52 protein-coding genes and 3 tRNA genes (1 of these 55 cut by a window edge) are annotated in these 55045 nt (G+C 73.8%); 26 read left to right on the top strand and 29 right to left on the bottom strand.

The features are described 5' to 3' along the window. From ACZ462_RS07350 to ACZ462_RS07340, 3 genes are all read right to left on the bottom strand, one after another. Positions 1-390, bottom strand: partial view of an HAD family hydrolase gene (locus ACZ462_RS07350; protein ID WP_467804879.1) — the start only. 441 nt of this gene lie to the left of the window's left edge; the window shows 390 of its 831 coding nt (coding positions 1-390); its start codon is at positions 388-390; its stop codon lies beyond the left edge, outside the window. Continuing rightward, on the bottom strand, positions 387-2969 hold the full coding sequence (locus tag ACZ462_RS07345; protein WP_467804999.1) for a phosphoribosyltransferase: 2583 nt from the start codon (positions 2967-2969) through the stop codon (positions 387-389). Before ACZ462_RS07345 ends, ACZ462_RS07350 begins: the two co-directional genes overlap by 4 nt. A 106-nt stretch (positions 2970-3075) precedes the next feature. Beyond that, entirely contained in the window at positions 3076-4251 is a 1176-nt protein-coding gene (locus ACZ462_RS07340) for an HpcH/HpaI aldolase/citrate lyase family protein (protein WP_467804880.1), read from the bottom strand. Positions 4252-4445: 194 nt separating this feature from the next. Between ACZ462_RS07340 and ACZ462_RS07335 the strand changes: the two genes are divergently transcribed. Next, on the top strand, positions 4446-5240 hold the full coding sequence (locus tag ACZ462_RS07335; protein ID WP_467804882.1) for a TerD family protein: 795 nt from the start codon (positions 4446-4448) through the stop codon (positions 5238-5240). A gap of 74 nt (positions 5241-5314) precedes the next feature. On the opposite strand, the gene ACZ462_RS07330 is transcribed toward ACZ462_RS07335, so the two are convergent. The 6 genes from ACZ462_RS07330 to ACZ462_RS07305 form a co-directional block, all read right to left on the bottom strand. After that, a complete protein-coding gene (locus tag ACZ462_RS07330; RefSeq protein ID WP_467804883.1) occupies positions 5315-6052 on the bottom strand; it encodes a Tellurium resistance in 738 nt (245 codons plus the stop codon). A 165-nt stretch (positions 6053-6217) separates the two neighbouring features. Continuing rightward, positions 6218-7330, bottom strand: a complete 1113-nt coding sequence (locus ACZ462_RS07325; protein WP_467805001.1) for a DUF475 domain-containing protein — start codon at positions 7328-7330, stop codon at positions 6218-6220. Positions 7331-7356: 26 nt separating this feature from the next. Continuing rightward, positions 7357-7932, bottom strand: a complete 576-nt coding sequence (locus tag ACZ462_RS07320) for a TerD family protein (protein ID WP_189810858.1) — start codon at positions 7930-7932, stop codon at positions 7357-7359. A 154-nt stretch (positions 7933-8086) separates the two neighbouring features. Beyond that, entirely contained in the window at positions 8087-8662 is a 576-nt protein-coding gene (locus tag ACZ462_RS07315) for a TerD family protein (RefSeq protein WP_125543789.1), read from the bottom strand. Between the two features lie 169 nt (positions 8663-8831). Continuing rightward, positions 8832-9290, bottom strand: a complete 459-nt coding sequence (locus ACZ462_RS07310) for a peroxiredoxin (RefSeq protein WP_467804884.1) — start codon at positions 9288-9290, stop codon at positions 8832-8834. Positions 9291-9439: 149 nt separating this feature from the next. Beyond that, on the bottom strand, positions 9440-9868 hold the full coding sequence (locus ACZ462_RS07305; RefSeq protein WP_189810860.1) for a DUF3052 domain-containing protein: 429 nt from the start codon (positions 9866-9868) through the stop codon (positions 9440-9442). A gap of 437 nt (positions 9869-10305) precedes the next feature. Here ACZ462_RS07305 and aceE point away from each other — a divergent pair, with 437 nt between their 5' ends. After that, positions 10306-13038 (top strand): pyruvate dehydrogenase (acetyl-transferring), homodimeric type, encoded by a 2733-nt coding sequence (aceE, locus tag ACZ462_RS07300; protein ID WP_467804885.1) that lies wholly within the window; start codon positions 10306-10308, stop codon positions 13036-13038. Positions 13039-13186: 148 nt separating this feature from the next. Continuing rightward, the gene (locus ACZ462_RS07295; RefSeq protein ID WP_467804886.1) at positions 13187-13990 is read left to right on the top strand and encodes a potassium channel family protein; all 804 of its coding nucleotides are present in this window, start codon (positions 13187-13189) and stop codon (positions 13988-13990) included. Here ACZ462_RS07295 and ACZ462_RS07290 read toward each other — a convergent pair. Next, on the bottom strand, positions 13971-14459 hold the full coding sequence (locus ACZ462_RS07290; protein WP_467804887.1) for a peptidase inhibitor family I36 protein: 489 nt from the start codon (positions 14457-14459) through the stop codon (positions 13971-13973). The genes ACZ462_RS07295 and ACZ462_RS07290 overlap by 20 nt on opposite strands. Before the next feature lie 189 nt (positions 14460-14648). Further along, on the bottom strand, positions 14649-16265 hold the full coding sequence (locus ACZ462_RS07285; protein WP_467804888.1) for an MFS transporter: 1617 nt from the start codon (positions 16263-16265) through the stop codon (positions 14649-14651). A 144-nt stretch (positions 16266-16409) separates the two neighbouring features. Between ACZ462_RS07285 and ACZ462_RS07280 the strand changes: the two genes are divergently transcribed. The 3 genes from ACZ462_RS07280 to ACZ462_RS07270 all read left to right on the top strand — a co-directional run bounded on the left by ACZ462_RS07280 (position 16410) and on the right by ACZ462_RS07270 (position 19361). Next, positions 16410-17054 carry a TetR/AcrR family transcriptional regulator gene (locus ACZ462_RS07280; protein WP_467804890.1) on the top strand — a complete coding sequence of 215 codons (645 nt, stop codon included), beginning with the start codon at positions 16410-16412 and terminating at the stop codon, positions 17052-17054. A 132-nt stretch (positions 17055-17186) separates the two neighbouring features. After that, entirely contained in the window at positions 17187-18425 is a 1239-nt protein-coding gene (locus ACZ462_RS07275; protein WP_467804892.1) for an alpha/beta hydrolase, read from the top strand. Between the two features lie 66 nt (positions 18426-18491). Further along, the gene (locus ACZ462_RS07270; RefSeq protein WP_467804893.1) at positions 18492-19361 is read left to right on the top strand and encodes a DUF4429 domain-containing protein; all 870 of its coding nucleotides are present in this window, start codon (positions 18492-18494) and stop codon (positions 19359-19361) included. Positions 19362-19447: 86 nt separating this feature from the next. Here ACZ462_RS07270 and ACZ462_RS07265 read toward each other — a convergent pair whose 3' ends face one another. Together ACZ462_RS07265 and ACZ462_RS07260 are read right to left on the bottom strand one after the other, a co-directional pair. Continuing rightward, a complete protein-coding gene (locus ACZ462_RS07265; protein ID WP_467804895.1) occupies positions 19448-20464 on the bottom strand; it encodes an aldo/keto reductase in 1017 nt (338 codons plus the stop codon). Beyond that, positions 20461-20859 (bottom strand): MerR family transcriptional regulator, encoded by a 399-nt coding sequence (locus tag ACZ462_RS07260; RefSeq protein ID WP_223856043.1) that lies wholly within the window; start codon positions 20857-20859, stop codon positions 20461-20463. The genes ACZ462_RS07265 and ACZ462_RS07260 overlap by 4 nt, the downstream gene beginning before the upstream one ends. Positions 20860-20929: 70 nt before the next feature. On the opposite strand from ACZ462_RS07260, the gene ACZ462_RS07255 reads away from it, so the two are divergent. Beyond that, positions 20930-21757: a serine hydrolase domain-containing protein gene (locus tag ACZ462_RS07255; RefSeq protein WP_467805003.1), complete on the top strand. Its 828-nt coding sequence runs from the start codon at positions 20930-20932 to the stop codon at positions 21755-21757. A gap of 25 nt (positions 21758-21782) precedes the next feature. Here ACZ462_RS07255 and ACZ462_RS07250 read toward each other — a convergent pair whose 3' ends face one another. Further along, positions 21783-22442, bottom strand: coding sequence for a pirin family protein (locus tag ACZ462_RS07250; RefSeq protein WP_467804896.1), 660 nt, complete (start codon positions 22440-22442; stop codon positions 21783-21785). 70 nt (positions 22443-22512) lie between these two features. On the opposite strand from ACZ462_RS07250, the gene ACZ462_RS07245 reads away from it, so the two are divergent. From ACZ462_RS07245 to fabF, 5 genes are all read left to right on the top strand, one after another. After that, positions 22513-23718 carry a PucR family transcriptional regulator gene (locus ACZ462_RS07245; protein ID WP_467804898.1) on the top strand — a complete coding sequence of 402 codons (1206 nt, stop codon included), beginning with the start codon at positions 22513-22515 and terminating at the stop codon, positions 23716-23718. An 89-nt stretch (positions 23719-23807) separates the two neighbouring features. Further along, positions 23808-24725, top strand: a complete 918-nt coding sequence (locus ACZ462_RS07240; RefSeq protein WP_467804900.1) for an ACP S-malonyltransferase — start codon at positions 23808-23810, stop codon at positions 24723-24725. A gap of 19 nt (positions 24726-24744) precedes the next feature. Further along, the gene (locus ACZ462_RS07235; protein WP_467804901.1) at positions 24745-25749 is read left to right on the top strand and encodes a beta-ketoacyl-ACP synthase 3; all 1005 of its coding nucleotides are present in this window, start codon (positions 24745-24747) and stop codon (positions 25747-25749) included. 55 nt (positions 25750-25804) lie between these two features. Continuing rightward, a complete protein-coding gene (locus tag ACZ462_RS07230) occupies positions 25805-26053 on the top strand; it encodes an acyl carrier protein (RefSeq protein WP_114057440.1) in 249 nt (82 codons plus the stop codon). Positions 26054-26132: 79 nt separating this feature from the next. Beyond that, positions 26133-27398 (top strand): beta-ketoacyl-ACP synthase II, encoded by a 1266-nt coding sequence (gene fabF / locus ACZ462_RS07225; RefSeq protein ID WP_467804903.1) that lies wholly within the window; start codon positions 26133-26135, stop codon positions 27396-27398. Between the two features lie 72 nt (positions 27399-27470). Here fabF and ACZ462_RS07220 read toward each other — a convergent pair whose 3' ends face one another. Further along, positions 27471-27965: a DUF3145 domain-containing protein gene (locus tag ACZ462_RS07220; protein WP_467804904.1), complete on the bottom strand. Its 495-nt coding sequence runs from the start codon at positions 27963-27965 to the stop codon at positions 27471-27473. Between the two features lie 250 nt (positions 27966-28215). On the opposite strand from ACZ462_RS07220, the gene ACZ462_RS07215 reads away from it, so the two are divergent. Beyond that, entirely contained in the window at positions 28216-29115 is a 900-nt protein-coding gene (locus tag ACZ462_RS07215; RefSeq protein ID WP_467804905.1) for an SGNH/GDSL hydrolase family protein, read from the top strand. 82 nt (positions 29116-29197) lie between these two features. Here ACZ462_RS07215 and ACZ462_RS07210 read toward each other — a convergent pair whose 3' ends face one another. After that, complete coding sequence (locus ACZ462_RS07210) at positions 29198-29848, bottom strand: hypothetical protein (RefSeq protein ID WP_467804906.1); 651 nt, start codon at positions 29846-29848, stop codon at positions 29198-29200. 138 nt (positions 29849-29986) lie between these two features. Between ACZ462_RS07210 and ACZ462_RS07205 the strand changes: the two genes are divergently transcribed. Beyond that, complete coding sequence (locus tag ACZ462_RS07205) at positions 29987-30700, top strand: carbon-nitrogen hydrolase family protein (protein WP_467804907.1); 714 nt, start codon at positions 29987-29989, stop codon at positions 30698-30700. A 31-nt stretch (positions 30701-30731) separates the two neighbouring features. Here ACZ462_RS07205 and ACZ462_RS07200 read toward each other — a convergent pair whose 3' ends face one another. From ACZ462_RS07200 to ACZ462_RS07190, 3 genes are all read right to left on the bottom strand, one after another. Next, positions 30732-32324 carry a DUF2142 domain-containing protein gene (locus ACZ462_RS07200; protein WP_467804908.1) on the bottom strand — a complete coding sequence of 531 codons (1593 nt, stop codon included), beginning with the start codon at positions 32322-32324 and terminating at the stop codon, positions 30732-30734. Positions 32325-32337: 13 nt separating this feature from the next. Further along, complete coding sequence (locus tag ACZ462_RS07195; protein ID WP_467804909.1) at positions 32338-34029, bottom strand: hypothetical protein; 1692 nt, start codon at positions 34027-34029, stop codon at positions 32338-32340. 258 nt (positions 34030-34287) lie between these two features. After that, positions 34288-34890, bottom strand: coding sequence for a DUF1707 and DUF4190 domain-containing protein (locus ACZ462_RS07190; protein WP_467804910.1), 603 nt, complete (start codon positions 34888-34890; stop codon positions 34288-34290). 131 nt (positions 34891-35021) lie between these two features. On the opposite strand from ACZ462_RS07190, the gene ACZ462_RS07185 reads away from it, so the two are divergent. Continuing rightward, positions 35022-35741: a PaaI family thioesterase gene (locus ACZ462_RS07185; RefSeq protein ID WP_467804911.1), complete on the top strand. Its 720-nt coding sequence runs from the start codon at positions 35022-35024 to the stop codon at positions 35739-35741. Between the two features lie 57 nt (positions 35742-35798). Here ACZ462_RS07185 and ACZ462_RS07180 read toward each other — a convergent pair whose 3' ends face one another. After that, a complete protein-coding gene (locus ACZ462_RS07180) occupies positions 35799-36149 on the bottom strand; it encodes a winged helix-turn-helix transcriptional regulator (protein ID WP_467804912.1) in 351 nt (116 codons plus the stop codon). 97 nt (positions 36150-36246) lie between these two features. On the opposite strand from ACZ462_RS07180, the gene ACZ462_RS07175 reads away from it, so the two are divergent. Beyond that, a complete protein-coding gene (locus ACZ462_RS07175) occupies positions 36247-37131 on the top strand; it encodes an NAD(P)-dependent oxidoreductase (protein WP_467804914.1) in 885 nt (294 codons plus the stop codon). Between the two features lie 4 nt (positions 37132-37135). Here ACZ462_RS07175 and ACZ462_RS07170 read toward each other — a convergent pair whose 3' ends face one another. From ACZ462_RS07170 to ACZ462_RS07160, 3 genes are all read right to left on the bottom strand, one after another. Next, positions 37136-38083: an EI24 domain-containing protein gene (locus ACZ462_RS07170; protein WP_467804915.1), complete on the bottom strand. Its 948-nt coding sequence runs from the start codon at positions 38081-38083 to the stop codon at positions 37136-37138. Between the two features lie 68 nt (positions 38084-38151). After that, complete coding sequence (locus ACZ462_RS07165) at positions 38152-38574, bottom strand: organic hydroperoxide resistance protein (protein ID WP_467804917.1); 423 nt, start codon at positions 38572-38574, stop codon at positions 38152-38154. A gap of 64 nt (positions 38575-38638) precedes the next feature. Further along, on the bottom strand, positions 38639-39658 hold the full coding sequence (locus tag ACZ462_RS07160) for an NADP-dependent oxidoreductase (protein ID WP_467804918.1): 1020 nt from the start codon (positions 39656-39658) through the stop codon (positions 38639-38641). Positions 39659-39752: 94 nt separating this feature from the next. On the opposite strand from ACZ462_RS07160, the gene ACZ462_RS07155 reads away from it, so the two are divergent. Further along, positions 39753-40175 (top strand): MarR family winged helix-turn-helix transcriptional regulator, encoded by a 423-nt coding sequence (locus ACZ462_RS07155; protein ID WP_467804920.1) that lies wholly within the window; start codon positions 39753-39755, stop codon positions 40173-40175. A gap of 35 nt (positions 40176-40210) precedes the next feature. Here ACZ462_RS07155 and ACZ462_RS07150 read toward each other — a convergent pair whose 3' ends face one another. After that, entirely contained in the window at positions 40211-40975 is a 765-nt protein-coding gene (locus tag ACZ462_RS07150; protein ID WP_467804922.1) for an SCO2400 family protein, read from the bottom strand. Between the two features lie 165 nt (positions 40976-41140). Between ACZ462_RS07150 and ACZ462_RS07145 the strand changes: the two genes are divergently transcribed. Next, positions 41141-41662 (top strand): hypothetical protein, encoded by a 522-nt coding sequence (locus tag ACZ462_RS07145; protein WP_467805004.1) that lies wholly within the window; start codon positions 41141-41143, stop codon positions 41660-41662. Positions 41663-41966: 304 nt separating this feature from the next. Further along, entirely contained in the window at positions 41967-43004 is a 1038-nt protein-coding gene (locus ACZ462_RS07140; RefSeq protein ID WP_467804924.1) for a rod shape-determining protein, read from the top strand. Positions 43005-43107: 103 nt separating this feature from the next. Here the strand turns inward: ACZ462_RS07140 and ACZ462_RS07135 are convergent, their stop codons facing one another. After that, the gene (locus ACZ462_RS07135) at positions 43108-43548 is read right to left on the bottom strand and encodes an Lrp/AsnC family transcriptional regulator (RefSeq protein ID WP_467804926.1); all 441 of its coding nucleotides are present in this window, start codon (positions 43546-43548) and stop codon (positions 43108-43110) included. Between the two features lie 70 nt (positions 43549-43618). Here ACZ462_RS07135 and ACZ462_RS07130 point away from each other — a divergent pair, with 70 nt between their 5' ends. Together ACZ462_RS07130 and ACZ462_RS07125 are read left to right on the top strand one after the other, a co-directional pair. Further along, on the top strand, positions 43619-44437 hold the full coding sequence (locus tag ACZ462_RS07130) for a LysE family transporter (RefSeq protein WP_467804928.1): 819 nt from the start codon (positions 43619-43621) through the stop codon (positions 44435-44437). A 182-nt stretch (positions 44438-44619) separates the two neighbouring features. Next, positions 44620-45972, top strand: coding sequence for a carboxyl transferase domain-containing protein (locus ACZ462_RS07125; RefSeq protein ID WP_467804930.1), 1353 nt, complete (start codon positions 44620-44622; stop codon positions 45970-45972). Positions 45973-45996: 24 nt separating this feature from the next. On the opposite strand, the gene ACZ462_RS07120 is transcribed toward ACZ462_RS07125, so the two are convergent. Further along, a complete protein-coding gene (locus ACZ462_RS07120; protein ID WP_467804932.1) occupies positions 45997-47265 on the bottom strand; it encodes an MFS transporter in 1269 nt (422 codons plus the stop codon). A gap of 213 nt (positions 47266-47478) precedes the next feature. Here ACZ462_RS07120 and ACZ462_RS07115 point away from each other — a divergent pair, with 213 nt between their 5' ends. Beyond that, on the top strand, positions 47479-48666 hold the full coding sequence (locus ACZ462_RS07115; RefSeq protein WP_467804934.1) for a carboxylate-amine ligase: 1188 nt from the start codon (positions 47479-47481) through the stop codon (positions 48664-48666). Between the two features lie 95 nt (positions 48667-48761). On the opposite strand, the gene ACZ462_RS07110 is transcribed toward ACZ462_RS07115, so the two are convergent. The 3 genes from ACZ462_RS07110 to ACZ462_RS07100 form a co-directional block, all read right to left on the bottom strand. Further along, positions 48762-48835, bottom strand: a tRNA-Ile gene (locus ACZ462_RS07110). Positions 48836-49020: 185 nt separating this feature from the next. After that, positions 49021-49093, bottom strand: a tRNA-Asn gene (locus tag ACZ462_RS07105). Between the two features lie 5 nt (positions 49094-49098). Further along, a tRNA-Asn gene (locus ACZ462_RS07100) sits at positions 49099-49171 on the bottom strand. A 145-nt stretch (positions 49172-49316) separates the two neighbouring features. Between ACZ462_RS07100 and ACZ462_RS07095 the strand changes: the two genes are divergently transcribed. The 4 genes from ACZ462_RS07095 (at position 49317) to ACZ462_RS07080 (ending at position 54923) form a co-directional block, all read left to right on the top strand. After that, positions 49317-49616 carry a YtxH domain-containing protein gene (locus ACZ462_RS07095; protein WP_467804936.1) on the top strand — a complete coding sequence of 100 codons (300 nt, stop codon included), beginning with the start codon at positions 49317-49319 and terminating at the stop codon, positions 49614-49616. Between the two features lie 76 nt (positions 49617-49692). Then, positions 49693-51147: an FGGY family carbohydrate kinase gene (locus ACZ462_RS07090; protein WP_467804937.1), complete on the top strand. Its 1455-nt coding sequence runs from the start codon at positions 49693-49695 to the stop codon at positions 51145-51147. 123 nt (positions 51148-51270) lie between these two features. Continuing rightward, complete coding sequence (locus ACZ462_RS07085) at positions 51271-53004, top strand: ABC transporter ATP-binding protein (protein WP_467804938.1); 1734 nt, start codon at positions 51271-51273, stop codon at positions 53002-53004. Further along, on the top strand, positions 53001-54923 hold the full coding sequence (locus ACZ462_RS07080) for an ABC transporter ATP-binding protein (RefSeq protein ID WP_467804940.1): 1923 nt from the start codon (positions 53001-53003) through the stop codon (positions 54921-54923). The genes ACZ462_RS07085 and ACZ462_RS07080 overlap by 4 nt, the downstream gene beginning before the upstream one ends. Positions 54924-55045: the final 122 nt, after the last annotated feature.

Below are 55045 nucleotides of genomic sequence, written 5' to 3'. Positions count from 1 at the left end.
CAGCAGGTGCCCGTGCACCTCCTCCAGCGGGGCGCACTCCTCGGCGAGGCGGGCCGCGACCTGCCGCCGCCAGTCGCGGTCCGGTACGCCGTCCACCAGCAGTTGGCCGCCGTTCGCGCAGATCGCGTACCGGGCCGGGCGGCCGGGGAGGCGGATGCGCTGGTACTGCTTGCACGTGCGCGTGGTGGTCGGGACGAACACGACCCCGGGGTCGGCGGTCAGTTCGGCGAGCAGCGCGGCCGCCGCCTCGGTCATGTAGGACAGCGGGCGGCTCTCGTGGACCTCGACGCACAGCAGGCGGGGGGCCGCCGCGTCGGGCATGGTGAGGGCGAGCGCCGCCGTCGAGTAGATGAGGGTGCGGTCGAGGTCGCTGGCTACCAGGACGGTCACTTGGAGGCCACAGCCTTTCCGTCGGCGCCGGTGGCGCCGCGCGTGTATCGGGGGTGGATGAGTCCCACGCACGTGTAGGGCAGCCCGTCGACCTCTTCCACCGGTACGCCGCGCTGCTCGGCGAGCAGCCGTACGTGTGCCAGGTCCGCTCCGGCGCCGCGCCGGGCCAGGATCTTCCAGGGCACGCGCCGCAGCAGCACGCGGGTGGTCTCGCCGACGCCGGGCTTGACCAGGTTCACGTCGTGGATGCCGTACTCCTCGCTGATCCGCTCCACGGCCGCCCAGCCCTCCCAGGTCGGGGCGCGGTCGGCCGCCAGGAGCTCCTTGACGTCGGCGGCGACGGCGTCGGCCACCTCGTCGAAGCGGGCTGCGACGGTGTCGACGAAGTCGGCGGACACGTCGGCCCCGGCGAGCTCGCGGTAGAACTTCGCGCCGTGGAAGTCGCCGGGCCCGACCAGGTCGTCCCGCAGCACGGTACGCGAGACCAGGCCGGAGACGGTGGAGTTGAGGCAGGCGGAGGGGATGAGGAAGTCCTCGCGGGTGCCGTACACGGACACGCACGAGCCGGGGTCGGCGAGGACGACGACGTCCCCGTCGAACGCGCCCGCGCCCGGGCCCTCCTGCTCCCGGTACGCGTGCAGCGCCGCGGCCAGTTCGCGGGTGATGGCGCCCTTGCCGGTCCAGCCGTCGACGAACACCACGTCGGCCGGGTCGTGCCGGGCGGCCAGCCAGCGCAGCGCGTTGGCGTCGATGCCGCGGCCGCGGACGATCGAGACGGCGTAGTGCGGCAGGTCCAGGCCGTGCCGGGCGGCGGCCCAGCGGCGCATCAGCACGCCGACGGGCGTCCCGGCGCGGGCCAGGGACACCAGGACCGGGGAGGGGGAGCGCTCGGCGAGGACGGTCTCGGTGACGGTGCCGACGGCCCGGGCGATGCGGGCGGCGGAGCCGGCGAGCGCGCTGCGGTACAGCTCCTGGTACTGCGGCGACGGCTGGTACTCCACCGGCAGGGACTCCGCGTAGTGCGCGCCGCCCGCCTGGATGGCCTCCTCGCGCTCCTCGGTCGGGGCCTCCAGGGCGACGCCGGAGAGGTCCTGGAGGAGCCAGCCGACGTCCTCGGGGGCGTACGAGGAGAAGGCGGGGCCGCGCAGCGGCTCGGGCATGGTCGGCTCCTGCCGGTCGGCGGCGGTGACGGGTGCGGTGGCGGGTGCGGTGGCGGGTGCGGTGGCGGCCGCGCCGGCGGGGCGGCGGGCCGGGACGACCGCGAGCAGGACGCGGCCGGCGTGCGGGGCGAGGCGGGCGAGGAGCCCGTCGGGGGCGTGCAGGGCGGCGGTGTCGCCGTGGCTGTCGACGACGGCGACGACGGTGTCGAAGCCGGCGCCGGCGACGTTGTAGGCGTAGCGGTCGCCGGGCCCGTCGGCCGGGGTGTCGTGGGCGGGGAAGACGAGCCGGGTCCGGATCGCGTAGCCGGGGTCGTCGACGGCGAGGACGGGCGAGCGGGTCGTCGTGGAGAAGCGGACCTCGCGGGCGGCGCCGGACTCCTCCAGGGCGCGGGCGAGGCGCAGCGGCGCGTACATCAGCTCCTCGCTGCCGAGGACGAGGACGCGGCCGGGCCGGGGGCCGAGGGCGTCGGCGAGCTGCCCGGCGAGCCGCGGCAGGGACGCCTCCAGCAGGGCGCGGTGGGCGGGGGTGAAGCCGTGGCGGCCGCCGTCGGGGAGGGCGGCGGGCCAGTCGAGGCGGACGCGTACGGCGGCCGCGGCGCCCGGGCGGGAGCCGGCGGCGGGCACGGCCGCATCGGCCTCGCCGCCGGCGCCACGGGGCGCGCCGGCGTCCGCCCCCGCTCCCGCGTCCCGCTGCTCGTACTCCGCGACGAGTGCCTGCCCGCGGGCCAGGACCCCCTCGGGCAGGTGCACCGTCCCGGAGGCGAGGGCCAGCAGGTCGACCCGTGCGCCGATCTCGGCGGCGAACGCGGCGAGGCGCTCGCGGTCGGCCGGGGAGCGGACGTCGACGAGGGCGACGACCACGTAGTGGGTGCGCGGGTTGCGGGAGTGCAGGTCCCGGATGGTGTTGAGGACCGTGTTGCCGGTGGAGAACTCGTCGTCGACGAGGACCAGCGGCCCGCTGCCGGTGAGCAGCCGCGGGTCCTCGGGCAGCAGCAGGTGGGAGGTGGCGTGCGAGTGGCTCTCCTCGAACCCGCCGGCCGCGGCCACGCCGGGCACGGGGCGGCGGGTGGAGTGGAGGTAGGGGGCGGCGCCCAGGCCGTCGGCGACGCAGTGGCCGAGTCCGGTGGCGGTTTCGGCGTAGCCGAGGACGACCGCGGCGGCGGGGTCCTCGCCGGAGGCGTCGAGGAGGGCGCGGACGCGCTCGCCGAGGCCGTGCCCGGCGGCGTAGACGGCCTGCGGGGACTGGGGGACGTGCTTGCCGAGGATGTTCGAGACGAGCAGGTGGGCCCGCTTGGGGTTGCGCCGCAGGGCGAGGCCCAGGAGTTCGTCCAGCCGTGGCGCCCCGGGGTCGCCGGAGGCTCCTTCCAGGCGTACGCCCAGCCGGTCCGCCACCCACGTTCCCGACCACACCGCGTCGATCGTCTTGCCTTTCTCCGTGGCCGGCGCCGTCAACGCCGTCCGCCTTGCCGGCCGGTGCGCGCCGGTTGCGCGCCCCGGGTCCGCCCGTCCCTCCGCCACGGCCGGCTCACACCTGGAGCCCGGCCGTGAGCAGGTCGACGAAGCCGACGTTCTCCTTCGCCACCCCGAAGGCCTCGGCGCGCTGGAGGGTGCGCTCGGCCCAGGCCCGGTGGGGTTTCACCTCGTTCATCTTGTTCGTGTACGCGGAGCGCATGACTCCGCCGCCGCCGCGCTCGGGGCGCAGGATGTCCTGGGCATCGCTGAACTCCTCATGGGAGACGACGGACAGGGCGTGCACGGGCGTGACGTGGGCGGGGTGGATGCAGGTCTTGCCGAGGAGGCCGTTGGCGCGGTCGAGTTCGATCTCGCGCAGCAGGCCGTCCAGGTCGTGTTCGATGAGGGCGGTGCGCAGCTCCTCGACGCCTTCCTCCAGGAAGGGGCTGCGGCGCAGCTGCGGTTTGAAGAGGCGCTGCTGGCTGCGGAAGTACTCCCAGACGGGGCCGGTGACGGTGAAGCCGGTGCCGTCGGCGCGGCTGAGGACGTTGACGACGTCGGCGATGACCCCGGCGACGATCCGGATGTCGTACGCGGTCATGTCGGGGGTGCGGCGCAGGCCGTACGCGGAGCAGAAGTCGGTCACGCCGAGGCGCAGGGCGAGGACGCGGTCGCGGTGGCGGCCGATGGTGCGGGAGATCCCGGCGAGGGCTTCGGCGCGGGTTTCGAGGTGGAGGAGGTCGGGGGTCTCCAGGACGGGCATCGCGTACAGCCGGGCCAGGCCGGTCTGCCGCTCGGCTTCGGCGACGGCGTCGAGGAACGCGGTGCCGCGACTCTCCGTGAACTTCGGGAGTACGAATCCGGCCAGCAGGTGCGCGGAGGGGCCGAGGCGGCGGGCGAGGTCGGGGATCTGCTCGGGGGTGCGGACTCGGACGAAGAGCAGCGGGGGCTCGGTGCCGTCGTCGCTGAGGGCGTCGAGTTCGGCGAGCTGCCGGACGAGGTTCTCCTCGGCGTCGGCGACGTCGCTGTCGCTGATGGAGTCCTCCAGGCAGAGGACCATGGAGACGACGCCGCGGCCGGTCTGCTTGCGGATGTCGGCGGCGAGCTTGGGGCGGGTGGCCGGGCTGTACAGGGTGGCGCCGAGGGCGGCCGCGAGCAGGCGGGCGGGGGAGGCGGCGGTGAACTCGGCCGGCTCCTGGTGGAAGAGGTTCTCGCGAACCGCGGGCGATACGTGCCCAAAGTGACGCATGTGCTCTCCCGTACTGGCTCGGCGGCCCAACTGGCGTGGCCGGTAATAGTACGTACGAACGCCAGTCCCGAGTTCCTCGAGCACATGAAGTTCAGGTAACCCTCTTGCACGATGCCCACCCGTTCCGGCGGGGACACGGGCGCTGCGGGGGGCCGCGTTGTTCCGCGCGCCCCCGGGAGGGCAGGATGACGGGCATGACGCACGCGATGCAGAAGGGCTCGAACATCCCGGTGACCTCGGTGGCGGTCCGGGCGGTGCTGCGCTGGACCGGCGGCGCCGACGTCCCGGACGTGGACGCCTCCGCCCTGCTGGTGGGCCCCGACGGCCGGGTGCGGTCGGACGAGGACTTCGTCTTCTACAACCAGCCCCGCCACCCCTCGGGGTCGGTGTGGCGCCTGGGCAAGAAGCAGATCGGTGATGCGGTCACCGACGCCGTGCAGGCGGACCTGCGGGCGGTGCCGTCCGCGGTGGACCGCGTGCTGGTGGTCGCCTCCGCCGAGGACGTGCCCTTCGAGCGGGTCGGCGACCTGCGGATCCTGCTGTACGACGCCACGGCGAGCGGCGGCGGCGAGCCGGTGGCCTACTTCGACGTGCGGCCCGAGACGGGCGCCGAGACCGCCCTGATCTGCGGCGAGCTGTACCGGCGGGGCGAGGCGTGGAAGTTCCGCGCGCTGGGCGAGGGCTACTCGGACGGCCTGGTGGGGCTGGCGACGGACCACGGGATCTCGGTGGACGAGAACGCCTCCGAGGGCCCCGCGGACGCGTCCGCGGCTGCCGCGGCCGGGGCGGCGGGCGCCGCCGATCCCGACCGGACGGCCGCGATGGCGCCGCCGACGCCGCTGCCGCAGCAGCCGGCCCCGCCGACGCAGGCGCCGCCGGCCGTGCCTCCCGCGTACGGGTACCCGCAGCCGGTGTCCCCCGCGCCCGGTCCGGGCGCCGACCCGGCGTTCCGCCTGCCGGTGCAGGGCCCGCAGTTCATGCGCCGCTGACGCCGCCCGCGGGGTGCGGCGCCCGGCCGGTGCCGCACCTCCGGGCCGGCCGGCGCCCCGGCCCCGGCGGCCGGTCAGGCCTTGGTCTTGTAGCCGCGCCCCCACTGCAGGCCCCACCCGTAGAGCCGGTCCAGCTCGGACTGGAAGCCGTACACGAACTTCACCTCGCGGCGGACGATCAGCTCGCCCTTGACGTGCTCGATCGAGACCACCGCGCAGGAGCGGGCCTCCGGGTGCCGCTCCTCCAGCGGGATCTCGATCCGCGGGCCGGTGATCGGGTACAGGGTGACCAGGGCGTGCGTCCGGTCGAAGGCCGGCGTCTGGTCGTAGATGTACACGAAGACGAGCAGCCGTTTGATGTCCTCGGCGTGGTCGAGGTTGACGTAGACGGTCTCCCCTGAGGGCGCCCCGAACCGGTCGTCGCCGCTGAGCTTGACGTACGGCGGGTCGTTGAGGTCGCCGAGCAGGTTCCCGAGGGGCTGGACGACGCCCCGGGTGCCGTCGGCGAGCTCGTACAGGCAGCCGATGTCGAGGTCGACGTTGACCACGCCCTGCGTGTGCGCCTGCACCATGTCCGGCTTGAACAGCTTGAACGGGTGCCTCAGGAGCCCGGCGCCCAGGCCGCCCCGGCCGCCGATGTCGGAGGAGCGCATCCGCCACGAGAGGTTCACCCGCAGGTTGCCGTGGACCGCGCCCTGTTTGGTCAGCGACACCGTCGGGCGCCTGCGGGTCAGCTCGATCGCCGCCGCGGGGCCGCCCGCCGCGTCGAAGTCGAGGGCCCGGCTCCCCCTGATCCCGTCGAAGAGTCCCATCCCCCTGTCCCCCCTTTGTCTCCGGGATCCCCTGATCCCCTCGGTCCCCAGTACGGAGCGTCCGCGCCGCCCGCGCGGGGGCACGGTCACGCGGACGGGGCGGCCTGCCGGGCCGTGGACCCGGCGGGCCGCCCCGCAGTTGAGCGTTCCGCATTACCGCCGCGGTCATGCGTCGACGGTGGCGCCCTCCAGTTGCATCCGCTTGTTGCGGCGGACCGAGGACCAGAAGGAGGCGGCGATCAGGATGACGCCGATGGTGCCGGTGATGAGCTCGCTGATCTCGTGCTCGATGGTGACGAGCAGGATGACGGCGAGGGCGCCGATCGCGTAGTGCGCGCCGTGCTCCAGGTAGACGTAGTCGTCGAGGGTGCCCTGGCGGACCAGGTAGACCGTCAGCGACCGGACGTACATGGCGCCGATACCGAGGCCGAGCGCCATCCAGAAGATGTGGTTGGTGATGGCGAAGGCGCCGATGACGCCGTCGAAGGAGAACGACGCGTCCAGGACCTCCAGGTAGAGGAAGAGGAAGAACGCGGCCTTGCCGGCGAGGCCGACGGCGGAGACCGGCTTGCCCGCGGCCTTGGCCTTCTCCTCCTCCTCGTGCTCGCGCTCCTCTTCCTCCTCCAGCTTGTTCTCGAAGTAGGAGGACAGGCCGCCGACGATGAGGTAAGTGATCAGGCCGGCGACGCCGGCGAGCAGCACGGTGGCGGTCTTGTCCGCGTGGCCGGCGCTGGTGTGGGCGTTCGTGGCGAAGGTCATCGCCGAGAACAGCAGCACGATCAGGGCGACGCACACCGAGAGCATGTCGACCTTGCCGAGCTTGGCCAGCGGCCGCTCCAGCCAGGCCAGCCAGGCGTGCTCGCGCTCCTCGAAGATGAAGTCGAGGAAGATCATCAGCAGGAACATCCCGCCGAACGCGGCGATCGCCGGGTGGGCGTCGGTGACGAGCGCCTCGTACTGCTCGGGATGGTCGAGGGCGAGCTGGACCGCCTCGATCGGGCCGACCTTGGCGCTGATCGCGACGATGGCCACGGGGAAGACCAGCCGCATGCCGAAGACCGCGATCAGGATGCCGATGGTGAGGAAGATCTTCTGCCAGAAGGCGTTCATCTTCTTCAGGATTCCGGCGTTGACGACCGCGTTGTCGAAGGACAGCGAGATCTCGAGGATCGACAGGATCAGTACGACCCCGAACGCCTCCCACCCCCACTGCCAAGCGGCGAAGGCAAGGCCGGCCGCCGTGATGGCGAACGACCAGCCGAAGGTTTTCAGAACCACTGGCACCCCATGATCTTGTACGGCTTTTACGAAACGTTGACCCCGAAGTCTAGGGCGATGCCCCTCAGGCCCGATGCGTACCCCTGCCCCACCGCCCTGAACTTCCACTCGCCTCCGTACCGGTACACCTCGCCGAAGATCATCGCGGTTTCGTTGGAGGCGTCCTCGGTGAGGTCGTAGCGCGCGAGCTCTTGGCCGTCGGAATCGTTCACGACGCGGATGAAGGCGTTGGTGACCTGGCCGAAGGTCTGGCGGCGGGCGTCCGCCTCGTGGATCGACACCGGGAAGACGATCTTGTCGACCTCGGCGGGGACCTTGGTCAGGTCGACGAGGATCGACTCGTCGTCGCCGTCGCCCTCGCCGGTGAGGTTGTCGCCGGTGTGCTCGACGGAGCCCTCGGGGCTCTTGAGGTTGTTGTAGAAGACGAAGTACCGGTCCCCGAGGACCCGGCCGTCGCGGCACAGCAGCGCGCTGGCGTCGAGGTCGAAGTCGGCCCCTGTCGTCGAGCGCGCGTCCCAGCCCAGACCGACCAGGACCCGGGTGAGGTTCGGTGCGGCCTTGGACAGGGAGACGTTGCCCCCCTTGGCGAGTGTGACGCCCATGTTGAAGTCCTCCCCGGACGACGTGGTGGTCGCGGCGCCCCCGGGGTGCTCCGGCGGGCCGGCGGTGGATCGGTGCCAAGCGCGTCCGGCGCCGTACACGCGGTGTGCACGGCGCCGGACGGGCGGGACTGCCGGCGGGCCGGCAGCCCGGGACTCAGACGTTGACGCCGAAGTCCTGCGCGATGCCGCGCAGGCCCGAGGCGTAGCCCTGGCCGATGGCGCGGAACTTCCACTCCGCGCCGTTGCGGTAGAGCTCGCCGAAGACCATGGCCGTCTCGGTCGAGGCGTCCTCCGAGAGGTCGTAGCGGGCGAGCTCGGTGTTGTCGGCCTGGTTCACGACGCGGATGTACGCGTTGCGGACCTGGCCGAAGCTCTGCTGGCGGCTCTCCGCCTCGTAGATCGAGACCGGGAAGACGATCTTGGCGACGTCGGCCGGGACGGCCGCCAGGTTCACCTTGATCGCCTCGTCGTCGCCCTCGCCCTCGCCGGTGAGGTTGTCGCCGGTGTGCTCCACGGAGCCGTCCGGGCTCTTCAGGTTGTTGAAGAACACGAAGTTGGCGTCGCTGGCGACCTTGCCCTGGTCGTTGGTCAGGATCGCGCTGGCGTCGAGGTCGAAGTCGACACCGGTGGTGGTGCGGGCATCCCAGCCCAGACCGACGAGCACGGCCGTCAGGTTCGGTGCGGCCTTGGTCAGCGAGACGTTGCCGCCCTTGCTGAGGCTGACTCCCACGGGTCCTCCAATGGGTTCATGAGTGCGGGGTCGGTGCCCCTGTCGTGCGATGGGACCCTTCCGGCGCCGGCCGGCAGGGCTACCCGATCAACGTGTCGATCCTAGTGACCGGTTCCCACCCGGACGAGGTTTCACGCGGAACCCGGCCGGGCGGGAGCCCCGGGGCGGCTCAGAGGCTGTCGAGGGCCTTGATGTACTCGTTCAGGTCACGCGCGTCGGGCAGCCCGTTGACGACCGTCCAGCGCACGATGCCGTCCTTGTCGATGATGAACGTGCCGCGCAGGGCGCAGCCCTTGTCCTCGTCGAAGACGCCGTAGGCGCGGGAGGTCTCGCCGTGCGGCCAGAAGTCGGAGAGCAGCGGGTAGTCGAGGCCCTCCTGCTCGGCGAAGACGCGCAGGGTCGGGACGGAGTCGTTGGAGACGGCCAGGAGCTGGACGTCGTCGTTCTGGAAGCGGGGCAGCTGGTCGCGCAGCTCGCACAGCTCGCCGGTGCAGACGCCCGTGAAGGCGAACGGGTAGAAGAGCAGCACGACGGCCTTCTCCCCGCGGAAGTCGGAGAGCCGCACCGTGGCGCCGTGGTTGTCCCTGAGTTCGAAGTCCGGAGCCTTGTTGCCGACCTCGATGGCCATCTGTCGCATCCCTTCGTTCCCGCATCCCTGCTCTGGGCTGTTCGGGTGGCTCAAGCCTAGTGCGGTCGGCAAAGGGGGCCGGGACCGGAACGCACACACCCCGCCGACGGGGTCGGCGGGGTGTGTCTCCGCTGGCTGCGGCGCGTGGCTCAGCGCTTGGACTTGGCGGCCTTCGGGGTCACCAGCTTGCTGGCGGCCCACTCCTTGCCGACGCTGACGGGCCGCGTCTGCGACAGGCCGGCCGTCTCGGCGGCCTCGCTGATGTCGCTGGCCTCGACGTAGCCGGGGCGGCCCGTCTTCGGGGTCAGCAGCAGGATCAGCGCGGCGTCCTCGACCAGCTCGGTGGCGTCGACGAGGGCGTCGGTCAGGTCGCCGTCCTCGTCGCGGAACCACAGCAGCACCGCATCGGCCACGTCGTCGTAGTCCTCGTCGACGAGGTCGTTGCCGATCAGTTCCTCGATCTCCTCGCGGAACTCCTGATCGACGTCGTCGTCGTAGCCGATCTCCTGGACCACCTGTTCGGACTGGAAACCCAGCCGGGCGGCCAGGCTCTCCGCGTGGTCCGCGGTCGCGCTCACGGGGTGCCTCCTGCTCATGTTCGGTGAATGTCTTCGGGCCGCGCGCGGGCGCGCAGCATTGGGCGTAGTCCACACGGGCGCGGCGGATCGCGCAAGTACCCGGCCGCGGAGACCGTCGAAACGGTGACGATTGCGGCCGTCTCGCCGCAACTTTCAGCCTTCCCGCGTGTCCCTGTGGTGATTCATCCCACACCATTCCAGCTCATTCGGCATCACACGCAGACTTTCCCACCTGTTTGAGGGGCGAACACCCTTGCGATCAGCTCGTCGGTCTGGACGGAAGCCGGCGCTCCGGTGGGCGTCCGGCGCGGCACGTCTTCGGCAATCCCCGGGACTCCAGGGATTACCCAGTGGTAGAGATGACGATTCCGACCGAGCGTAAGACCATGGGAGGCGGCGAAACCAAGGCACGACTCCCCTGACAGCGAAGGAACAGCGTGGCTTCCGCATCCGATCGCAATCCGATCATCATTGGCGGCCTGCCGAGCCAGGTACCGGACTTCGATCCGGAGGAGACGCAGGAGTGGCTCGACTCCCTCGACGCCGCCGTGGACGAACGCGGTCGCGAACGCGCCCGCTACCTGATGCTGCGGCTGATCGAGCGGGCCCGCGAGCGGCGCGTGGCCGTGCCCGAGATGCGCAGCTCCGACTACGTCAACACGATCGCCACCAAGGACGAGCCGTTCTTCCCCGGCAACGAGGAGATCGAGCGCAAGGTCCTGAACGCGACCCGCTGGAACGCGGCCGTCATGGTCTCGCGCGCCCAGCGGCCCGGCATCGGCGTCGGCGGCCACATCGCCACGTTCGCCTCCTCGGCCTCCCTCTACGACGTCGGCTTCAACCACTTCTTCCGCGGCAAGGACGAGGGCGACGGCGGCGACCAGATCTTCTTCCAGGGCCACGCCTCCCCCGGCGTCTACGCCCGCGCCTACCTGCTGGACCGGCTCTCCGAGCAGCAGCTCGACGCGTTCCGCCAGGAGAAGTCGAAGGCCCCGTACGGCCTGTCCAGCTACCCGCACCCGCGGCTGATGCCGGACTTCTGGGAGTTCCCGACGGTCTCGATGGGCCTCGGGCCGATCGGGGCGATCTACCAGGCCCGCATGAACCGGTACATGGAGGCGCGCGGGATCGCGGACACCTCCAGGTCACACGTGTGGGCGTACCTGGGCGACGGCGAGATGGACGAGCCGGAGTCGCTGGGCCAGCTCTCCCTGGCGGCCCGCGAGGGCCTGGACAACCTGACGTTCGTCGTCAACTGCAACCTCCAGCGGCTCGACGGCCCGGTCCGCGGCAACGGCAAGGTCATCCAGGAGCTGGAGTCGATCTTCCGCGGGGCGGGCTGGAACGTCATCAAGCTGATCTGGGACCGCTCCTGGGACCCGCTGCTGGCGCAGGACCGCGACGGCATCCTCGTCAACAAGATGAACTCCACGCCGGACGGGCAGTTCCAGACGTACGCCACGGAGACCGGCGCGTACATCCGCGAGCACTTCTTCGGCGACGACCAGCGGCTGCGCGCGATGGTCGCGGACATGAGCGACGACCAGATCCTCCACCTCGGCCGCGGCGGCCACGACCACCGGAAGATCTACGCGGCGTACGCGGCGGCGCGCGCCCACAAGGGCCAGCCGACGGTGATCCTGGCCAAGACGGTCAAGGGCTGGACCCTCGGCCCGAACTTCGAGGGCCGCAACGCCACGCACCAGATGAAGAAGCTGACGGTCGACGACCTCAAGCGCTTCCGCGACCGCCTGCACATCCCGATCACCGACGCGCAGCTGGAGAGCGGCGCCCCGCCGTACTACCACCCGGGCCGCAACTCGCCCGAGATCCAGTACATGCACGACCGCCGCAAGGCGCTGGGCGGCTACGTCCCGACGCGGGTGGTGCGGGCGCGTCCGCTCCAGCTGCCGGACGACACGGCGTACGCGGCGGTCAAGAAGGGCTCCGGCCAGCAGTCGATCGCGACGACGATGGCGTTCGTCCGCCTGCTGAAGGACCTGATGCGGGACAAGGAGATCGGCCGGCGCTTCGTGCTGATCGCCCCGGACGAGTACCGCACCTTCGGCATGGACTCGTTCTTCCCGAGCGCCAAGATCTACAACCCGCTGGGGCAGCAGTACGAGTCCGTCGACCGCGAGCTGCTGCTCGCGTACAAGGAGTCCCCGACCGGGCAGATGCTGCACGACGGCATCTCTGAGGCGGGCTGCACGGCCTCGCTGATCGCGGCCGGGTCGGCGTACGCGACGCACGGCGAGCCGCTGATCCCGGTCTACGTCTTCTACTCGATGTTCGGCTTCCAGCGCACGGGCGACCAGTTCTGGCAGATGGCCGACCAGCTGGCGCGGGGCTTCGTCCTCGGCGCGACGGCGGGGCGGACCACCCTGACGGGTGAGGGCCTCCAGCACGCCGACGGCCACTCCCAGCTGCTGGCGTCGACCAACCCGGGGTGCGTGGCGTACGACCCGGCGTACGGGTACGAGATCGCGCACATCGTCCGGGACGGCCTGCGCCGGATGTACGGCCCGGACGCCGAGGACGTCTTCTACTACCTGACGGTCTACAACGAGCCGATCCAGCACCCGTCCGAGCCGGACGGCGTGGACGTGGAGGGCATCCTCAAGGGCATCCACAAGGTGGCGGCGGGCACGTCCGGCGCGATCCCGGCGCAGATCATGGCCTCGGGCGTGGCCGTGCCGTGGGCGGTCGAGGCGCAGCGGATCCTGGCCGAGGAGTGGAACGTCAGGGCGGACGTCTGGTCGGCGACCTCCTGGAACGAGCTCCGCCGCGACGCCGTCGAGGCGGAGGAGCACAACCTGCTGCACCCGGAGGAGGAGCAGCGCGTCCCGTACGTGACGCGGAAGCTGTCCGGGGCGCAGGGGCCGTTCGTCGCCGTGTCGGACTGGATGCGCGCGGTCCCGGACCAGATCGCCCGGTGGGTGCCCGGTGCGTACACCTCGCTGGGTGCGGACGGCTTCGGCTTCGCGGACACCCGCGGTGCGGCGCGCCGCTTCTTCCACATCGACGCCGAGTCGGTGGTGCTGGCGGTGCTGACGGAGCTGGCGAAGGAGGGCCGCATCGACCGGTCCGCGCTGAAGCAGGCGGTGGACCGCTACCGGCTGCTGGACGTGGCGGCGGCCGACCCGGGCCCGGCGGGCGGCGACGCCTAGCGTTCGTCCGGCGCCCGGCGCGGCGGGAGTCCGGCGGCGGGCCGGGGTGCGGAGTGCGCCCCGGCCCGCCGGCGTGTCCGGGGTGCCGGCCGCGGGCGCGGGCCGGGGCCGGGCCCGGGCGGCTGACGCGTTCCTTACGATGCTCCGTATGAAGGAAGCCTCCCGGCAGCTGCGATGGGAGCGGCGGACGCAGACCCCGCTGCTCGTCCTCGCCGTGGCGTTCGCCGTCGCCTACGCCGTGCCGATCGTCCTCCCGGATGCGGGGAGGCGCGTGCAGCAGGCGTGCACGCTGACCGAGTGGCTGGTGTGGGGTGCCTTCGCCGCCGACTACCTGGTGCGGCTCGGGCTGTCCCCGGCCAGGCGGTCGTTCGTGCGGACGCACTGGCTGGACCTCGTCGCGGTGGTGCTGCCGATCGTCCAGCCGCTGCGGCTGCTGCGGCTGGTGGCCACCCTGATGCTGGTGGGGCGGCGGGCCCGGATGGCTCCGCAGATCCGGCTGACCACCTACGTGGCGGGCGCGGTGGTCGGCCTGCTGATGTTCGGCTCGCTCGCCGTGCTGAGCGTGGAGCGCGACGCGCCCGACGGCAACATCAGGAACCTCGGCGACGCCGTGTGGTGGAGCTTCACGACGATGACGACGGTCGGGTACGGGGACCACTCCCCCACCACCGGCCTGGGCCGGTTCCTCGCGGTGGGCCTGATGCTGTCGGGGATCGCGCTGCTGGGTGTGGTCACCGCCAACATCGCCGCCTGGTTCATCTCCCGTTTCGAGCGCGACGACCGGGTCGAGCGCGAGCAGATCGCCGCGATCGCCGACCTGTCCGCGGAGGTGCGGGCGCTGCGCGCCGAGGTGGCCCTGCTGCGCGGGCCGGCCGCGGACGCGCTCACGGTCCCCGCGCCCGCGGCGGCCCCGGCGGCCGGGGGCCCGGCGCCTACCGCTCCCACACCTTGAAGGCCCGTACGAGGTAGCCGGACTGGGGCAAGTGGACGCCGTCCCCGGGATAGGTCTGGAACTCCCCGGTCTCGGCGCACTCGGCGGACTGGTACGTCGTCACCGGCCGCCCGGTGCGGTTGACCAGCGACTGGACGCTGGCCCCGGCGGGCAGGGCGGTGCAGCTGTTGATGTCGAGGGTGCTCAGCTCGTACGCGTACCGGGTGCCCTTGAAGTCCGGTTTGGCCCAGAGGCACAGCTGCCCCGCGGCGCAGGGCACCGCCCGGGCGGGCGGCGGTCCGGCGGCCGGCCCGGCCTGTGCGGCGCGGGCCGTGCCCGGCAGGAGCGCGGTGAGGACGAGGGCGGCCGCGGCGAGGGCCGTGGTGGCGCGGGCCCCGAGGGCGCGGGCCCCGACGGCGCTGGCAGCGGTGGCGGCAGCGCGGGCGTCGGCGGCGCGGGAAACGGCACCTGCGGGTGAACTCGTACGCATGACGGATCGGCTCCTTCGTGGACGGGAGCGCCCCGGACCGCTTCCGGAAGCGCTGTGGGTCCACGCTGACCTGCGGCGACGGCCGGGCGGAAGGGGCCGCGACCGGGTCCACCCTGATAGGCGCAAGCCCCGCCGGAACCGTCCGGCGGGGCTGCGCGGTGCACGGGGTTGACGCCCGGCGGGGCCGGCTCAGACGTGGGCGGCGCCCGCGCCCGCGGCGGCGTTCTCGCCGCGCTTGGTGAAGCAGGCGACGACGGCCGCGGCCACGGCGACCGCCCCGGCGACGGTGAAGGCCGTGCTCATCCCGGACACGAAGGTGTCGTGCGCGACCCCGGTGATGGTCTCGGCGACCGGGGCGGGGACGCCCTCCGGGACGGGGGCGAGGCCGACCTGGACGCCCCTCTCGGCGAGCTCCTGCTGCTCCGGGGTGAGCGGGGGCAGCTGCGCGGCGGCCCACTTGTCCCCGAAGGTGTCGCTGACGGTGCCGGCCATGACGGCGCCGAGGACGGCCGTGCCGAGGCTGCCGCCGACCTGCATGGCGGCCTGCTGGAGCCCGCCGGCGACGCCGGAGAGTTCGAGCGGGGCGTTGCCGACGATGACCTCGGTGGCGCCGACCATGACGGGCGCGAGGCCCAGGCCGAGGAGGGCGAACCAGAGCGACATCTCCAGGGTGCCGGTGCCGGTGGTGAGGCCGGCCATCCCGAAGCAGGCGGCGGCGGTCGCGGCCATGCCCGCGACGAGCGGTATGCGGGGGCCGACCGCGGTGATCGCGGCCCCGGCGAGCGGGGAGCCGATGATCATCATGCCGGTCAGCGGCAGCAGGTGCAGGCCGCTGTCGACGGGGCTCATGCCGTGGACGTTCTGCAGGTAGAAGGTGACGAAGAACAGGCCGCCCATGAAGGCGAACGCCATCAGCACCATGAGGACGGTGCCCGCGGACAGCGGCAGCGAGCGGAACATCCCGAGCGGGACCAGCGGCTCGTCGGCCTGGGACTCCCACACGGCGAAGGCGGTGAAGAAGGCCAGGGACACGAAAAGGAACAGCAGCGTCCACAGGTCGCCCCAGCCCCACTCGGATGCCTTGATCAGCGCCCAGACCAGCGAGAACATCGCGACCGACAGCATCAGGATGCCGGGGACGTCGAAGGAGCGCGGCGCGTTCTCGGCGCGGTGGTCGAGCAGGATGACCAGGCCGAAGGCCAGGGCGATGACGCCGACGGGGATGTTGACGTAGAAGACGGACTGCCAGTTGACGTTCTCGACGAGGAGGCCGCCGACGATGGGTCCGGCGGCGGTCGAGGCGCCGATGACCATGCCCCAGATGCCGATGGCCATGTTGAGCTTCTCGGCGGGGAACGTGGCGCGCAGCAGGCCGAGCGCGGCGGGCATCAGCAGGGCGCCGAAGACGCCCTGGGCGACGCGGAAGCCGATCACGGCCTCGACGGTGGTGGAGAGGCCGATCGCGGCGGACGCTCCGGCGAAGCCGACGATGCCGATCAGGAAGGTCTGGCGGTGGCCGAAGCGGTCGCCGAGCTTGCCGGCGGTGATGAGGGAGACGGCGAGGGCGAGCAGGTAGCCGTTGGTGATCCACTGGACGTCGGCGAGGGAGGCGCCGAGGTCCTGCTGGATCGCGGGGTTGGCGACGCCGACGACGGTGCCGTCCAGGGTGACCATCATGACGCCGATCGCCACGGCGAAGAGGGTCAGCCACGGGTGGCCGCGCAGTCCGGCGCCGGCCGGCCTCGCGCCCGGCTCCTTGGCGGGACTGCGGTCGTCGCGGTCGTCGACGGGGGTCTGATGAGTCATGCCGCCACAGTATTGACAGCGACTGACACTTCACAAACGGGTTAACGAGGCAGTCGCTGTCACGTCGCTCACAGGTACCCTGACCGCTCACTCAGCGTCAGATCGGGGGCGGCCGACCCGTCCCGGAAAGGACTCCCCGCGGTGATGACCGACGAGCGGCCCGCGCCCGCGACCGGACTGCGCGAGCGCAAGAAGCAGCGCACCCGGGACGCGCTGCTGCGCGCCGCCCTCCTCCTCTTCATCGCGCAGGGGTACGAGCAGACCACCGTCGACGAGATCACCGACGCCGTCGACGTCTCGCAGCGCACCTTCTTCCGCTATTTCGCCAACAAGGAGGAGGTCGCCTTCGCCGCGCAGGACCTCATCGACTCCCACTTCCTCGCCGCCCTGCGGGCCCGCCCGGCCGGCGAGGGCCCCCTCACGGCCCTGCGCAGTGCGCTCCGCGATTCCTGGAGCACCCTCGAAGAGACCCTGTCCGAGGTGGTGCCCGTCGACCTCTACATGCGCACCTACCGGCTGATCGAGTCGACGCCGGCACTGCTCGCCGCGCACCTGCGCCGCTCGGCCGAGGCCGAGGAGCGGATCGCCCGGCTGATCGCGGAGCGTGAGGGCCTGGACGTGGACGCCGACCCGCGGCCGCGCGTGGCCGTCGCCGCGTTCGCCGGAGTGATGAGGGTCACCGGGCGGCTGTGGGGGCAGGGCGACGACCCCGGCATCACCGCGATCCGCGACCTGACCGAGGCTTACCTCGACCACATCGGCCCAGCTCTGGCGGCCGACTGGCGCTGATCACGCCCAGGGCGGCGGCATCTGACGGCCCGTCCGCCCGGCGGGGCCCGGCACCGGGCAGGCCGCTTCCAAACCGTGAGCCCGGTCACCCCGCGCATTCCGGCCCGCCGCGGTCTCCTACGCTGGTGCCAGATGAACGTGAACGTGCCCGGCTCCCCCCGCCTCTCCCCCGGTACCGACCCGCGCCCCGCCGCCCTGCGCGTCCTGCTGGCGCTGGCGGTCGTCTTCATCATGCTGGCCACCACGGGCTGGACCGCCGTGCACCGGCCGGACGCCGGCACCTCGCTGCGGACCGCCGGCCTCGCCGCCTGGTCCGGGGCGCGCATCGGGGGCCGCACCGTGCCGGCCGCCGACGCGCCCGTGCGGACCGTCGCCCGCTTCTTCGCCGGTCTCGACGCGAGTGCCGGCACCCACCTCGCCGACGCCCACCCGTTCGTCGTCGGCAACCTCGCGGGCGCCCCCGCGGAGCTGCGCTACCGCGCGAACGCGCAGGCCCTGCTCCTCGCCGAACAGGTGGAACTCGCCCGCAGCGAGGACATCTCCCTCACCCCCGCCGACCGCACCGCGGCCGGCCGGCGCGCCCACCGCTTCGCCTCGCTGGCCGAGCCCGGCCGGCAGATCCTCGCCTTCGACCCCACCGGCGGCGGCCGGGTCGCGGAGGTCTTCGGCGACCTCGACCGCGCCGAGCGGATCTCCGTCATCGTCCCCGGCGTCGACACCGACGCGGTCACCTTCGAGCGCACCCAGCGCCGCCTCACCGCCCCCGCGGGCATGGCCGAGTCCCTGTACGCGGCCCAGCGCGCGGCCGCGCCCGGCGCCCGGACCGCGGTCATCGCCTGGGCCGACTACACCGCGCCCGCCGGCGTCGGCGTGGACGCCGCGACCGGGCACATGGCCGTCGACGGCGCCGCCCGCCTGGAGGCCCTGGCCGCGGCGCTGCCCGGCGACGCGACGGTCGCACTGTTCTGCCACAGCTACGGCTCCGTCGTCTGCGGGGTCGCCGCGCACGCACTGCCGGATCGGGTGACGGACGTGGTGGCGGCGGGCAGCCCCGGCATGCGCGCCGGCTCGGTGGCCGAGCTGCGCACCTCCGCCCGGGTGTGGGCCATGCGGGACGCCGGGGACTGGATCGCGGACGTGCCGCACCTGGAGGTCGGCGGGCTCGGCCACGGCGCCGACCCGGTCTCCCCCGAGTTCGGTGCGCGGCTGCTGTCCTCGGCCGGGGCCCGCCTGCACACCGGCTATTTCGAGCCAGGTACGGACTCGCTGGACAACTTCGCCAAAATCGGAACCGGCGCATTCGGTTCTGTCACCTGCGCCACCGGCGACGATGCCTGCCGCCGAGGAATTTCCGGGACAGACGCGGACTGACACGCGTAGAGCCCCGAAAATCGGGCCCTGCGCCGAGGGGGACGCGCAGGGGCCCCTCCCCTTACCATGTGCCGCATGGGTGACGTACTGGCCGGAAATCATGCCGTCTGGGAGTTCGACTCGGACTCGGTGCTCATCCGCTTCGCACGGGGGATGCGAACGCCGCGGCTCTGGCACGCCCTCGGGGCGCGGCGGATCCCCTTCGGGGCGCTGGCCGCGGTGGACCTCTCCGCCCGCGGCGGCGGCAGGCGCGACGCGGTGGTGCTGCGCGCGATACCGAGGCCGGGTGCGGACCCCCTGGTGGAAGCCGCCGCGGGGCAGCTGCGCGAGGTGTGCGACCCGTACCGGCTGGTCGTACCGGCCGACCGGGGCGACCAGGCGGCCGCGTTCGCCGAGGCGCTGCGCGAGCGGATCCGACCCGGCGGCGACGAGCCGGCCGGGCGGTTCCTGGTGCCCGTCGCGGAGCCGCCGCTCCAGCTGAAGGCGTACGACGCCCGCGTCTCCTTCGACGGCCTGCGCGTCACCTTCCAGTGGTCGCGCACCGGCGCCACGGGCACCAAGTGGAAGGCCGGCGATCAGAGTTACGCGCTCTCCGAGCTGGCCGGCGTCGAATGGCGCTCCCCCGAGGGGCCGGGCGGGCACCTGCGGCTGCTGCGCCGCGACACCGACGGCGACCCGCGGCCGGACCACGACCTGGCCACCGCCGTCTTCGGGACGGGCTACGGGTCGGTGCAGGAGTCGCTGCCCTTCGCGGCGGCCCTCCTGGCCGCGCTGCGCTCGCGCACCCCGGTGGCGTCCGTCCCGGCCCCGCGGTCGGAGGAGCGCCTGCACCACCTCGGTGAGCTGCACAGCGCCGGCCTGCTGACGGACGCGGAGTACACGGCCCTGTGCGACCGCTTCACGGCGGCCGGCGGCCCGCTCGCCACCGAGGCGTAGCCGGAGCCGCCCGCCTGCCCCAGGCCGGTGCCGGAAGGCGCGGCGCCCCGTCGCGGACGCCCGCCCCCGCCTCCCGGCCCGGCCGGCTACGCCTCGCGGGCCGCCGACGTGAAGGCCATGTTCGGGTAGCGGTCCCCCGCGACCCGGTCCGCGAGCGGCTCCAGCGCGGCCAGCTCCCGCTCCTCCAGCGTGATCCGGGTCGCCGCGGTGTTCTCGGCGAGCCGCTCCGGCTTGCGGGTGCCCGGGATCGGCACCACCGGCAGGCCGTGGACCTGCGCCCGCTGCTGCACCCACGCCAGCGCGATCTGCGCCGGCGTCGCCCCGTGCGCCTTCGCGATCTCCCGCACCGGCTCCAGGAGCGCCGCGTTGGCCTTGGCGTTGTCACCGGTGAAGCGGGGCTGGTGGGCGCGGAAGTCGCCCTCGGACAGCTCCTCGGCGGAGGCGAACGTGCCGGTCAGGAAGCCGCGGCCGAGCGGGGAGTACGGCACGAAGGCCACCCCGAGCTCCGCCGCCGCGGGCACCGCGCTGCGCTCCACGTCGCGGCTGAACAGCGACCACTCCGACTGGACCGCCGCGATCGGGTGGACCGCGTACGCCTCCCGCAGCTCCGCGCCCGTGACCTCGCTGAGGCCGAGGTGGCGGACCTTGCCCTCCCGGACCAGCTCCGCCATCTCCCCGACCGACTCGGCGAACGGTACCGCCGGGTCGTAGCGGTGCATGTAGTAGAGGTCGATGACGTCGGTGCCGAGCCGGCGCAGGCTGTCCTCGACCGCCTGGCGGATGTAGGCCCGGTCGTTGCGGATGCCCCGGTGGCGCGGGTCGTCGCTGCGGACGAGCCCGAACTTGGTCGCGAGGGTGATCTCCTCGCGGTGGGCCGCCACGAACGGGGCGAGGAACTCCTCGTTCCGGCCGCGCCCGTAGGCGTCGGCGGTGTCGATCAGGGTGACGCCGGCGGCGAGCGCCGCCTCCAGGGTGGCGCGGGCCGCCGCCTCGTCCGTCTCCCCGTAGAACTCGCTCATGCCCATGCAGCCGAGGCCCTGGATACCGACCACGGGGCCGCCCTTGCCGAGTTCTGCCTGCTCGATGGTGGTGCTCTGCGTCATTGCCGTGCGGCCTTCCCCGTGTAGAGATCGATCTTGAAGTCCAGTACGGCGAGCGCGTCGTTCAGCTCCGAGATCCGCGCCCGCACCTCGTTCCTCGTCCGTTCCAGCAGCTCCCGCCGCTGGTCGACCGTGTGCTCCCCCTCGCGGACCAGCTCCGCGTACCTGACCATGTCCGCCACCGACATCCCGGTGGTGCGCAGCTTGCCGACGAAGGCCAGCCACTGCAGGTCGCCGTCGCTGAAGCGCCGCTGCCCCGAGTGGGAGCGGTCCACCTGCCGCATCAGGCCGATGCGCTCGTACCAGCGCAGCGTGTGCTGGGACAGACCGGTGCGCGCCTCGACCTCGCTGATCGTGTACCGCGGCGGCATCTGCGTCTGCGTCTGCGTCAGGCTCATGGCGACCACGCTAGGACCCTTGAGTGCACTCCAAGCAAGTAGGCTCGGCGGCATGGAGAGCGTGGAGAGGCTGGAAAGCCTCCAGATCATCGAGAACTGGCCGGTTCCCGCCGCCGCCGCGGCGGTGGTGCGCGCCGACGGCAGCCTGGCGGGCTCGCACGGGCCGGTCGACCGCCGCTTCGCGCTGGCGTCCGTGACCAAGCCGCTCGCCGCGTACGCCGCCCTCGTCGCGTACGAGGAGGGGGCGGTCGAACTGGACGAGCCGGCCGGCCCCGAGGGGTCGACGGTCCGTCACCTGCTCGCGCACACCAGCGGTCTCGCCTTCGACGAGCACCGCGTCATGGCCCCTCCGGGGACGCGCCGGCTGTACTCGAACGCCGGCTTCGAGGTCCTCGGCGACCACATCGCGAAGGCCACCGGCATCCCCTTCGCGGAGTACGTGCACCAGGCCGTCTTCGAGCCGCTCGGCATGGCGTCGACCACGCTGGAGGGCTCGCCCGCCAAGGACGGCGTCTCCACCGTGTCCGACCTGGTCCGCTTCGCCGCGGAGCTCCAGGCGCCGCGGCTGCTCGACGTGCGGACGGTCGCGGAGGCGACGACGGTGGTCCACCCGGGCCTCAAGGGCGTGCTCCCCGGGTACGGCCACCAGTCCCCCAACGACTTCGGGCTGGGCCTGGAGATCCGCGGGCGGAAGTCCCCGCACTGGACGGGCGCGGCCTCCTCGCCCCGTACGTTCGGCCACTTCGGGCAGGCGGGCACGTTCCTGTGGGTCGACCCGGAGGCGCGGGCGGCGTGCGTGGCGCTGACGGACCGCGCCTTCGGCCCGTGGGCGGTCGAGGCGTGGCCTCCGTTCACGGACGCCGTCCTCGCCGAGCTGGCGGGCCGCCCCGCCCGCTGACCGTCCGCCGGCCCCGCGGCCGGGCCTACCCGGCCGGCAGCTCCCAGATCAGCAGCTCCCCCGGGGATCCGGCGACGGCCTCCAGGCCCTCCTCGCCGGTGATCCGGGCCGAGTCTCCGGGGCCCAGCTCCGCACCGTCCAGGCGCAGGTCGCCGCGGACGACGTGCAGGTAGACCCGGGGTGCCGCGGGGACGGGGACGTGCTCGCCGGCGGCCGGCCGCCGCACGTGCAGGCGGGCCCCCGCGGTGGGGACCTCGTACGGGGTGCCGTCGGGCAGGCCGCGGACCAGCCGGTACGAGGGCTCGCCGCCGGGCTCCAGCGGTGCGAGCCAGGTCTGCACGAAGCACAGCGGTGCGGTGCCGTCGTTGCGCTCGACGTGCCGGGCGCCCGATCCGGCGCCGAAGTGCTGGACGTCGCCGGGCCGGACCTCGGTGGCCTCGCCGGTGCTGCCCTTGTGGGTCAGCTCGCCCTGGACGACCCAGGTGACGATCTCCGTGTGGCTGTGGGGGTGCTCCTCGAAGCCGGCGCCCGGCGCGAGGTGCTCCTCGTTGCAGGCCAGGACCGGCCCGAAGCGGAGGTTGTCCGGGTCGTAGAACCGGCCGAAGGAGAAGGCGTGCCGGGTCGTGATCCCGCTGTCCGGTTCGCCGCCCGGGTACCGGTCGGTGCCGCGGCGTACATCAATCATGGACCCACGGTAGACCCTGGGCGTGAGGGCGCTCTCGGCGCAGGCGCCCCGATAAGGCACTCTTGTCCCCGTGCCCCATCCCGAACGTGAGCATTCCCCCGCGCATCCCGTCCCCGCCCATCCGCATCACGCGACGCTGCGGCGGCTGGAGAAGTCCTCCGGCCGGCTCGCCGCGAACGCGATCGCCCGCATGGACGAGACCCTGCCGTGGTACCGGGCGATGCCCCCGGAGAACCGGTCCTGGATCGGCCTGGTCGCCCAGGCCGGCATCGCGGCGTTCACGGAGTGGTTCCGGCACCCCGACACCCCGCAGGCGATCTCGACCGACGTGTTCGGGACGGCGCCGCGGGAGCTGACCCGGGCGATCACCCTGCGCCAGACGGTGGAGATGGTCCGCACGACCATCGAGGTGATGGAGGCCGCGATCGAGGAGGTCGCGGCGCCGGGCGACGAGTCGATCCTGCGGGAGGCGCTGCTCGTCTACGCGCGGGAGATCGCCTTCGCGACGGCCCAGGTGTACGCGCAGGCCGCCGAGGCGCGCGGGGCGTGGGACGCCCGCCTGGAGTCGCTCGTGGTCAACGCGGTGCTGTCGGGCGAGGCGGACGAGGGGGCGCTGTCGCGGGCCGCGGCGCTCGGCTGGAACTCGCCCGAGCACGTGTGCGTGGTGCTCGGCACGGCGCCCGACGGGGACAGCGAGCTGACGGTCGAGGCGATCCGGCGGGCGGCGCGCCACCACAAGCTCCAGGTGCTGACCGGGGTGCTCGGGGACCGGCTCGTCGTCATCGCGGGCGGCAGCGACAACCCGCTCCAGGTCGCGAAGTCGCTGATCGGGCCGTTCGCGGCGGGCCCGGTCGTGGCCGGGCCGGTGGTGCCGGACCTGCTGAACGCGACGAAGTCCGCGCAGGCCGCGGCGGCCGGGCTGAAGGCGTGCACGGCGTGGCAGGACGCGCCGCGGCCGGTGCTGGCGGACGATCTGCTGCCGGAGCGCGCGATCGCGTCGGATCCGTCGGCGCGCGAACAGCTGGTGGAGGAGATCTACAGACCGCTGGAGGAGGCGGGGTCGGCGCTCCTGGAGACGCTGAGCGTGTACCTGGAGCAGGCGAGCAGTCTGGAGGGGGCGGCGCGGATGCTGTTCGTGCACCCCAACACGGTGCGCTACCGGCTCCGACGTGTGACCGACGTCACCGGCTGGTCACCGTCCGATGTCCGCTCGGCGTTCACCCTGCGGATCGCGCTGATCCTCGGGCGCTTGGCCGACGGCGATCAGCAGCCCTAGGCTTTTGTTGGACATCAACAATTACCCTGACGGTTCTTGGTCCCTGTCCCCACGGGCGGCGGGGACCACCCACAAGAGAGAGTGTGAGGGTGCTCGTACTCGTCGCTCCCGGCCAAGGCGCACAGACGCCCGGCTTCCTGACTCCCTGGCTCGAACTGCCCGGCGCCGCCGACCGCGTCGCCGCGTGGTCGGACGCCATCGGGCTCGACCTCGCCCACTACGGCACGAAGGCCGACGCGGACGAGATCCGCGACACGGCCGTGGCGCAGCCGCTGCTCGTGGCCGCCGGCCTGCTGTCCGCCGCCGAGCTGGGCTCCCGTACGGCGTTCGGCGCCGTCGCGGGCCACAGCGTCGGTGAGATCACGGCCGCGGCGTACGCGGGCGTGCTGTCGGACGCGGAGGCCCTGGCGTTCGTACGGACCCGCGGCCTGGCCATGGCCGAGGCGTCCGCGGTCGCCCCGACGGGCATGGCCGCTGTGCTCGGCGGGGACCGCGACACCGTCGTCGCGCACCTGGAGAAGCTCGGCCTGACACCGGCGAACATCAACGGCGCCGGCCAGATCGTGGCCGCCGGCACGGAGGCCCAGATCGAGGCCCTGGTCGCCGAGAAGCCCGAGGGTTCGATGAAGGTCGTCCCCCTGCGGGTCGCGGGTGCCTTCCACACGCACCACATGGCCCCCGCGGTCGCCACGCTGGAAGAGGCCGCCAAGGCCCTCACCCCGGCCGACCCGGAGCTGAAGTACGTCTCGAACAAGGACGGCCTCGTCGTCGCCACGGGTGCCGACGTCGTCGCCCGCCTGGTCGGCCAGGTCGCGAACCCGGTCCGCTGGGACCTGTGCATGGAGGCGTTCGCCGAGCTGGGCGTCACGGGGATCATCGAGCTGTGCCCCGGCGGCACCCTGACCGGTCTGGCCAAGCGTGCGCTCAAGGGCGTGCCCACGGTGGCCCTGAAGACGCCGGACGACCTCGCCAAGGCCGCCGAGCTCGTCGCCGGGCACGGCGCCTGAGAGAAGGAGCCCACACAGCATGTCGAAGATCAAGCCTGCCAAGGGCTCCCCGTACGCCCGGATCCTCGGTGTCGGCGGCTACCGTCCGAGCCGGGTCGTCTCCAACGACGTCATCCTGGAGAAGATCGACTCCTCGGACGAGTGGATCCGCTCCCGCTCGGGCATCGCGACCCGGCACTGGGCCTCGCCCGAGGAGACGGTCGCCGCGATGTCGGTGGAGGCCGCCGGCAAGGCGCTCGCCGACGCGGGCGTCACCCCGGAGCAGATCGGTGCCGTCATCGTCTCGACGGTCTCGCACTTCCGGCAGACCCCGGCGATCGCGACGGAGATCGCGCACCGGGTCGGCGCGGTCAAGCCGGCCGCGTTCGACATCTCCGCGGGCTGCGCCGGGTTCGGCTACGGCCTGACCCTGGCCAAGGGCCTCGTCGTCGAGGGATCGGCCGAGTACGTGCTGGTCATCGGCGTCGAGCGGCTCTCGGACCTGACCGACCTGGAGGACCGGGCGACGGCCTTCCTCTTCGGCGACGGCGCCGGAGCCGTGGTCGTCGGCCCCTCGGACGTGCCGGGCATGGGCCCCACGGTCTGGGGCTCCGAGGGCGACAAGTCCGAGACGATCAAGCAGACCGTGCCGTGGGACGAGTACCTCGGCAAGGACGCCGGCGAGAAGTTCCCCGCCATCACGCAGGAGGGCCAGGCGGTGTTCCGCTGGGCCGTCTTCGAGATGGCCAAGGTGGCCCAGCAGGCGCTCGACGCCGCCGGGATCACCGCGGAGGACCTGGACGTCTTCATCCCGCACCAGGCGAACATGCGGATCATCGACTCGATGGTGAAGACCCTCAAGCTGCCGGAGCACGTCACGGTCGCCCGTGACGTGGAGACCACCGGCAACACGTCGGCCGCCTCGATCCCGCTCGCGATGGAGCGGCTCCTGGCGACCGGCGCGGCGAAGAGCGGTGACACCGCGCTCGTCATCGGCTTCGGGGCGGGTCTCGTGTACGCCGCCACGGTCGTTACCCTCCCCTAGGGCCCGGGACACCTTCCCGCCCCGTTTCACCCAGTAGCTAGAGAAGGAGCGCCACATGGCCGCCACGCAGGAAGAGATCGTCGAGGGTCTCGCGGAGATCGTGAACGAGATCGCCGGCATCCCGGTCGAGGACGTCGAGATCGACAAGTCCTTCACCGACGACCTGGACGTCGACTCGCTCTCCATGGTCGAGGTCGTCGTCGCCGCCGAAGAGCGCTTCGACGTCAAGATCCCCGACGAGGACGTCAAGAACCTCAAGACGGTCGGCGACGCTGCCGACTACATCCTGAAGCACCAGGGCTGAGCCCCGACGAGCGTTTGTCGCCACCCGGCGGTGGCGCCGTGACATTCAGCACCCTCTGAGACGTGGAGAAAGAATTCCTGTGAGCCCGACCAATCGCACCGTGGTCGTCACCGGTATCGGCGCAACCACTCCGCTGGGTGGCGACAGCGCTTCGACGTGGGAAGGCATGCTCGCCGGCCGTTCCGGCGTGAAGCCCCTGGAGGGCGAGCGCTTCGCCGACCTCCCGGTCCGCATCGCCGCCCCGGTCGCCGTGGACCCGAGCGAGGTCCTGCCGCGGCCGCTGGCCCGCAAGCTCGACCGCTCCGCCCAGTTCGCCGTCATCGCCGCCCGCGAGGCGTGGGCCGACGCCGGCTACACCGCCCCGGCGGGCGAGGAGGGCTCCGTCGCCCCGGACCGCCTGGGCGCCGTGATCGCCTCCGGCATCGGCGGCGTCACCACCCTGCTCGACCAGTACGACGTCCTGAAGGACAAGGGTGTGCGCCGGGTCTCCCCGCACACCGTTCCCATGCTCATGCCGAACGGCCCGTCGGCCAACGTCGGCCTTGAGGTCAACGCCCAGGCGGGCGTGCACACTCCGGTCAGCGCCTGCGCCTCCGGCGCCGAGGCCATCGGCTACGCCGTCGAGATGATCCGCAGCGGCCGCGCCGACGTGGTCGTCGCCGGCGGCACCGAGGCGGCGATCCACCCGCTGCCGATCGCCGCGTTCGCCAACATGATGGCGATGTCGAAGAACAACGAGAACCCGGAGCAGGCCTCCCGGCCGTACGACAAGGGCCGCGACGGCTTCGTGCTGGGCGAGGGCGCCGGTGTCGTCGTCCTGGAGTCCGCCGAGCACGCCGCCTCGCGCGGTGCCCGCGTCTACTGCGAGGTGCTGGGCCAGGGCCTGTCCGCGGACAGCCACCACATCGCGCAGCCCGAGCCGACCGGCCGCGGTGTCGCCGCCGCCGTGCAGAACCTGCTCGACAACACGGGCCTGGACCCGGCCGAGCTGGTCCACGTCAACGCCCACGCCACGTCGACCCCGCAGGGCGACACGGCCGAGATCAAGGCCCTGCGCAAGGTCCTCGGCGACGACCTCGACCACATCGCGGTCTCCGCGACCAAGTCGATGACGGGCCACCTGCTGGGCGGCGCCGGCGGCATCGAGACGGTCGCGACCGTGCTGGCGCTGTACCACCGGATCGCCCCGCCGACGATCAACCTCGACGACCTGGACGAGGACATCGACGCGGACATCGTCCGCGGCGAACCGCGCAAGCTTCCGGTCGACGGCCCGATCGCCGCGATCAACAACTCGTTCGGCTTCGGCGGCCACAACGTGACGCTGGCGTTCCGCAGCGTCTGATCCCCGCGGCATCAGGAAAGGGGCCCCGCCCGGCACGCGCCGGGCGGGGCCCCTTTCCCGTCCGGGCCGACCTCAGACGACCTGGTGGAGCCAGCGCACGGGTGCGCCCTCGCCCGCGTGGCGGAAGGGCTCCAACTCGTCGTCCCAGGGCTTGCCGAGCAGCGCGGCGATCTCGGCCTCCAGGTCGCTCTCCCCGCGTACGGAGCGGGCCAGGGCGGCGCGCAGCCGGTCCTCGGGGACGAGGATGTCGCCGTGCAGGCCGGTGACGGCGTGGAAGATGCCGAGCTCGGGGGTGGAGCTGTAGCGCTCGCCCTCGGCGGTGGCGCAGGGCTCCGCCGTGACCTCGAAGCGGAGCAGGTGCCAGCCGCGCAGGGCGGAGGCGAGTCTGGAGGCCGTCCCCGGTTCGGCCACGAAGGAGAACTCGGCTCTCCAGGTGCCCGGGGAGGCGGGCTGCCGGATCCAGTCGAGGTTCACCCGCACTCCGAGCACGCCCCCCACGGCCCATTCCACGTGCGGGCAGAGCGCGCGCGGCGCGGAATGCACGTACAGAACTCCACGTGTCGTCACCGGGACCTCCAGGGTGGGACGAGGTCGGGAAAAACTCCTGAAAACGGACAGAATGTGACGCGATGTAATTTAGCGGACATCAACCGACATTGCGCTGCGGGACCTGCGGCCGAAACGCCACGGGGGAAAAGCTACCGTGCGGCGGGGACCGCAGTGTGACGTACGGTCGGTCCGTAACCGCCCCGTACACAGCTTTCACTCAGCAGGACGCCCCCGCGACAGCGGGCGGCGAGGAGGAGGGACCCACCCGATGCGCACCACCGCCCACCGCAGCCGGGCGCGCCGCGCCCTCGCCCGTACGGCCGCCGCCGCGGCGCTCGCGGCGGTGCTGACCGGGTGTCAGGCGGAGGGCGCAGCCGGGGAGGGCGAGCGCGGGGCGCAGGCGGAGGCCCGCCCGCGCTGGAACACCGCCCCCGCGTCGGTCGCCGCCGTCGGCGACTCCATCACCCGCGGCTTCGACGCCTGCGCGGTCCTCGCGGACTGCCCCGAGGCCTCCTGGGCCACCGGCAGCGACCCCGCCGTGCACTCGCTGGCCGCGCGGCTGCTCGGCGAGGGGGCGCTGGCGACGCGCAGTTGGAACTACGCCGCCACCGGCTCCCGGATGTCGGACCTGGCGGGCCAGCTCACCGCGGCCGCCGCGCACAAGCCGGACCTGGTGACGGTCATGGTGGGCGCGAACGACGCCTGCCGGGCGACGGCCTCGTCGATGACGCCGACGGCGGACTTCCGCGAGGGCTTCGAGAAGGCCTTCGCCGCGCTGCGGGCCGGCTCGCCCGCCTCGCAGGTGTACGTCTCCAGCATCCCGGACCTCCAGCGGCTGTGGCAGCAGGGCAAGGACCTGCCGGCGGTCCGGCAGGTGTGGCGGCTGGGGATCTGCCAGTCGATGCTCGCGGACCCGCTGTCCCCGGCGGCGGAGGCGACCGCCCGGCGGGAGCAGGTCCGGGCGCGGGTGGTCGAGTACAACGAGGTGCTCCGCGAGGTGTGCGGAAAGGATCCGCTGTGCCGCTACGACGGCGGGGCGGTCTTCCGGTATCCCTTCACGACCGGGCAGTTGAGCCGCTGGGACTGGTTCCACCCGGGCAAGGCCGGCCAGGCGCGGCTCGCGGAACTGGCCCACGGACAGGTGACCTCGGCCGAGCCGCCGCGCTGACGGCGGGCGGTGGCGGGCGGTGGCAGGCGGTGGGCGGGAGGCGTTTTCCGGCCACCGCGCCGCACGGCCGCCGCCCGCGGGGTCAGCGCCGGCCCAGCAGCGGGTCGTGGACGGTGCACGGCGGGCGCCGGTCCGCCGGCGGCACCCGGTAGACGGTCCGGTCGCGCAGCCGCCCGGACCACGGGTCCTGCTCCGTGGGGCGCCTGACGAGGAGGTGGCGGCTGCTCCCCGCCGCCAGGTGCGTGCGGTACTCGCCGAGCAGCGGGTCGGAGGGGCCGAGGAAGTCCCGTATCTGCTCCTCGACCAGGCAGAAGGGGCATTCCGCCCCGGGCAGGAGGCGGAACTGGCGCCCCTCGGGCCGGAAGTCGTCCGCGAACGCGGTCAGCGCCACCGCCCCGGTGAACAGCACGCACACCCCCATCACCTGCGGCCCGGAGGCGTCCGCTATCCGGCGCACCACCGCCCGGAACTCGGGCGGGCCGACGACCCGGAGCCGGGCCACAGCGTCGCGCGCCGCCCCGACCAGGTGGTACGCCGCGGCCGCGAGGGACACGGCCGCGACCACGGGGACGCCCCACGGCGGCCCCGCCACCGCGACCACCCACAGCAGGCACGCGTTCAGGGCGGCCAGGACGAGCACGGCCACCCGCAGCCCGACGCCGCTGCTGCGCACCACGCGGTAGGACACCGCCAGGAAGGCCCCGGTCAGCACCGGGTGGATCCAGTCGGGCATCGGCCGGCCTCCGTCAACTCCGAAGCGTGCACGGACCGTTACAGCATCGCGGCGCCGCGACCGCACGTCGACCCCCGGTGCGGTGTGCGCCGGGCCCCGGCCGCGGGGCGCGGGGCGGGCTCCGGCATGCTGTCGCCCATGAAGATCGCCGCAGCCCAGCTCACCTGCGTGCCCGCCGACGTCGCCGCGAACACGGCCCGCGCGGCCGCCCTCGCGGGGCGGGCCCGGGAGGCGGGCGCCGACCTCGTCGTGTTCCCCGAACTCGCACTCACCGGCTACGAGACGGAAGCCCTGGCAGCCGACCCCGCCCTGTGGCTGGCCGGCCCGGACGACGCCCGCCTGGACGCCCTGCGCTCCACGGGCACCGCCGTCGCGGTCAACGCCGCCCTGCGCACGGACGGCCCGCTCCCCGCCATCGCCACGCTGGTCTACGGCGCGGACGGCGCGCACGCGGCGGCGTACGCCAAGCAGCACCTGTACGGGCACGAGCAGGGCGTCTTCACGGCCGGCCGGGAGGACGGGCGCGTCGAGCTCGGCGGGATCCGCTTCTCCCTCGGCATCTGCTTCGACAACCACTTCCCTCAGCTCGCCGCGCGCGCGGCGGCCGCCGGCTGCCGGGTGCACCTGGCCTCGTCCCTGTACGGCACCGGGGACGGGGTCGCCGAGCGGGCCGCGGTCCACCCGCGCATCGCGAAGGAGCACGGCCTGTACGTCGTCCTCGCCAACCACGTCGGCCCGGCCGGCCCGTGGACCGGCTGCGGGCGCGCCGCCGTGTGGGCGCCCGACGGCACGCTGCTGGCCGAGGCCGACGACCGCACGCCCTCGTTCGCCCTGGCCGACGTACTCGCCTGAGGGGGCCTGGGCCGCCTCTTTCGGATCTTGCCTAGCCCGCGACGGGGACCCGCTCACGCTGCCCGGGCCGCGGCCCGCTGCCCTGCTCGGGGATGCGGCCCCGGGCGGCCTGCTCGGGGTCCCGTACGAGGGCGAGCAGCACGATCACGAACGCCGCGGCCGTGTGCACGCCGACCCACAGCACCCAGCCGCCGGGCGGCGCCCAGTGCGCGGCGTACGGGATCCAGGGCCCGGCGGTGCCGACGGCGAAGCGCCGCAGCGTCCAGAAGAACGCGGCCGCGTCGGCGACGGCCAGGGCCGCGACGGCGAAGCCGGTCAGCCGGCGCCAGGGGAGCCCGCCCTCGGGGGCCCGGCGGGCGGCGATGACCACGGCCATCAGCGGCAGGCCCACGGCGAACGGCAGCAGGTAGCGGCCCTGCCAGATCATGCCGAGCTTCTCGGCCTGCGAGGCCTGGCCGACCACCGGCACGACCACGATCGCCGCCAGCATGCCGAGCAGCGCGAGGACCTCCCGGGGGCGCCCGTACAGCAGGCCGAGGGCGGTCAGCACGGCGAGGACGCCGAGCCAGGCCAGCCAGGTGAACGCGGGGGCGGGGGTGTCCAGCCAGCCGAAGTAGCCGAGCATCTGCTGGACGTACTCCGTCGTGTTGCCGAGAGTCTGCCGGACCGCTTCCTTCCAGGTCAGCGACTTCGGCACGGCGATCACGGAGTGGTCGGGGTGGGCGGCCGCCCACAGCAGCGCGCCCGCCGCGGACACGGCGAGCAGCGCCGACCACAGCCACGTCGCCTTGCGGCGCAGCAGCGCCCGCAGCACGCCGCGCTCCTGGAGGAAGAGCGCGAAGAACACCGCTCCGGCGAACCAGATCAGCCCGAGCGGGCGGATGTTGACGAGGACGGCGCCGCCGATGCCGATCCGGGCCAGGCGCCGGTTCAGCAGGCGCGGGTCGGGCGAGGCCATGACGGCGAGGAGGGCGGTCCACACCAGCATGCCGGCGGCGATCTCGCCGCCGCTGGGGTTGACCATGCCCGTCATGTACAGCGACATCGGGGTGGCCGCGGCGAACACGCCGAGCAGGACCGCGCCGCGGCGCCGGCGCCACTCGGCGGCCGTCACGACGGTGCTCGCGAGCAGCGCGGAGCACAGCGCCGCCGACAGCAGCCGCATCAGGTACAGCCCGGCGTTGCCGTCGGCGAGCAGGCTCGGCCAGCCCGTCGCCAGGTAGTAGGCGGGGTGGTAGCGGCCCGCCGCGGTCGTCGCCTCGGCGGTCTTCCCCGTGCCCTTGATCGGCGGGGCGCAGGACGCCGGCTTCTCCTGGTCCCAGGAGTAGCACTCGTGCTGCGTGGGCAGCTGCCGGTACCAGTCGGGGAGGCGGACGGCGGTCTCGGAGAACTCGCCCTCGATGCCGCCGACGACGTGCGGGACCATCACCTCGGGACCGTTGATCTGGCCCCGGGCGACGGCCGCCGCGCGGATGAGGTGCGCGTGCTCGTCGGGCGAGCCGCCGAGCGGGGTGGCCGCCGACCATGAGGCGGCGAGCGTGAAGAACAGCGCGAAGGAGACGGCCCAGAGCCGCTTGGGGCTCCGGGCCGCACGGTCGGCCAGCCGCGTCAGTGCGGAGATCATCGCTTCCCTCGGGTCATCGGACGTAGCTCAGCCAGGTCTGGTCGCCGTCCTCGGAGCACTCGCCCTTCGGAGCGAACCGGGGGCACTCGCCGTCCTGCTGCCGGATCGTGTGCGACACGTACGGCAGGATCCGGTAGGTCCCGTCCTGGGCGGGCATGTAGCGGTCGGCCATCGACGAGGAGACCGTGCCGAGCAGGAGCAGGAGCGCACACAGGGTGCCGATCACGGCGCCCTCGCGGCCGGGGAGCCCGGCGGCGCGCCGCGGGGCGGAGGCGGCCGGGGCGGCCTCGCCGGTGCCGTCGGGCCGCCGTCCGGCGAGCCGCAGCGACACCAGGTGCGCCACCAGGGCGCACAGGATCAGACCGCAGTAGAGCAGCTGGTTGTTGGTGCGCGTGTACAGCTGCACGGTCTGCGTCTCGTACATGTGCGAGGCGATGTACATGCGCATCACCCACGCGCTGACGAACATGGCGGCGATGGTCACGACCATCGGCTTGCGCAGGCCCAGCCAGATCGCCGCGCCCAGGCACACGAAGGTCACCAGCGCGAACAGCCCCACCCCGCCGTACTCGCCCGGCGGCGGCCAGTCGCCCACCTTGCCGGGCATGTCGGTGCGCCACATCAGGTAGTACGCCGGGTCGGTGAAGTTGTCGAACCGGAAGTTGTAGTCCTTGGTGGTCTGCCCCTCCGTCAGCATGACCGCGAGGTAGCGGCCGGCCACCGCCAGGAAGGCGCCCAGTGCGGCGCCCATGAACGCGGCGCCCTTGAGCCGGCCGGTCTTCCAGGGGAAGTACAGCAGCGCGGCGAAGAAGACACCGCCCGCGCTCCACAGGAACCAGCCCGAGTACGTGAGGAACAGGACGCCCAGCAGCGCGCCGAACCCGGCGCCCTTCAGCAGCAGCGGCCGCCAGCCGTCGGTGCCGCTGCGGCGCAGCGAGACGACCATGGCCACGAGCACCGGCACGAGCAGCACGAGCACGGTCTGGCTGTACGGCTTGTACGCGTCGATCAGCGCGAACGCGGGCACGACCCCGAACGCCAGTGCCCTGACCGGGCTCAGCAGGAGGCGCCACGCCAGGTAGACGAGGGGGCCGAACGCGGCCGCGCCGAGGATCTGGAGGTCCTTGAAGGCGTAGGCGGTGTTCCCGCCGTGGAACCACTCGGCGTAGTACCCGAGCGTGTACAGCGGCAGCGGCGGGTAGACCGGTGAGCCGGACGGGCGGCCGTTGGCGACGGCGTGGGCCCATTCGACGATGCGGCCGCTGTCGCCGTTGAGGCCGAACATCGGCCACGGCGTCCCGAGCAGGGAGACGACGGCACCGGCCGCGACGAACCCGCCGGCCAGGCCGGCGATGCCGGCGGACGCCAGCCGGGCGGCCAGGTCGAAGTGGCGCCCGCGGCGCAGCCGCATCGCGAGGACGACGGCGGCGACGAGGACCAGGCCGAGCAGCGCGAACCGCAGCTGGAGCGCGGCCAGGCCGCTGACCTGGGCGATCCTGTTCAGCGGGTCGAGCTTGAAGCCGCGGGCGAGCAGGGGCAGCACGAGGGCCGCGGCGAAGGCGACGGCCGCTTCCAGCAGCAGGAGTGCGCCGCGGGAGCGGAGGGCGCGCCGCACCGCCGGCGCCGGCGCGGCAGCGGGCGCGGCCGACGGCACGTGCGGGTGATCCGGGCGCACGGGCGCCGGCCCCTCGGTACTGACTGTCACTGACGGTGTCCCTACTGCTCGGTCGGTGCGCGGCCGTGCGCGGCCCGGCGGCCGGCCGTCGATGCCGGGCAAGCCACTGCCCGGCTCCGGGCCCGGGCGTCCGGTGCTCCGGGCTCGGGCGGCGGACCGGGGACGGCAGGGACAGCCTCGGCTTGTGCTGCCGTGCATCTTATCGGTCCGCCCCGGAGCGCTGCGGGGGCCTCGGGGGTGGCCGTACGGCGGCGGGCGGCAGCCGGGAGCGGCGGCGGGCGGCGCAGGTCAGGCGGCAGCGGCCAGCAGGACCAGCAGCACCCAGCCGCCCATGGCGAGCCAGCCGAGGACGAGCCCGACGGCCGCCATCCCGGCGCCCTCCTCGCCCCGTGCCCGGACCTGCGCCCTGGCGATGTGGCCGGTGATCACGGCCCCGGGCGCGGAGACCCCGAGGGTCGGCAGGGTCATCACCCCCATGACGAGTGACGCGATGGCCAGCCCGTTGACCCGCCGCTCCGGCACCGGCATCGCCAGGGGCGCCGGGTGCGCGGCGAACACGGGCGGCAGGGCGGCCGGCAGGGCGCCGAACGGCCCCTGCATGGGCCCGGCTGGGAGGTCCGCGACCAGGCGGGCGAGCTCCCCGTACGTCTGGGCCCGGGAGGCGGCGTCGAAGCGCTGCCCGTACTCCTCGTGGGAGAGCCGGCCCTCCGCGAAGGCGGCCTTCAGCACGTCCACGGTGCGGTCGCGGTCGGTGTGGGAGGCGCGCATCGCCGACGCGGGGAACGGCCCGGCCGCCGCGGCGGGAGCCGGCGCCGGCTGCCAGGCCGCGGGCGGGCCGTACTTCTGCGGGTGCGCCGGGTACTGCTGCCCCCACGGCTGCTGTTGGGCCATCCGGCCACCTCCGAGACCACCTGCTGTGCGCGCCGCGCGGCGCGCGTCGCTCCAGAATGGAGGACGATCGGGCTGCGGCAAAGGTTGCCGCCCCTCCCGCGGGGCCCGCCCCGTGTGATGGGGTGTCACGCATGACCGACTTCGAGACGATCACGGTTCCGGCCCGCCTGTGCGGCTACCCGGGGGTGGCCTTCGGCGGATACGTCGCCGGGGTGCTGGCCGCCAGGTCCGCCGCGAAGACCGTACGGGTGGACTTCCGCAGGCCCGTCCCCACCGACTCCCCCGTGCGGCTCGCCCCCACCGCGGCGGGCGGCGCCGAGCTGACCGGCGGCGACACCCTGCTCGCCGCGGCGGCCCCGGCCGAGCCGGCGGTCGAGGCACCGCCCGCCCCGTCGTGGGAGCAGGCGTCCGCGGCGGCCGACGCCTACCGGGCGGACCCCCCGGACGGCATGGTCGACTGCTTCGGCTGCGGCCTGCACCGCACCCCGGACACCGGGCTCCGCCTGCACTGCGGCCGGGTCCCCGGCACCCCCTTCGTGGCCTCGGCCTGGACCCCGGGGCCGGGCGTCGGCGACGCCGAGGGGATGCTGCCGCCGGAGCTGCTGTGGGGCGCCCTGGACTGCCCCGGGAACGCCGCCGGCCGCCTCCTGGACGACCGCCGGGCCGGCGCGGTCACGGCCTCGCTGACCGCGCGGCTGCTGCGGCCGGTCCCGATCGGCTCGCGGCTGGTCTCGTACGCATGGCTCCTGGGCAGCGAGGGCCGCAAGTACCGCGTGGGCACGGCCCTGGCCACCGCGGACGGCGACCTGTGCGCGTTCGCCGAGGCCCTCTGGGTGGAGCCCCGGGCGTAGGGCCCGTCCGGCCGATCACCGCCGCCCCCGGCCCGCCGGACAGGGCTCCGCGGCCGGTCAGGCCGTGGCGGCCGCGCCGGCGGGCGGGAGGAGGTTCAGGGCGCCCCACTCGCCCAGGGGCTCCAGGGCCGCGTTGAGCCGGCGGCCCGACGGGGTCAGCGAGTACTCCACCCGCGGCGGGACCTCGTCGTAGGCCTGCCGGTGGACGAGGCCGTCGGCCTCCAGCTCGCGCAGCTGCGCCGCGAGGACCTTCTCCGACACCCCCGGGACCAGCCGCCGCAGTTCGCCGAAGCGGCGCGGCCGCTGCTCCAGCTCCCAGAGCAGCGACACCTTCCACTTCCCGTCGATCACGGACATCGCCGCGGCGATGCCGCAGTGGTCCGCCCCCGGCCTGCGCGCCCCCGCCATCGCACACCCCTCCCCGCCTGTTCGCTCACCCCAGGGTAACCACCCACTTCTAAGTGCGTACTTGAGCACCCGTCACCCCGCGACCAGGCTGTTCGCCATGACCGCAACGACTCCCGCACAGCGCCCCCTCACCCTCCTCGGCCTCGGCGACATGGGCACCGCCCTGGCCCGCACCTGGCTCGCCGCCGGCCACCCCCTGACCGTCTGGAACCGCACCGCCGCCAAGGCGGAGGCGCTCGCCGGCGAGGGCGCGGCCGTCGCCGCGACCGCCGCGGAGGCCGTCGCCGCGAACGCACTCGTCGTGGTGTGCCTCCTCGACGACGCCAGCGTCGGCGCGGCCCTCGACGGCGTCGACCTGGCCGGCAAGGACCTCGTCAACCTCACCACCGGCCGGCCCTCCGAGGGCCGGGCCCGCGCGGCGTGGGCCGCCGAGCGCGGGGCCCGCTTCGTCGACGCCGGGATCATGGCGACCCCGGTGATGATCGGGAACCCGGGCGCGTACGTCCTCTACAGCGGCTCCCGCGCGCTCGTCGACGCGCACCGGGCGACGCTGGAGGTCCCGGCCGCCGTCCGCTACGTCGGCGAGGACCCGGGCCACGCCGCCCTGTACGACGTGGCCCTGCTCAGCGCCATGTACGGCATGTTCGGCGGCATCTCGCACGCCTTCGCGCTGATCGAGGGCGAGGACGTCGCCCCGAAGGAGCTGGCGCCGCTGCTGTCGGAGTGGCTGGGCGCTATGGGCTTCTTCGTCGGCAACGCCGCCGAGCGCCTGACCTCGCGGGACTTCACGACCGGGGTGGTCTCGAACCTCGCGATGCAGGTCGCGGCGACCGGGACGCTGCTGCGGACGGCCGAGGAGCAGGGGGTCAGTGCGGAGCTGATCCTGCCGTACGTGGAGCTGATGCGGCGCCGCCTCGCCGCGGGCGGGGGCGTGCACGCCGCCGAGGACACGGCGGGCGCGATCACCCTGCTGAAGCGGTAGGCGGCTACTGCCGGTACGGGTTGTCCGGGGCCGGCGGATCCTGCCGGTACGGGTTCGCCTGCGGCGGGACGCCCTGCCCGTACGGGTTCCCCTGCGGTGCGGCCGGGGGCTGCGGGGAGGGCTGCGCGTACGGGTTCGGGGCCGACGGCCCCGGCTGCCCGGCGGGAGCCCCGCCCGCAGCGCCCCCGGCGGACTCCGCGTCCCCGCCCTCGGCGTCCTCGCCCCGCAGCTCGCGCGCCATCAGCGTGGCCCCGGCCACCGCGCCAGGCATCAGGAAGACCGCCACCACCGGCACGAGGAACAGCAGCACCAGCGGGACGCCGAAGCCGAGGGCCATCGCGCGCCGGCCGCGGAGCAGCGCGAGCCGCTCCTTGAACTCGACGCGGCGCCGCTGGAGGGCGACGGCGGTGAGCTCCTCGGCGAGGAAGAAGCCGGACACGCAGAACCCGATGACCGGGATCACCGTCTGCCCGATGACGGGGATGAAGCCGAGCGCGAAGAGCAGGATCCCGAAGAGCGCGACCCGCAGCAGCACCTTCACGCTGTCCCGGGCGGAGATCCACAGCTCGCGTGCCAGCGGCAGCCCGGACTCGGGGGCGTCGCCGCCGATGCTGCGGTCGACCTCCTCCGAGAGGGACTCGTAGAAGGGCTGGCCGACGAGCAGCGTCACGGCGGTGAAGGTGATCACCGCGAGGAACAGGCCGAGCGCGAAGACCAGGCCGGTCAGGAAGCCGCGGAAGAGGCCGAGCCAGGGCGAGCCCCAGTCGTCGGCGAACGGCGTCGCCCAGGCCGTCAGGTCGTCGGCACCGTAGCCGAGGCCGACGAGCGCGCCGGCGTACAGCACCAGCGTCACGAGGCCGGGCAGCAGGCCGAAGCCCAGCCAGCGGCCGTGACGGAACACCCACTTCTGCCCGGCCAGCAGATGGCCGAATCCCCCCGCAAGATCACGCATGGGGTCCAGCTTACGGCGAGGGCCGCCCCCCGGAACCGGGGGGCGGCCCTGTGCGTGCGCGAGCCGGGTCAGACGGCGAGCTCGACGGTGATGTTGCCGGCGGTGGCCTTGGAGTACGGGCAGACCTGGTGGGCCTTCTCGATGAGCTCCTTGGCCTTGGCCTCGTCGACGTTCGGGATCACGGCGGAGATCTTGACGATCAGGCCGAAGCCGTCGTCGTTCTTGCCGATGCCGACCTGCGCGGTGACGGTCGCGCCGGAGACGTCGGCGTTCTCGTTGCGGGCGACGACGCCGAGGGCGCCCTGGAAGCAGGCGCTGTAGCCGGCGGCGAACAGCTGCTCCGGGTTGGTGCCGGCGCCGTTGCCGCCGAGCTCCTTCGGCGGGTTCACCACGACGTCGAGCCGGCCGTCGTCCGTGGCGACGCGGCCGTCACGGCCGTTCTCCGCGGTGGCGACGGCGGTGTAGAGGACATCGGACTGCTGGATGGACATGCGGTTCGATCCTTCTGGTCATCGCCGCGACTCGCGCCCACGATCGCGACGGCTTGGGAGGAGCCTAGCCGGTGAACGAAACGATCATCTTCCCGGTGTTCTCGCCGCGCAGCATCCCGAGGAAGGCGCCGGTGGCGTTCTCGACGCCCTCGACGACCGTCTCGTCGGCCACGAGCCGGCCGGAGCGCAGCCAGCCGGCGACGTCCTCGACGAACTGCGGCTGGAGTCCGACGTGGTCCCCGACGAGCACGCCCTGGAGGCGCAGGCGCTTGCCGATGGCGAGGGCGAGGTTGCGCGGGCCGGGGGCCGGCTCGGTGTTGTTGTACTGGGCGATCGCCCCGCACAGCGTGGCGCGGCCGTGGACGTTCAGGGAGGAGATGGCGGCTTCGAGGTGGTCGCCGCCGACGTTGTCGAAGTAGACGTCGATGCCGTCGGGGGCGGCTTCCTTCAGCTGCTGCGCGACGGGGCCGTTCTTGTAGTTGAAGGCGGCGTCGAAGCCGTACTTGTCCTTCAGGAGCCCGACCTTTTCGTCGGAGCCGGCGGAGCCGATGACGCGGGAGGCGCCCTTGATCCTGGCGAACTGGCCGACGAGGCTGCCGACCGCGCCGGCCGCGCCGGAGACGAAGACGGAGTCGCCCTCCTTGAAGGAGGCCACCTCGAAGAGGCCCGCGTACGCGGTCAGGCCCGGCATCCCGAGGACGCCGAGGTAGGCGGAGAGCGGGGCGAGGGAGGCGTCGACCTTGGTGGCGTGCGCGGCGTCCACGTCGGCGTACTCGCGCCAGCCGAGGCCGTGCAGGACGTGGTCGCCGGCCTCGAAGCCCTCGGCGGCGGAGGCGACGACCTCGCCGACGGCGCCGCCGTCCATCGGGTGGTCGAGCCGGAAGGGCGGCACGTACGACTTCACGTCGTTCATCCGGCCGCGCATGTAGGGGTCCACGGACATGTGGAGGTTGCGCACCAGGATCCGGCCGGGGGCGGGGGCGGCGACGGGGGCCTCGCGCAGGGCGAAGTCCTCGGCGACGGGCCAGCCCTGGGGGCGGCGGATCAGGTGCCACTCGCGGCTGACGGCGGGGATCTGGGTCATGGGGGCACACTCCCGGTCGGGAAATACTTCAGGACGTGAAACAACCATGCGCCTCGATATTTCATGTTGTCAAGTAAATGGGTAGGCTGGTGGCATGCCCAGTCGTCGCGTGGATCCCCTGACCGTCGAGGTCGTCGAGCTCATCGGCACCGTCGTGGCCCGCTACCACGAGGAGTACGAGCAGGCCGCCGCCAGCCACCGGCTGACCGGTGCGCAGGCGCGCGTCCTGCACCTGCTGTCCGTCGAGCCGACGCCGATGCGCCGGATCGCACAGAAGCTGAAGTGCGAGCCGTCCAACATCACCGGCATCGTCGACCGGCTGGAGTCGCGCGGCCTGGTCGAGCGCCGGCCCGACCCGGCCGACCGGCGGGTCAAGCTGGCCGCGGCGACCGAGGAGGGGCTGCGGACCGCGGACCGGCTGCGCGACTCGCTCGGCTTCGCGCGCGAGCCGCTGGCCGGGCTGTCGGAGGAGGAGCGGACGGCGCTGCGGGACCTACTCCGGCGCATGCTGGGCTGAGCCGGGGGCGCCTCAGGCCACACCCCGGGCGCCCGTCAGGAGCAGAAGAACCAGAGCACGCAGGTCTTCGGCGGCTTCGTCGGCGACGGGCTCGGACTGGGCGCGCCCGTCGGCGGCTGCGTGCCGCCGGAGGCGCTCGGCGAGGGCTGCCCCGATCCGCCCGGCTTTACGGAGGGCCCCTTGCCGGATCCCCCGGGCGCCCCGGACGCCCCCGAGGCGGAGGCCGACGCCCCGGGCCCCGGCCGCGCGGACCCCGGCGCGGTGCCCGCGGGCCCGCCCGGCTGCGGAGCCCCGGCCGGGGCCTTCGCTCCCCCGGCGGCCTTGGCCGGCTTCGGCGTGGCGGGAGCGGCCGGCCCGCCGGAGCCGCTCGGCAGCGGCGCCGGCTCGCCGGGGCCGTCGTCGGTCAGCACCACGTTGGCGGCGCGGTCCGCGCTCTCCCCGTCGGCGATCATGCGGGCCACCGCCACCGATCCGCCGACCGCGAGCGACAGTCCGAGCCCGACGCTCAGCAGCACCCTCCGGCGGCGGCGGTTCTCGGCCCGGCGGCGCGCGCCGGCCCGGCGCTCGTACGGCCCGGCCAGCTCGACCAGCGAGTCCGCGAAGGGATCCGCCGCCTCCGGCCCGGCGGCGTTCGCCGGCGCGGCCCCGTACGGCCCGGCCGCCGGATGCGGCACGGCGGCCCCGTAGGGTGGCGCGGCTGCGGTGGGGGCAGCGGGGGGCAGGTACTCGGCCGGGGTTCCGCACCCGGCGCACGCCAGTGCGCCGTTGAGGTGCCTCCGGCAGGCGTGGCAGTAGTCCATGGCGCCTCGACGCTACGCCGTCGCGCGCAACAACTGCATCGCGGGTTCGTGGAGGTCCTGTGTGGAATCGTTGACTCCGTGACAATTCCTCCTGCCGCAGGCCGTCCGGGCGCAGGCGCCGGACCCTTCGGGCCGGCCGCCTTCCAACTCGTGCTGCTGCGCCGCATGGCGGACTTCCGGCCCGAACGGGCCGAGGACGCCCGGAGGCGGCTCGGCGCCACGGCCGCAGACCAGCGGGAGGCGAACCGGCGCTGGCAGGCGATGGTCCGCTCACCCCGCGCCCGCGGCGCCCTGGCCCGTTACCGGTCGGTGCTCGGGCCGCCGGAGTCGGCCGCTCCGCGGACCGTCGGCGACCTGCGGTGCGAGGCCCTGCAGTGGGCGCTGCCGCTCTGGCCGGACCTGCGCTTCGAGGTGCTGGCCGCCCCGGACGGGGCGGTGTGGAACGAGTGGCTCGTGCGCGCGCCGGGCGCCCCGGGACCCGTACTGCGGACGCCGGAGGACCTGCGTCCGTGGTCGGCGACGGTGGACGAGGTGGCCCGGGCCTTCGCCCCCGTGCGGCCCATGGAGGGCAGTGCCCCGACACGCTGGCGGCTGGCGTTCACGGCCGCGGGACGCGACTGCGTCGCCGAGTTCACGTACGGCCTGCTCCAGCGGGTCCTCGTGGACGGGGCCGAACTCGAAGCGTGAGGCGGAGCGGGCCGGGACGGGGGGAGGAGGAGGCGGTGCGGAGCACCGCGACCGCCGGCCCTCCCCTGGCGGGACGTCAGCATCGGGCCTCCCTTACCTCGTTACGCGCCGGTAGCGCGGACGGTGCGCGCACCGGCGTGCCTGTCGGTACAGAAATCCACCCCCGTGCAGCACCCGGCGGCCCCTCACCCCCTCCCCGGCCGGAGCACTTCAACGGGCGACATGCACCTTTCGACCGAGAAGATATGAAATGCAACCGGCATCCGCCGGGCTTCTTGCGCCAGCGCTCTCGGGAGGACCTGCCGTGACCGTCAGTCTTGAGCAGTTGCGCCGCTGCCACGTCGCCGTCGACCTCGGGGCGGCCCGGACCCGCGTCTTCGTCAAGGGCGCCGGCCTCGTCGTCGACGAGCCCAGCGCCGCCGCCGTCAACACCCGCACCGGCGCACTCATCGCGGTCGGCACGTTCGCCGAGCGGATGACCGGCCGCACCCCGGACTACATCCGCGTCGTCCGCCCCGTCTCCGGCGGCACCGTCGTCGACATCGAGATGGCCCAGCGGATGCTGCGCCACCTCCTCGGCGAGAAGCTCCGCCGCGCCCTGCGCCGCAAGCCGCGGCTGCGCGCCGCCGCCTGCACCCCGCACGACGCCGACCCGCTCGCACAGCGGGCCGCGGTGGAGACGATGGTCGGGCTCGGCGCCCGGCGCGTCGAACTCGTCGACACCCTGATCGCGGCGGCCGTCGGCTGCGGCCTGCCCGTGGAGCAGCCGACCGCGACGATGATCATGGTGTGCGGGGCGGCCGCCACGCAGGTCGCCGTCCTCTCCCTCGGCTCGATCGTCACCGCGCAGCGCATCCCCGTCGGCGGCGAGGCCATCGACCACGCCGTGGTCCAGCACCTGCGCCACACCCACGAGCTGATGCTGCCCAGCCAGGCGGTCCGGCCGCTCCAGCTGGCCCTGCACGGCAACGGCCTCACCCCGGACGGCCCCGCCTCCACCCTGATCCACGGCCGGGACGTCGCCACCGGACTGGCCCGCTCCGTCCACGTCGACACCGCTGCCGTCCGCGACGCCATCCACACCCCGCTCACCGCCGTCCTCGACGGCATCGGCAAGGTCCTCCGCGACTGCCCGCCCGACCTGGTCGCCGACCTGACCGACCGGGGGATCATGATGGTGGGCGGCAGCGCGCTGCTGCCCGGCCTGGACCAGATGCTCCGCGACGCCACCGGCATGCCCGTGGCCATCGCGGAACGCCCCGACGTGTGCGCCGTCATGGGCCTGGGCGCCATGCTGGAGGGCAAGGTCGCCCCGATGGTCCTCAACCCCCTGGCCGGCTGACCCGGCCCCCGCCAGCCCCGCCACGCCGCCCCGCGCCCGGAGCCCCTCGGCCCCGGGCGCGGCGGCCTGGCCGGCGATCCCGTCCGCGGGCCGGGGCGGCGGTCTACCCGGCCCCCGGACGGGTGGCGGCGCGCAGGGCCAGGCGGGTGCTGGACTGGGCCACGCCCGCCTCCCGCTTCAGTCTGCGCAGCAGGGTGTCGAGGGCCGCCGGGTCGGCCGCGCGGGCCCGTACGAGGTAGTCGTACTCCCCCGTCACGTGCACCACCTCCGTGATCCCCGGCAGTCCGGCGACGCGCTGCTCGAACTCCTCGTTCGTGGTGTCCTGCCGCAGCGTCAGGTCGATGAAGACCACCAGCCCGCCGCGCGTGTCGGCGGCCGGGTCGACGATGACGGTGAAGCCGCGGATCACCCCGTCGCGCCGCATCCGCCGCACCCGGTCCGCCGCGGCGTTCGCGCTGAGGCCGACACGGACGCCGAGGTCCCGGTACGAGATCCGCGCATCCTGCCCGAGAATGCCGAGGATTTCCCTGTCGAGGCGGTCCATGCCGCGATTCTCGCAGCGGACGCCGGTATTCGCCGCCGCTGCCGGCACCGCCCGCCCCACGCTTCCCCGCATGACGGAACTACTGAGTCCCGCGCTTGCGGGCACGGCCGCGGGCCTGGGCGTGGCGATGCCGATGGGGGCGATGAGCGTCCTGCTGCTCCAGGAGGCGGTGCGCGACCGCCGCACGGCCGTCGCCGCCGCCGCCGGCGTGGCCGCGGTCGACCTCGGCTACGCGGCACTGGCGACCGCGCTGGGTCCCTGGGTCGCCTCCCACGTGGCGCCGGTCGAGGCATGGATCCGGCTGGCCGCGGCAGCGGTGCTCCTGGCCATCGCCGCACACGGCCTGACCGGGGCGGCACGCGTACGCAAGCCGGCTCCGGACCCGGGCGGCGCGGGCAGTCCCGGAGCCCGGCCCGCCGGGGCCGGCGACGCCGGTGCCCTGGCCGTGGCGCCGCCCCTACGGGAGCCGGCGCCGGACGCCGGAGGCGGCACGAGGGGCGCGGGCGGTGCGGGCAGCGAGGGCAGCCCGGGCGGCCCCGGAGCCGGTCCCGACGGGGCCGCGGGGGCTGACAGGGCCGGCGGGGCCGGGCGCGGCCGGGGGGTGGTCTTCGGCCGGTACGTCGCCCTCACCGCCGTGAACCCCACCACCGCCCTGTACTTCGCCGCCCTGACGACCGCCCAGGCGGGCGCACTGAGCAGCGGCGCCGCCGCGACCGCCTTCCTCGCCGGGGTCGCCGCGGCCTCCCTGCTGTGGCAGCAGACGCTCGTCGTGCTCGGCTCCCTCGCCGGGCGGCGGATCTCCCCGACGACGCGGATCTGGACGTTCCGCCTCGGCTACGGCCTGGTCGCCGCGTACGCCTTCGAGATCGCCTTCCCCCTCCCCTGGTAGACCGCCCGCGGCTCCCGCCCGGCGCGCCGCCCGGGTCCGGCGGGCGCGCGGTACCGCCGCAGCCGCCGGCCGCCGACCCGCGGACCGCACAAGAGGGGCGGCCCCGCAGCGGCCCCGACCGCCGCCCGAGAGCGGCTCGAACCGGCCGCCCGCGCCACCGCGACGAGCCCTAGGGTGGCTGTGTGACCACGACCCGCCTCTCGGCCCGCGCGGCCATCGCCTCCGTGACCGACCCCGGCAGCTTCGCCGAACTCCCCGCCCCCGCACGGGCATCGGCGCCGGACGGGCCGCTGGGCTGGACCGGCTACGACGACTCCCGCGCCCGCGCCGCCGACCGCACCGGCGAGGAGGAGTCGGTGGTGGTCGGGGCCGCCTCGATCGGCGGGAGCCGGGCCGTCCTGATCGCCTTCGAGTTCGGCTTCCTCGGCGGCTCCCTCGGCGAACGCACCGGGGACCGGCTCGAAGCCGCGTACGAGCACGCCCGCGCGCACCGCCTGCCGCTGGTGTCCCTGATCGCCACCGGCGGCTCCCGGATGCAGGAGGGCATGCTCGCACTGGCGCAGCTCCAGCGCGTGGCCCGCCAGTCGGTCCTCACCCGGGCCGCGGGCCTCCCGCAGATCGCCGTCCTCCGCGACCCCACCACCGGCGGCGGCTGGGCCACCCTCGGCGCCGGAGCGGACGTCGTCCTCGCGCTGCCGGGCGCCCAGGTCGGCTTCGCCGGCTCCCGGGTGCGGCCCGCCGGCGCCGACCCGGCGGCCTACACCGCGGAGGCGCAGTACGCCGCCGGGCACGTCGACGCGGTCGTGCCGCCCGCCGAGCTGCCCGGCGTCCTCGCCGACTGGCTGCGCGTCCTCGCCGCGCCCCGCTCCGGGGGGCCGGTCGAGCCGCCGGCCGCCCTGTCGGACGTACCTCCCCCGGCCGGCGGCTGGGACGCCGTACGGCTGGCCCGTCGCCCGGACCGGCCGCACGCCGCCGCCTACCTGGACGCGTACTTCGCGCTGCGGCTGCCGCTGTCCGGGGACCGGGCCGGCGGAACCGACCCGGGCATGCTGTGCGGCTTCGGGCTGCACGACGGCCGGGCGGTCGCGTACGCCGCCCAGTGCGGCACGGCGACCCGCCCGGCGGGATACCGCACGGCGGCCCGCGTGATCCGCCTCGCCGACCGGCTGGGCATCCCGGTCCTGACCCTGGTGGACACCCCGGGCGCGGCCAACGACGCCGCGGCCGAGCGGGAGGGCGCCGGCGCGGCCATCGCCGACACGTTCGCGGCGGTGGCCGCGGCGTCCGTCCCCGTGACGACCCTCCTCATCGGCGAGGGCGGCTCGGGCGGGGCGCTGGCGCTGGCCGCCCCGGGCAACACGTGGGTGACGCCCGACGGCTACTTCTCGGTGATCGCGCCCGAGCTGGCAGCGGCCATCCTCAAGCGCCCGCCGGCGCAGGCCCCCGCCACGGCGGACCAGCTGCGCATCCGCCCGCAGGACCTCGTGGCGCTCGGGGTGGCCCGCGGCGTCGTCGCCCCGGAGCCGCGCGCCTGACCCCGGCCCCGCGGCCGGCGCGGGTCAGGGCTGCGGCGACCGGGCGTCGTAGCGGGCGAAGCCGGGCCAGCGCACGGCCAGCGCGGCCACGACGAGCACGCAGGCGAGGCCGCCGCCCGTGACCGCCACGGCCGGGGAGGCGGCGTCGGCGACGGTCCCGGCGAGGAAGTCGCCGAGCCGCGGCCCGCCCGCGACGACCACGATGAACACGCCCTGGAGCCGGCCCCGCATCTCGTCCGGGGTGGCGGCCTGCATCATCGTCGAGCGGAACACCATGGAGACGGTGTCCGCCCAGCCGGCCAGCGCCAGGAAGAGCACCCCCAGCCACAGGTTTCGCGTCAGCCCGAACACGGCGATCGCCAGCCCCCACGCGGCGACGGCCAGCAGGATCGTCAGCCCGTGCCGGCGGATCCGGCCCTGCCAGCCGGAGAGCAGCCCGCCGAGCAGCGCCCCCGCGGCGGGGGCGGCCACCAGCAGGCCGGTGGTCCTGGCGTCGCCGCCGAACCAGAGGACGGCGACGGCCGGGAACAGCGCCTTCGGCTGCGCCAGCACCATCGCCGCCAGGTCGGAGAAGAACGTCATCCGGATGTTCGGCCGGGTCCCGAGGAAGCGCAGCCCGTCCCGTACGGACGCCCGGCCCGGCCCGCCGCCCTCCCGGTCGGGCAGCATGGCCGGAAGCCGCCACATCGCGTACAGGGCGGCGCAGAAGGCGACCGCGTCGATCAGGTAGGCGGCCTGGAAGCCGAACAGGCCGACGACGAATCCGCCCAGCATGGGGCCGGCCATGGTGCCGGACGTCATGGTGACGGAGTTCAGCGCGTTCGCGGCGGGCAGCTGCTCGGGCGGCAGCAGCCTCGGGATCATCGCGGAGCGGGCCGGTCCGGCGAGGGCCCCGCAGACGGCCTGCAGCGCGACGACGGCGTACAGCAGCCAGACCCGGTGGAAGCCGAGCAGCGCGGCACCCGCCAGGACCACCGACAGGACGGCCAGGCCGAGGGAGCTGTACAGGCCGAGCCTGCGCCGGTCGACGGTGTCCGCGACGGCGCCGCCGTAGAGGCCGAAGACGACGAGCGGGACGAGGGAGAACAGCCCGACGAGCCCGACGGAGAAGCTGGAGCCGGTGATGTCGTACACCTGGAGCGAGATCGCGAGGGCCGTCATCGTCTGGCCCGTCCAGGAGACGGTGTTGCCGATCCACAGCCGCCGGTAGTCGGGCGAGGTCCGCAGCGGGGTGAGGTCGGCGAACACGCGCGGCGGACGGCCCGCGGGGGCGGGGGTGCTCGTACCGGTCACACGGGATGCTAACCGGCGGCCCTGGCCGCGCCGCCGGGCCGTGGCCGGTTTCACGCAGCCGCAACAGTCGCCCCACCCGGATCCGCGGCCCCATCCGCGACGGGTCCTTGCCGGTAACTCGCCATGCAGGATGGACATTTGACCGAATCGGCGCGCGCTCGCCGCCTGGCTCCCGCTCATGATGAAAAGACTCGTAATGTCCAGGGAGGCGTAGTGATCGAACCTGGCACCAGCACGACGAGCACCGACAAGGCGGACGACCTCGTCCCCGCCGTCTCGACCGTACCCGCCCCCGTTCCCGGCACGGCACCGCTCACCGTCGGCGTGGAGGAGGAGTTCCTCCTCGTCGACGCCCGCACCTTCCGGGTGGTCCCGGCCGCGCCCCGCGTCCTGGAGACCGCCGCGGGCCTGCCCCACGAGGTGCACCCCGAGGGCACCCGCTACCAGGTGGAGATCTCCACCCCGGTCTCCGCGTCCGCCCCCGAACTGCGCAGGGAGCTGGCCGCCCTGCGCCGCACCCTCTCCCGCGCCGCCCGCGCCCACGGCTGCCGGCTGCTGGCCGCCCCCTCGCCGGTCGTGGCCGTGGACACGCCCCTGCACCTGACGGACGACGAGCCCCGCCAGCGCGAGCAGCACCGGCGCTTCGGCGCGCTCACCGACACCCTGGTCAGCTGCGGCCGCCACATCCACGTCGGCACCCTCGACGTCGACACGGCGGTCGCGGTGTCGAACCGGGTCCGGCCGTGGCTGCCGACGCTGATCGCGCTGGCCGCCAACTCGCCCTTCTGGGGCGGACGCGACACCGGCCATGCCAGCTGGCGGGCGATGGCCTGGTCGGGCTGGCCCTCGGCGGGGCTGCCCCCGCACTTCACCTCCACCGCCCACTTCCGGAGCTCCGTGCAGACCCTGCTCGGCTCCGGTGCGGCCCTCGACACCAAGATGGTCTACTGGGACCTCCGCCCGTCCGGACACTGGCCGACGCTCGAGATCCGGGCGCCCGACATGTCCTCCGACATCGACACGGCCATCCTCCAGGCCGAACTCGTCCGCGCCCTCGTGGCCACCGCCCTGCGGGAGATCGCCGAGGGCCGCCCCGAGCCGGCCCTCCGCGACGACGTCCTGCGCCTGGCCCGCTGGCGGGCCGCCCACGACGGCCTGGAGGGCTTCGGCCTCGACCCGTACACCGGAGCCGAACTCCCGGCCGCCGACCTGGCGGAGGCCCTCCTCGAACTGGTCGCCCCGGAACTGGCGGCCGCGGGCGAACTCGACCACGCCGCCAAGACCCTGGGCAGCCTCCTCCGCGACGGCTCGGGCGCCCACCGCCAACGCGCGGCGTACACCCGCCGCGGCGACCTGACGGACGTCCTGCGCCACTTGGCGGACGAAACGGAGAACGTCTGACCCGCCGGCCCACCGGCCACCCGGCACGCAAGCGGCGGCGCTCCCGGGAACGCCGAAGCCGCAGGTGCGATCGTTTCTGCACCTGCGGCTTGCGGTGGGGCGGGTGGGACTCGAACCCACGGCCGACGGATTATGAGTCCGCTGCTCTAACCGGCTGAGCTACCGCCCCTTCTCGGCGTGGCGCGTACATGTGTGCGCGCCGTCTGCCGCAGCATAGCCGCTCATACGATCTCCTGCTCCGGATGCCCCGCGTGATCGGCTTCACCTGACGTGGGAGACCGCTTCCCGGGCCGTTCGGTTCCCTCCGGCGGGCAAAAAAAGAAGAGGACCCCGGTCGGGGCCCTCTTCCCTCTGCTCCCCCGGCTGGACTCGAACCAGCAACCCTCCGGTTAACAGCCGAATGCTCTGCCAATTGAGCTACAGGGGACCGCGCTCCCCCGACTGGACTCGAACCAGTAACCTGCCGGTTAACAGCCGGCTGCTCTGCCAATTGAGCTACAGGGGATTGCTGCGTTGCGCCGAACGGCCCACCTCCGGCCGAGCCGGGGGGCGGGCGCCCGTTGCGAGACATAGATTAGCGCAAGCAGGGGGGTGCTCCGCCAATCGGTATCGAGCGCCGGCCGGGCACCACACGACGAGAGGTGGCAGGCATGCGGTACAAGGTCGCGTTCGCGGTCGGACTGGGCCTCGGGTACGTCCTCGGCTCCCGGGCCGGGCGCGAGCGCTACGAGCAGCTGAAGAAGTCCGCGCGCGAGGTCGCGCAGAACCCGGCCGTGCGGAACGCGGCCGAGACCGCCGGCCAGGCGGGCCGGCAGTACGCGGGGAAGGCGTTCACGGTGGTGGGCGACAAGGTCGGCGGGGTCCTGCCCGCCCCGCTGGCCGAGCGGGTGCGCGCCCTGCGCGGCCGGGGCGGCGGCTACGACGACGAGTGGGGCACCAGCAACACCTGAGCCGTCCGGCTCCCCGCGGGATCCGCTGCCTCCCGGGGCGGCGGATCCCGCACTGCCGTGCGGCAGAATTCTCCGCATGGGGATAGTCGCCGGGCTGGACAGCTCTTCCGCCTTCACTCGCATCATCGTCTGCGACACCGACACGGGTGCCGTACTGCGGCAGGGCTACGCGCCCCATCCCCAGCCCGCGGGTGATCCGGAGGCCTTCCACCCCCACGAGGCGGATCCGCAGGCCTGGCTGCTGTCCCTCGGCGAGGCGGCCGGCGGGGGGCTCCTGGAGGGGGTCCAGGCCATCGGCGTCTCCGCCCAGCAGCACGGGCTGCTGCCGCTGGACGCGCAGGGCGCGCTGGTCCGCCCGGCCCTCGTCGGCAACGACAAGCGGGGCCAGGTCGCCGCGGCGGACCTGACCGAGGCGCTGGGCGGCCGGCAGGCCTGGGCGGAGGCGGTCGGCTCCGTCCCGCACTCCGCGCAGCCGATCGCCAAGCTCGCCTGGATGGCCCGCACCGAGCCGGACGCGGCGCGCCGCACGGCGGTGCTGATGTCCCCGCACGACTGGCTCGTCTGGCAGCTGCTGGGCCGCCCCGCCCGGCGCACCACGGACCGCGGCGGCGCCTCCGGCACCGGCTACTGGTCGGCCCGCACCGGCTCCTACCGCCCCGACCTGGTCGAGCTCGCCCTCGGGCACACGGCGCTGCTGCCCGAGGTCCTCGGGCCGGCCGACGCGGCCGGGATGACCCCGGAGGGGCTGCTGATCTCCGCCGGCACCGGCGAGACCATGGCGGCGGCGCTCGGGCTGGGCCTGGGCCCCGGCGACGCGGTGGTCTCCCTGGGTGCCTCGGGTTCGGTGATGGCCGTCCACCACGAGGCGCTGACCGAGCCGAACGGCCTGATCACCTCCCTCGCCGACGCCGGCGGGATGCACCTGCCGGTCGTGAACACCTCCAACGCGGTACGGGCCCTGCGGGGCACCGCCGAGCTGCTCGGCACCGATCTCGACGGACTGTCCGACCTGGCCCTGAAGTCGACGCCCGGCGCGCACGGCCTGGTCCTGCTGCCGTACCTGGAGGGCGAGCGCACCCCGAACCTGCCGCACACGGCGGGCACCCTGTCCGGGCTGCGGCGCGACTCCATGAAGCCGGAGCACCTGGCGCGGGCCGCGTTCGAGGGCATGCTGTGCGGGCTGGCGGACGCCATCGACGTGCTGCGGCTGCGCGGCGTCGACATCCGGCGGGTGTTCCTCCTGGGCGCCGCGGCGGGGCTGCCGGCCGTACAGGCGGCCGCGCCGGGCCTGTTCGGGACGCAGATCGTCGTGCCGGCGCCCGCCGACTACGCGGCGCTGGGCGCGGCGCGGCAGGCGGCGTGGGCGCTGGGGGTGCAGCAGGGGACGCTGGCCCCGCACACGCCTCCGGTGTGGCCGGGCCCGGCGGCGCAGGTCTTCGAGCCGGGCGAGGACTACCCGGCCTGGCAGGCGGTGCGCCAGCAGTACATCGCGACGCGCGAGCAGACCCACCCGGGCGCGTTCCAGGGGTAGGGGCGGGGCGCGGACGCGGGCGGTCTGCTCCTTTTGACCGTCCTTTGCAAAAACGGGTGGGGCGCGGCGCGGGGTTGGCCGAAGATGGGGTGACCCCCCTCGATCCCCGACCGGAGCCTGCGCGTGCTCATACGACTTCTGCGGACCCATCTGGGTCCGTACCGGAAACCGATCGCCCTGCTGGTGCTGCTGCAACTGCTGCAGACGAGTGCGAGCCTCTACCTGCCCACGCTGAACGCGGACATCATCGACAAGGGCGTCGTGACCGGCGACACCGGCTACATCCTGCGCTTCGGCGCGCTGATGCTGGCCGTCTCCCTCGTCCAGCTGGGCTGCAACATCGGTGCCGTGTACTACGGCGCCCGCACCTCGGCCGCGCTGGGCCGCGACGTCCGCGCCGCCGTCTTCGACCGGGTGCAGAGCTTCTCGGCGCGCGAACTCGGCCAGTTCGGGGCGCCGTCGCTGATCACCCGTACGACGAACGACGTGCAGCAGATCCAGATGCTGGTGCTGATGACCTTCACGCTGATGGTCTCGGCGCCGATCATGTGCATCGGCGGCATCGCGATGGCCCTGTCGCTGGACGTGGCGCTGTCGGGTGTGCTGCTGGCCGTGGTGCCGGTCCTGGGCCTGTCCGTCGGCGCGATCGTGTGGCGGACGCGCCCGCTGTTCCGGCAGATGCAGGAGCGCCTGGACGTGGTGAACCGGGTGCTGCGCGAGCAGATCACCGGCAACCGGGTGATCCGCGCGTTCGTCCGCGACGGCTACGAGAAGGAGCGTTTCCGCCGGGCGAACACCTCGCTGACCGACGTGTCGCTGGCCTCGGGGCGGCTGCTGGCGCTGATGTTCCCCACCGTCATCGTGGTCGTGAACATCTCCAGCGTCGCCGTGATCTGGTTCGGCGCGATGCGCATCGACAGCGGCGGCATGGAGATCGGCCAGCTGACGGCGTTCCTCGCCTACCTGATGCAGATCGTCATGGCCGTGATGATGGCCACGTTCATGTTCATGATGGTGCCGCGCGCCGAGGTGTGCGCGGAGCGCGTGCAGGAGGTGCTGGACACCGAGTCCAGCGTCGTCCCGCCCGCGGACCCGGTGCGCGAGCTGTCGCGGCACGGCCTGCTGGAGCTGCGCGGCGCCGACTTCGGCTACCCGGGCGCCGAGGCGCCGGTGCTCCGCGGAGTGGACCTGGTGGCCCGCCCCGGTGAGGTGACGGCGGTCATCGGCTCGACCGGCAGCGGCAAGTCCACGCTGCTGGGACTGGTGCCGCGGCTGTTCGACGCGACCGGCGGCGAGGTCCTCGTCGACGGCGAGGACGTGCGCCGCCTCGACCCGCAGCTGCTGGCCCGCACGGTGGGCCTGGTGCCGCAGAAGCCGTACCTGTTCTCCGGAACGGTGGCCTCCAACCTGCGCTACGGGCGTCCCGACGCCACCGACGAGGAGCTGTGGCACGCCCTGGAGGTGGCGCAGGCCCGGGAGTTCGTCGCCGCGCTCGAGGGCGGACTTGACGCGCCGATCACCCAGGGCGGGACGAACGTCTCCGGCGGCCAGCGCCAGCGCCTGGCCATCGCCCGCACGCTGGTGCAGCGCCCGGAGATCTACCTGTTCGACGACTCCTTCTCGGCCCTGGACTACGCGACGGACGCGGCGCTGCGCGCGGCGCTCGGCCGGGAGACCGAGGACGCGACGGTGGTCATCGTCGCGCAGCGGGTCGCGACGATCCGCGATGCCGACCGGATCATCGTGCTCGACGAGGGGCGGGTCGTCGGTGAGGGCCGCCACCACGAGCTGATGGCCGGGAACGAGACCTACCGGGAGATCGTGCTCTCCCAGCTGACGGAGGCGGAGGCCGCATGAGCGGGCCCGGAGGACGGATGATGATGGGGCCCGGGCAGCGGTCCCTGGACTTCAAGGGCTCGGGGAAGCGGCTGCTGCGGCAGATCGCTCATGACCGGCCGAAGCTGTGGGGGATGGTCGCCGCCGTGTTCGGCAGCGTCGTCTGCACGGTGATCGGCCCGAAGATCCTGGGGCACGCGACGGACCTGGTCTTCGCGGGCATCGTCGGCCGGGAGATGCCGGCGGGCACCACGAAGGAGCAGGCGCTCGACGCGATGCGCGCCCGCGGCGACGACGGCACCGCGGACATGCTGTCGGGGACGGACTTCACGCCGGGCGAGGGCATCGACTTCGGCGCGGTCGGCGTCGTCGCGGTGTGGGCGCTGGTGGTGTTCGTCCTGGCCGGGCTGCTGATGCTGGTCGCGACGCGGCTGTCTAACCACATCATGAACGGCACCGTGTACCGGATGCGCGAGGAGCTGCAGGGCAAGCTGGCGCGGCTGCCGCTGTCGTACTTCGACCGGCAGAAGCGGGGCGAAGTCCTCAGCCGGGCCACGAACGACATCGACAACATCGGGCAGACGCTCCAGCAGACCATGGGGCAGCTGCTGAACTCGCTGCTGACGATCGTCGGCGTGCTGGCGATGATGGTCTGGATCTCGCCGCTGCTGGCGCTGGTCGCGCTGGTGACGATCCCGGTGTCGGTGGTGGTGGCGGCGAAGATCGGCAAGAAGTCGCAGCCGCAGTTCGTCGCGCAGTGGAAGTCGACCGGATCGCTGAACGCGCACGTCGAGGAGATGTACTCGGGGCACGCGCTGGTGAAGGTCTTCGGGCGGCAGCAGGAGTCCGCGGCGGTCTTCGCCGAGCAGAACGAGGCGCTGTTCCGGGCCTCGTTCAGGGCGCAGCTGGTCAGCGGCATCATGCAGCCGGTGATGTTCTTCATCTCGAACATCAACTACGTGCTGGTGGCGGTGGTCGGCGGTCTGCGGGTGGCCTCGGGCAACCTGTCGATCGGCGACGTGCAGGCGTTCATCCAGTACTCGCGGCAGTTCTCCATGCCGCTGACGCAGGTCGCGTCGATGGCGAACCTGGTGCAGTCGGGTGTCGCGTCGGCGGAGCGCGTGTACGAGGTCCTGGACGCGGAGGAGCAGGAGCCGGACGCGGCGGTGCCGGAGCGCCCGCAGGAGGTCCGCGGCCGGGTCGTCTTGGAGAAGGTGTCGTTCCGCTACGAGCCGGACAAGCCGCTGATCGAGGAGCTGTCGCTGGCGGTGGAGCCGGGCCAGACGGTCGCGATCGTCGGCCCCACCGGCGCCGGCAAGACGACGCTGGTCAACCTGCTGATGCGGTTCTACGAGGTCACCGGCGGCCGGATCGCCCTGGACGGGGCGGACATCGCGAGGATGACCCGCGAGGAGCTGCGCGGCGGCATCGGCATGGTGCTCCAGGACACCTGGCTGTTCGGGGGGACGATCGCGGAGAACATCGCGTACGGCGCCTCCCGGGAGGTCACGCGCGCCGAGATCGAGGAGGCCGCACGGGCCGCGCACGCGGACCGGTTCATCCGGACCCTGCCGGACGGCTACGACACGGTGCTGGACGACGAGGGCGCGGGCGTCAGCGCCGGCGAGAAGCAGCTGATCACGATCGCTCGGGCGTTCCTGTCGGACCCGGTGATCCTGGTCCTCGACGAGGCGACGAGCTCGGTCGACACCCGTACGGAGGTCCTGATCCAGAAGGCGATGGCCCGGCTGGCGCACGGCCGGACCTCGTTCGTGATCGCGCACCGGCTCTCCACCATCCGGGACGCGGACGTGATCCTGGTGATGGAGAACGGCTCCATCGTCGAGCAGGGCGCGCACGGGGAGCTGCTCGCGGCGGACGGCGCCTACGCGCGGCTGTACGCGGCCCAGTTCGCCCAGGCGGTCGCCGAAGTCGACTAGCGGCGGACGGTGTTGGGGGGGGGGGGGGGGGGGGGGGGGGGGGGGGGGGGCCCCCCCCCCCCCCCCCCCGCGACCGCTACGAGCGCATCAAGCACGCCGTCTCCCCGAACCAGATCGTCGAG

This window comes from Streptomyces sp. NPDC031121 (assembly GCF_055570615.1).
Note: the sequence above shows the minus strand (reverse complement) of the source record. Positions and strands in the feature narration are given on the sequence as shown.

Coding starts and splice junctions, on each gene's coding strand:
- ACZ462_RS07265 (WP_467804895.1), bottom strand. CDS start 20,464: ATGACGCAGAGCACCACCATCGAGCAGGCAGAACTCGGCAAGGGCGGC.
- ACZ462_RS07200 (WP_467804908.1), bottom strand. CDS start 32,324: ATGATCTCCGCACTGACGCGGCTGGCCGACCGTGCGGCCCGGAGCCCC.
- ACZ462_RS07165 (WP_467804917.1), bottom strand. CDS start 38,574: ATGTCCATCCAGCAGTCCGATGTCCTCTACACCGCCGTCGCCACCGCG.
- ACZ462_RS07145 (WP_467805004.1), top strand. CDS start 41,141: ATGGCGGACTTCCGGCCCGAACGGGCCGAGGACGCCCGGAGGCGGCTC.
- ACZ462_RS07205 (WP_467804907.1), top strand. CDS start 29,987: ATGAAGATCGCCGCAGCCCAGCTCACCTGCGTGCCCGCCGACGTCGCC.
- ACZ462_RS07215 (WP_467804905.1), top strand. CDS start 28,216: ATGCGCACCACCGCCCACCGCAGCCGGGCGCGCCGCGCCCTCGCCCGT.
- ACZ462_RS07080 (WP_467804940.1), top strand. CDS start 53,001: ATGAGCGGGCCCGGAGGACGGATGATGATGGGGCCCGGGCAGCGGTCC.
- ACZ462_RS07190 (WP_467804910.1), bottom strand. CDS start 34,890: ATGGCCCAACAGCAGCCGTGGGGGCAGCAGTACCCGGCGCACCCGCAG.
- ACZ462_RS07175 (WP_467804914.1), top strand. CDS start 36,247: ATGACCGCAACGACTCCCGCACAGCGCCCCCTCACCCTCCTCGGCCTC.
- ACZ462_RS07130 (WP_467804928.1), top strand. CDS start 43,619: ATGACGGAACTACTGAGTCCCGCGCTTGCGGGCACGGCCGCGGGCCTG.
- ACZ462_RS07310 (WP_467804884.1), bottom strand. CDS start 9,290: ATGGCCATCGAGGTCGGCAACAAGGCTCCGGACTTCGAACTCAGGGAC.
- ACZ462_RS07095 (WP_467804936.1), top strand. CDS start 49,317: ATGCGGTACAAGGTCGCGTTCGCGGTCGGACTGGGCCTCGGGTACGTC.
- ACZ462_RS07235 (WP_467804901.1), top strand. CDS start 24,745: ATGTCGAAGATCAAGCCTGCCAAGGGCTCCCCGTACGCCCGGATCCTC.
- ACZ462_RS07135 (WP_467804926.1), bottom strand. CDS start 43,548: ATGGACCGCCTCGACAGGGAAATCCTCGGCATTCTCGGGCAGGATGCG.
- ACZ462_RS07260 (WP_223856043.1), bottom strand. CDS start 20,859: ATGAGCCTGACGCAGACGCAGACGCAGATGCCGCCGCGGTACACGATC.
- ACZ462_RS07340 (WP_467804880.1), bottom strand. CDS start 4,251: ATGCGTCACTTTGGGCACGTATCGCCCGCGGTTCGCGAGAACCTCTTC.
- ACZ462_RS07090 (WP_467804937.1), top strand. CDS start 49,693: ATGGGGATAGTCGCCGGGCTGGACAGCTCTTCCGCCTTCACTCGCATC.
- ACZ462_RS07230 (WP_114057440.1), top strand. CDS start 25,805: ATGGCCGCCACGCAGGAAGAGATCGTCGAGGGTCTCGCGGAGATCGTG.
- ACZ462_RS07250 (WP_467804896.1), bottom strand. CDS start 22,442: ATGATTGATGTACGCCGCGGCACCGACCGGTACCCGGGCGGCGAACCG.
- ACZ462_RS07155 (WP_467804920.1), top strand. CDS start 39,753: ATGCCCAGTCGTCGCGTGGATCCCCTGACCGTCGAGGTCGTCGAGCTC.
- ACZ462_RS07185 (WP_467804911.1), top strand. CDS start 35,022: ATGACCGACTTCGAGACGATCACGGTTCCGGCCCGCCTGTGCGGCTAC.
- ACZ462_RS07285 (WP_467804888.1), bottom strand. CDS start 16,265: ATGACTCATCAGACCCCCGTCGACGACCGCGACGACCGCAGTCCCGCC.
- ACZ462_RS07180 (WP_467804912.1), bottom strand. CDS start 36,149: ATGGCGGGGGCGCGCAGGCCGGGGGCGGACCACTGCGGCATCGCCGCG.
- ACZ462_RS07320 (WP_189810858.1), bottom strand. CDS start 7,932: ATGGGCGTCACACTCGCCAAGGGGGGCAACGTCTCCCTGTCCAAGGCC.
- ACZ462_RS07150 (WP_467804922.1), bottom strand. CDS start 40,975: ATGGACTACTGCCACGCCTGCCGGAGGCACCTCAACGGCGCACTGGCG.
- ACZ462_RS07335 (WP_467804882.1), top strand. CDS start 4,446: ATGACGCACGCGATGCAGAAGGGCTCGAACATCCCGGTGACCTCGGTG.
- ACZ462_RS07290 (WP_467804887.1), bottom strand. CDS start 14,459: ATGCGTACGAGTTCACCCGCAGGTGCCGTTTCCCGCGCCGCCGACGCC.
- ACZ462_RS07280 (WP_467804890.1), top strand. CDS start 16,410: ATGACCGACGAGCGGCCCGCGCCCGCGACCGGACTGCGCGAGCGCAAG.
- ACZ462_RS07160 (WP_467804918.1), bottom strand. CDS start 39,658: ATGACCCAGATCCCCGCCGTCAGCCGCGAGTGGCACCTGATCCGCCGC.
- ACZ462_RS07275 (WP_467804892.1), top strand. CDS start 17,187: ATGAACGTGAACGTGCCCGGCTCCCCCCGCCTCTCCCCCGGTACCGAC.
- ACZ462_RS07270 (WP_467804893.1), top strand. CDS start 18,492: ATGTGCCGCATGGGTGACGTACTGGCCGGAAATCATGCCGTCTGGGAG.
- ACZ462_RS07170 (WP_467804915.1), bottom strand. CDS start 38,083: ATGCGTGATCTTGCGGGGGGATTCGGCCATCTGCTGGCCGGGCAGAAG.
- ACZ462_RS07295 (WP_467804886.1), top strand. CDS start 13,187: ATGAAGGAAGCCTCCCGGCAGCTGCGATGGGAGCGGCGGACGCAGACC.
- ACZ462_RS07210 (WP_467804906.1), bottom strand. CDS start 29,848: ATGCCCGACTGGATCCACCCGGTGCTGACCGGGGCCTTCCTGGCGGTG.
- ACZ462_RS07330 (WP_467804883.1), bottom strand. CDS start 6,052: ATGGGACTCTTCGACGGGATCAGGGGGAGCCGGGCCCTCGACTTCGAC.